At 67.1% G+C, this 45,665-nt stretch carries 49 protein-coding genes; 31 read left to right on the top strand and 18 right to left on the bottom strand.

Annotated features, from left to right (window positions below):
* Positions 1-213 precede the first annotated feature (213 nt).
* On the bottom strand, positions 214-1,281 hold the full coding sequence (locus tag VFG33_RS08660; protein ID WP_325024259.1) for a substrate-binding domain-containing protein: 1,068 nt from the start codon (positions 1,279-1,281) through the stop codon (positions 214-216).
* Positions 1,282-1,372: 91 nt separating this feature from the next.
* Between VFG33_RS08660 and VFG33_RS08655 the strand changes: the two genes are divergently transcribed.
* The 9 genes from VFG33_RS08655 (at position 1,373) to VFG33_RS08615 (ending at position 8,713) form a co-directional block, all read left to right on the top strand.
* Positions 1,373-1,753, top strand: coding sequence for a MarR family winged helix-turn-helix transcriptional regulator (locus tag VFG33_RS08655; protein WP_325024257.1), 381 nt, complete (start codon positions 1,373-1,375; stop codon positions 1,751-1,753).
* A gap of 103 nt (positions 1,754-1,856) precedes the next feature.
* Positions 1,857-3,521 (top strand): purine-cytosine permease family protein, encoded by a 1,665-nt coding sequence (locus tag VFG33_RS08650; RefSeq protein WP_325024255.1) that lies wholly within the window; start codon positions 1,857-1,859, stop codon positions 3,519-3,521.
* Entirely contained in the window at positions 3,518-3,820 is a 303-nt protein-coding gene (locus VFG33_RS08645; RefSeq protein WP_325024253.1) for an urease subunit gamma, read from the top strand. Before VFG33_RS08650 ends, VFG33_RS08645 begins: the two co-directional genes overlap by 4 nt.
* 11 nt (positions 3,821-3,831) lie before the next feature.
* A complete protein-coding gene (gene ureB, locus VFG33_RS08640; RefSeq protein WP_325024251.1) occupies positions 3,832-4,203 on the top strand; it encodes an urease subunit beta in 372 nt (123 codons plus the stop codon).
* Positions 4,196-5,899 carry an urease subunit alpha gene (locus VFG33_RS08635; protein WP_325024249.1) on the top strand — a complete coding sequence of 568 codons (1,704 nt, stop codon included), beginning with the start codon at positions 4,196-4,198 and terminating at the stop codon, positions 5,897-5,899. The genes ureB and VFG33_RS08635 overlap by 8 nt, the downstream gene beginning before the upstream one ends.
* A complete protein-coding gene (locus VFG33_RS08630; protein WP_325024247.1) occupies positions 5,899-6,660 on the top strand; it encodes an urease accessory protein UreF in 762 nt (253 codons plus the stop codon). Before VFG33_RS08635 ends, VFG33_RS08630 begins: the two co-directional genes overlap by 1 nt.
* A complete protein-coding gene (gene ureG / locus VFG33_RS08625; RefSeq protein WP_325024245.1) occupies positions 6,653-7,369 on the top strand; it encodes an urease accessory protein UreG in 717 nt (238 codons plus the stop codon). Before VFG33_RS08630 ends, ureG begins: the two co-directional genes overlap by 8 nt.
* Before the next feature lie 9 nt (positions 7,370-7,378).
* Entirely contained in the window at positions 7,379-8,071 is a 693-nt protein-coding gene (locus tag VFG33_RS08620; RefSeq protein WP_325024243.1) for an urease accessory protein UreD, read from the top strand.
* Positions 8,072-8,080: 9 nt separating this feature from the next.
* Complete coding sequence (locus tag VFG33_RS08615) at positions 8,081-8,713, top strand: nucleoside/nucleotide kinase family protein (protein ID WP_325024241.1); 633 nt, start codon at positions 8,081-8,083, stop codon at positions 8,711-8,713.
* Here the strand turns inward: VFG33_RS08615 and VFG33_RS08610 are convergent.
* Positions 8,701-9,438, bottom strand: coding sequence for a TetR/AcrR family transcriptional regulator (locus tag VFG33_RS08610; RefSeq protein WP_325024239.1), 738 nt, complete (start codon positions 9,436-9,438; stop codon positions 8,701-8,703). The two genes, VFG33_RS08615 and VFG33_RS08610, sit on opposite strands and share 13 nt — an antisense overlap.
* 95 nt (positions 9,439-9,533) lie before the next feature.
* Here VFG33_RS08610 and VFG33_RS08605 point away from each other — a divergent pair, with 95 nt between their 5' ends.
* Together VFG33_RS08605 and VFG33_RS08600 are read left to right on the top strand one after the other, a co-directional pair.
* On the top strand, positions 9,534-10,433 hold the full coding sequence (locus VFG33_RS08605) for an efflux ABC transporter ATPase subunit, DrrA-related (protein ID WP_325024237.1): 900 nt from the start codon (positions 9,534-9,536) through the stop codon (positions 10,431-10,433).
* A gap of 8 nt (positions 10,434-10,441) precedes the next feature.
* On the top strand, positions 10,442-11,215 hold the full coding sequence (locus tag VFG33_RS08600; protein ID WP_325024235.1) for an ABC transporter permease: 774 nt from the start codon (positions 10,442-10,444) through the stop codon (positions 11,213-11,215).
* A 189-nt stretch (positions 11,216-11,404) separates the two neighbouring features.
* Here the strand turns inward: VFG33_RS08600 and VFG33_RS08595 are convergent, their stop codons facing one another.
* On the bottom strand, positions 11,405-12,487 hold the full coding sequence (locus tag VFG33_RS08595) for a cytochrome P450 family protein (RefSeq protein ID WP_325024234.1): 1,083 nt from the start codon (positions 12,485-12,487) through the stop codon (positions 11,405-11,407).
* 109 nt (positions 12,488-12,596) lie between these two features.
* On the opposite strand from VFG33_RS08595, the gene VFG33_RS08590 reads away from it, so the two are divergent.
* On the top strand, positions 12,597-12,791 hold the full coding sequence (locus VFG33_RS08590) for a hypothetical protein (RefSeq protein ID WP_325024232.1): 195 nt from the start codon (positions 12,597-12,599) through the stop codon (positions 12,789-12,791).
* 1 nt (position 12,792) lies between these two features.
* Here the strand turns inward: VFG33_RS08590 and VFG33_RS08585 are convergent, their stop codons facing one another.
* Genes VFG33_RS08585 through VFG33_RS08555 form a run of 7 tightly spaced genes read right to left on the bottom strand, consistent with a single transcriptional unit; the run spans position 12,793 to position 19,779 of the window.
* Complete coding sequence (locus VFG33_RS08585; RefSeq protein WP_325024230.1) at positions 12,793-13,608, bottom strand: alpha/beta hydrolase family protein; 816 nt, start codon at positions 13,606-13,608, stop codon at positions 12,793-12,795.
* Positions 13,605-14,444, bottom strand: a complete 840-nt coding sequence (locus VFG33_RS08580; RefSeq protein ID WP_325024228.1) for an ABC transporter ATP-binding protein — start codon at positions 14,442-14,444, stop codon at positions 13,605-13,607. The genes VFG33_RS08585 and VFG33_RS08580 overlap by 4 nt, the downstream gene beginning before the upstream one ends.
* Positions 14,441-15,232 (bottom strand): ABC transporter ATP-binding protein, encoded by a 792-nt coding sequence (locus tag VFG33_RS08575; protein WP_325024226.1) that lies wholly within the window; start codon positions 15,230-15,232, stop codon positions 14,441-14,443. The genes VFG33_RS08580 and VFG33_RS08575 overlap by 4 nt, the downstream gene beginning before the upstream one ends.
* A 2-nt stretch (positions 15,233-15,234) precedes the next feature.
* Positions 15,235-16,089 carry an ABC transporter permease gene (locus tag VFG33_RS08570; RefSeq protein WP_325024224.1) on the bottom strand — a complete coding sequence of 285 codons (855 nt, stop codon included), beginning with the start codon at positions 16,087-16,089 and terminating at the stop codon, positions 15,235-15,237.
* Positions 16,086-17,030 carry an ABC transporter permease gene (locus VFG33_RS08565; protein ID WP_325024222.1) on the bottom strand — a complete coding sequence of 315 codons (945 nt, stop codon included), beginning with the start codon at positions 17,028-17,030 and terminating at the stop codon, positions 16,086-16,088. Before VFG33_RS08565 ends, VFG33_RS08570 begins: the two co-directional genes overlap by 4 nt.
* A complete protein-coding gene (locus VFG33_RS08560) occupies positions 17,030-18,664 on the bottom strand; it encodes an ABC transporter substrate-binding protein (protein WP_325024220.1) in 1,635 nt (544 codons plus the stop codon). Before VFG33_RS08560 ends, VFG33_RS08565 begins: the two co-directional genes overlap by 1 nt.
* An 8-nt stretch (positions 18,665-18,672) precedes the next feature.
* Complete coding sequence (locus VFG33_RS08555) at positions 18,673-19,779, bottom strand: C45 family autoproteolytic acyltransferase/hydrolase (protein ID WP_325024218.1); 1,107 nt, start codon at positions 19,777-19,779, stop codon at positions 18,673-18,675.
* Between the two features lie 97 nt (positions 19,780-19,876).
* Here VFG33_RS08555 and VFG33_RS08550 point away from each other — a divergent pair, with 97 nt between their 5' ends.
* From VFG33_RS08550 to VFG33_RS08540, 3 genes are all read left to right on the top strand, one after another.
* A complete protein-coding gene (locus tag VFG33_RS08550) occupies positions 19,877-20,767 on the top strand; it encodes a MurR/RpiR family transcriptional regulator (RefSeq protein WP_325024216.1) in 891 nt (296 codons plus the stop codon).
* A 59-nt stretch (positions 20,768-20,826) separates the two neighbouring features.
* Complete coding sequence (locus VFG33_RS08545) at positions 20,827-21,156, top strand: putative quinol monooxygenase (protein WP_325024214.1); 330 nt, start codon at positions 20,827-20,829, stop codon at positions 21,154-21,156.
* A 92-nt stretch (positions 21,157-21,248) separates the two neighbouring features.
* Positions 21,249-21,812 carry an HdeD family acid-resistance protein gene (locus tag VFG33_RS08540; RefSeq protein ID WP_325024212.1) on the top strand — a complete coding sequence of 188 codons (564 nt, stop codon included), beginning with the start codon at positions 21,249-21,251 and terminating at the stop codon, positions 21,810-21,812.
* Positions 21,813-21,866: 54 nt separating this feature from the next.
* Here VFG33_RS08540 and VFG33_RS08535 read toward each other — a convergent pair whose 3' ends face one another.
* A complete protein-coding gene (locus VFG33_RS08535) occupies positions 21,867-22,334 on the bottom strand; it encodes an excalibur calcium-binding domain-containing protein (protein WP_325024210.1) in 468 nt (155 codons plus the stop codon).
* Between the two features lie 150 nt (positions 22,335-22,484).
* A complete protein-coding gene (locus VFG33_RS08530) occupies positions 22,485-23,288 on the bottom strand; it encodes an NAD(P)-dependent oxidoreductase (RefSeq protein WP_325024208.1) in 804 nt (267 codons plus the stop codon).
* A gap of 57 nt (positions 23,289-23,345) precedes the next feature.
* Between VFG33_RS08530 and VFG33_RS08525 the strand changes: the two genes are divergently transcribed.
* Positions 23,346-24,236 carry a LysR family transcriptional regulator gene (locus VFG33_RS08525; protein ID WP_325024206.1) on the top strand — a complete coding sequence of 297 codons (891 nt, stop codon included), beginning with the start codon at positions 23,346-23,348 and terminating at the stop codon, positions 24,234-24,236.
* A gap of 148 nt (positions 24,237-24,384) precedes the next feature.
* The gene (locus tag VFG33_RS08520) at positions 24,385-24,987 is read left to right on the top strand and encodes a helix-turn-helix domain-containing protein (RefSeq protein ID WP_325024204.1); all 603 of its coding nucleotides are present in this window, start codon (positions 24,385-24,387) and stop codon (positions 24,985-24,987) included.
* Positions 24,988-25,159: 172 nt separating this feature from the next.
* On the opposite strand, the gene VFG33_RS08515 is transcribed toward VFG33_RS08520, so the two are convergent.
* On the bottom strand, positions 25,160-25,336 hold the full coding sequence (locus VFG33_RS08515) for a hypothetical protein (RefSeq protein ID WP_325024203.1): 177 nt from the start codon (positions 25,334-25,336) through the stop codon (positions 25,160-25,162).
* Positions 25,337-25,438: 102 nt separating this feature from the next.
* Positions 25,439-26,344: a LysR family transcriptional regulator gene (locus VFG33_RS08510; protein ID WP_325024201.1), complete on the bottom strand. Its 906-nt coding sequence runs from the start codon at positions 26,342-26,344 to the stop codon at positions 25,439-25,441.
* A gap of 84 nt (positions 26,345-26,428) precedes the next feature.
* Between VFG33_RS08510 and VFG33_RS08505 the strand changes: the two genes are divergently transcribed.
* From VFG33_RS08505 to VFG33_RS08460, 10 genes are all read left to right on the top strand, one after another.
* Positions 26,429-27,517 carry a hypothetical protein gene (locus VFG33_RS08505; RefSeq protein ID WP_325024199.1) on the top strand — a complete coding sequence of 363 codons (1,089 nt, stop codon included), beginning with the start codon at positions 26,429-26,431 and terminating at the stop codon, positions 27,515-27,517.
* A 3-nt stretch (positions 27,518-27,520) separates the two neighbouring features.
* Positions 27,521-28,753, top strand: coding sequence for a DUF5624 domain-containing protein (locus VFG33_RS08500; RefSeq protein WP_325024197.1), 1,233 nt, complete (start codon positions 27,521-27,523; stop codon positions 28,751-28,753).
* Positions 28,750-29,985, top strand: coding sequence for an amino acid ABC transporter substrate-binding protein (locus VFG33_RS08495; RefSeq protein ID WP_325024196.1), 1,236 nt, complete (start codon positions 28,750-28,752; stop codon positions 29,983-29,985). Before VFG33_RS08500 ends, VFG33_RS08495 begins: the two co-directional genes overlap by 4 nt.
* A 28-nt stretch (positions 29,986-30,013) precedes the next feature.
* A complete protein-coding gene (locus VFG33_RS08490; RefSeq protein ID WP_325024194.1) occupies positions 30,014-30,898 on the top strand; it encodes a branched-chain amino acid ABC transporter permease in 885 nt (294 codons plus the stop codon).
* Positions 30,895-32,769: a branched-chain amino acid ABC transporter ATP-binding protein/permease gene (locus tag VFG33_RS08485; RefSeq protein ID WP_325024192.1), complete on the top strand. Its 1,875-nt coding sequence runs from the start codon at positions 30,895-30,897 to the stop codon at positions 32,767-32,769. The genes VFG33_RS08490 and VFG33_RS08485 overlap by 4 nt, the downstream gene beginning before the upstream one ends.
* Positions 32,766-33,488: an ABC transporter ATP-binding protein gene (locus tag VFG33_RS08480; protein WP_325024190.1), complete on the top strand. Its 723-nt coding sequence runs from the start codon at positions 32,766-32,768 to the stop codon at positions 33,486-33,488. The genes VFG33_RS08485 and VFG33_RS08480 overlap by 4 nt, the downstream gene beginning before the upstream one ends.
* 10 nt (positions 33,489-33,498) lie before the next feature.
* On the top strand, positions 33,499-34,320 hold the full coding sequence (locus VFG33_RS08475) for an HpcH/HpaI aldolase family protein (protein ID WP_325024187.1): 822 nt from the start codon (positions 33,499-33,501) through the stop codon (positions 34,318-34,320).
* Positions 34,317-35,186 carry an amidohydrolase family protein gene (locus tag VFG33_RS08470; RefSeq protein WP_325024185.1) on the top strand — a complete coding sequence of 290 codons (870 nt, stop codon included), beginning with the start codon at positions 34,317-34,319 and terminating at the stop codon, positions 35,184-35,186. Before VFG33_RS08475 ends, VFG33_RS08470 begins: the two co-directional genes overlap by 4 nt.
* 19 nt (positions 35,187-35,205) lie before the next feature.
* Positions 35,206-36,363, top strand: a complete 1,158-nt coding sequence (locus VFG33_RS08465; protein WP_325024184.1) for a ricin-type beta-trefoil lectin domain protein — start codon at positions 35,206-35,208, stop codon at positions 36,361-36,363.
* Positions 36,364-36,533: 170 nt separating this feature from the next.
* The gene (locus tag VFG33_RS08460) at positions 36,534-37,568 is read left to right on the top strand and encodes an NAD(P)-dependent alcohol dehydrogenase (protein WP_325024182.1); all 1,035 of its coding nucleotides are present in this window, start codon (positions 36,534-36,536) and stop codon (positions 37,566-37,568) included.
* Here VFG33_RS08460 and VFG33_RS08455 read toward each other — a convergent pair.
* Positions 37,565-38,791, bottom strand: coding sequence for an MFS transporter (locus VFG33_RS08455; RefSeq protein ID WP_325024180.1), 1,227 nt, complete (start codon positions 38,789-38,791; stop codon positions 37,565-37,567). The two genes, VFG33_RS08460 and VFG33_RS08455, sit on opposite strands and share 4 nt — an antisense overlap.
* 121 nt (positions 38,792-38,912) lie before the next feature.
* Between VFG33_RS08455 and htpX the strand changes: the two genes are divergently transcribed.
* On the top strand, positions 38,913-39,809 hold the full coding sequence (gene htpX / locus VFG33_RS08450) for a zinc metalloprotease HtpX (protein ID WP_325024178.1): 897 nt from the start codon (positions 38,913-38,915) through the stop codon (positions 39,807-39,809).
* Complete coding sequence (gene pspAB, locus VFG33_RS08445) at positions 39,810-40,373, top strand: PspA-associated protein PspAB (protein ID WP_325024176.1); 564 nt, start codon at positions 39,810-39,812, stop codon at positions 40,371-40,373.
* Positions 40,374-40,379: 6 nt separating this feature from the next.
* Here pspAB and VFG33_RS08440 read toward each other — a convergent pair whose 3' ends face one another.
* Both VFG33_RS08440 and VFG33_RS08435 read right to left on the bottom strand, forming a co-directional pair.
* Complete coding sequence (locus VFG33_RS08440) at positions 40,380-42,398, bottom strand: GAF domain-containing protein (RefSeq protein ID WP_325024174.1); 2,019 nt, start codon at positions 42,396-42,398, stop codon at positions 40,380-40,382.
* Between the two features lie 125 nt (positions 42,399-42,523).
* Positions 42,524-43,387 carry an aldo/keto reductase gene (locus tag VFG33_RS08435; RefSeq protein ID WP_325024172.1) on the bottom strand — a complete coding sequence of 288 codons (864 nt, stop codon included), beginning with the start codon at positions 43,385-43,387 and terminating at the stop codon, positions 42,524-42,526.
* A 170-nt stretch (positions 43,388-43,557) separates the two neighbouring features.
* Between VFG33_RS08435 and VFG33_RS08430 the strand changes: the two genes are divergently transcribed.
* Positions 43,558-44,358, top strand: coding sequence for an endonuclease/exonuclease/phosphatase family protein (locus VFG33_RS08430; protein WP_325024170.1), 801 nt, complete (start codon positions 43,558-43,560; stop codon positions 44,356-44,358).
* On the opposite strand, the gene VFG33_RS08425 is transcribed toward VFG33_RS08430, so the two are convergent.
* On the bottom strand, positions 44,355-45,179 hold the full coding sequence (locus VFG33_RS08425) for a helix-turn-helix transcriptional regulator (RefSeq protein ID WP_325024167.1): 825 nt from the start codon (positions 45,177-45,179) through the stop codon (positions 44,355-44,357). The two genes, VFG33_RS08430 and VFG33_RS08425, sit on opposite strands and share 4 nt — an antisense overlap.
* A 212-nt stretch (positions 45,180-45,391) precedes the next feature.
* Between VFG33_RS08425 and VFG33_RS08420 the strand changes: the two genes are divergently transcribed.
* The coding region (locus VFG33_RS08420; RefSeq protein WP_325024165.1) for an NAD(P)-binding protein at positions 45,392-45,665 on the top strand (274 nt) is incomplete at its 3' end.

Here is a 45,665-nt window from a genome sequence, read left to right as displayed (position 1 = left end):
CCCAGGGCAACAAGCTGAGGCTGTTCGACCTCTTCCGCGGACCACATGAGACCCTGCTGCGACTCGCCCCGAGCACCCTGGCGAATCACCCGTGCGCCGTTGACGTAGTACGGGCGGATCCCACAGGTGACACGTACGCATCCCCGGAGGCGTTCGAGTTCTACCACGCGACGAACGGGGACGAGATCCTCATCCGGACGGACGGCTATCTGACTAACCAGTGTGGGCGATCTGGTCCTGGATGCGGAACTCGAGGCCGTCCGCCGCGGCCAGGTAGACGTCTTGGTTCACCAGGTTGCCGTCCAGCCGGAGGAGGCCGCGCGGACTGTCGTAGAAGTGGCCCGTCGGCATCGACGTGATCGCGGAGATGTCGACGGAGCCACTCAGCTGTCCCAGCCGGGCGAGGAAATGGATCGCCTCGTAGCAGGACTCCCCCACGGCGTTGAGCGCAGGCGCCCAGACGCCGAAGCGGCCGTAGTACGCGAGGGCGAACTCACCACTCTCGGCCGTCGCCAGGCCGTCGAAGTACGCCGCTGCCGCGTAGATGCCGTCGTTCGAACCCGCACCGGCGGCCAGCAACGTGTTCTCCTCGATGGCCGGGCTCAGCCGGAGCAGCTTCTCGCTCAACCCCGCGCGGGCGAACTGCCGGTTGAAATGCACGGCATCCTGGCCCATCAACAACATGATCACGCCGTCGACCCCGCTGCGGGCGATCGAGGTGAGCACGCCGCGGAAGTTCGACGTACCGAGCGGAACGTAGTCGGCGCGGACGATCTCGGAGCCGGATCCCAGCAGCGCCTCGGTCGCGACCGACCCGGTGACGCGCGGATAGACGTAGTCGTTGCCGACCACGGCCCAGCGCCGTACGCCGTGCTGTTCCCGAAGCCAATGTGTTGCCGGGAGCAACTGGTTCACCGGGCGCTCGCCGAGCATGAAGACGCCCGGAGTGTCATCGCTTCCCTCGTGCATCGCGGCGAAGGCGTAGACCACCCGGCCACCGATCCGCCGAGTCAGGGCGACCCGGACCGCGGAGATGTGCCAGCCGGCGACCGCGTCCACGCGACCGCTGTCGACCAGTCGCCCGACCTCCTCCGCGACCACCTCCGGCGACCGGCCGGCATCCACTTGGACGAGCTCGACCTGGCGGCCCGCGATCCCGTTGCGCGCATTGAGTTGCTCGACCGCGAGCTGCCCGCAGGCCAGGCAGGAGGGGCCGTAGATCCCGGTCGGCCCTTGCAGGGGCACGACGAAGGCGATCGACACCACCTCGGAACGCTGCACGAGGACCAGTGTCAACCAACAGGCAGCGATTCTTCGAGCGCTGGGCTATATTCGCCGCAAGCTGAGACGACGTGAGCTAACGGGAGGGACGATGACGGCCAGCCTGCTCCTGCTGCTCAAGCAAGCCGAGTACGAGATCGAGCGGCAACTGCTCCCGCTGCTGACCGAGTTCGACCTGACCGTTGAGCAGTGGCGGGTGATGTCCGCGCTGCTGGATGAGCCCGGGCAGCCGATGTCCACGTTGGCCGGCACCGCAGTACTGCCGGCCGCGAGTCTGACCAGGCACGTCGACAAACTGGTCGAGCGCGGTCTGGTGATCCGCCGGATCCACGCCACCGACAAGCGCCGGATCGTCACCGCCCTCTCCCCCGTCGGTACCACCGTGGCCGACCGGGTACGCACCGAAGAGCGCCGGATCGAAGCCGGAATCGACTTGCCGCAGTTACTTCCATCTGGAAATACACGAACGTAGCGGTTGCGCAACACGCAGGAAACACGCGGTTCCTAGGTTCCTTCCAATCGGGTGCATCGTCGCTGGTGCGCCATTCCGCCTGAAGGTGCCGCAGGAGTTCGCGATGACAGTTGAGCCCTCGATCGATTCCCGTACCGCACAACCGCCAGCACCCGCCACCGAACCCACTGCCGCGACGCGCGAGACGCTCGAGGACTACACGCTGCGCTTCGCGCCCCGCAGCTACCGGCGGTGGTCCACCGGCGTGGTCGGGGTCTCCGCCCTCGGCGGCATCGCGTACCTGGCCGACTTCGCCATCGGCGCGAACATCGGCATCTCCTACGGCACCACGAACGCGCTCTGGGGCATCGGGATCTTCGCCGTTGTGATCTTCGCGACCGGGCTGCCGCTCGCGTACTACGCCGCGCGGTACAACATCGACCTCGACCTGATCACCCGCGGCAGCGGCTTCGGGTACTACGGGTCGGTGGTGACGAACGTGATCTTCGCGTCGTTCACGTTCATCTTCTTCGCCCTGGAAGGCTCCATCATGGCCCAGGGACTCGAACTGGGGCTCAACATTCCCCTCTGGCTCGGGTACGCCGTGTCCACGCTGGTGATCTTCCCGCTGGTGATCTACGGGATGAAGGTGCTGTCCACACTGCAGGTCTGGACGACGCCGCTGTGGCTGATCCTGATGGTGTTGCCGTTCGTCTATCTGGTCGTCTCGCACCCCGAGTCGGTGTCGTCGTTCTTCGACTATCAGGGCGAGAACGGTATGGGTGGGACCGATGTCGGCTCGATGCTGCTGGCGGCTGGGGTCTGTCTGTCGCTGATCGCGCAGATCGCCGAACAGATCGACTACCTGCGGTTCATGCCGCCGAAGACACCGGAGAACTCACGGCGCTGGTGGACGTCGGTGCTGCTGGCCGGACCGGGCTGGGTGATCTTCGGCGCGCTCAAGCAGGCGATCGGGCTGTTCCTCGCCGTGTACATCATCGCGAACGTGGCCGACGGCGCGACCGTCGCGAACGAGCCGGTGCACCAGTTCCTGGAGATCTACCGCGGCTTCCTCCCCGGCTGGCTCGCGATGGCACTGGCGGTCATACTCGTGGTGATCAGCCAGATCAAGATCAATGTCACCAACGCGTACTCCGGGTCGCTGGCGTGGACGAACTCCTACACCCGGCTGACCAGGCACTACCCCGGCCGGCTGGTGTTCCTCGGCTTCAACCTGGTGATCGCGCTGGTGCTGATGGAGGCGAACATGTTCGACTTCCTCAACACGATCCTCGGGTTCTACGCGAACTGCGGGATGGCGTGGATCGTGGTCGTTGCCTCCGACATCGTCTTCAACAAGTACCTGCTGAAGCTGTCGCCGCTGCAGCCCGAGTTCCGGCGGGGCATGCTGTACCCGATCAACCCGGTCGGGTTCGTCTCGATGGCCGTCGCTGCCGGGGTTTCGATCCTGGTCTTCTTCGGCGGCCTGGGCGACACCATCAAGCCGTACTCGCCGCTGGTGGCGATCGGGCTGGCGCTGGTGCTGCCGCCGGTCCTGGCGATCGCGACGAAGGGCAAGTACTACCTTCGGCGTACCGATGACGGGATCGACCTGCCGATGTACGACGAGCACGGGAACCCGTCGGGCGCAGTACTGACTTGTCATGTTTGTCATCACGAGTACGAAAGGCCCGACATGGCTGCGTGTGAAACCCACGACGCGTATGTGTGCTCGCTCTGCCTGAGCACCGACAAGGTTGCTGATCACGTGTTGCCGGCGCAGGTATGAACTTCAGTCCCGCCGACGTCGAGAAGCTGCTGCTCTCCGTGGCCGGCATGGTCGCCCGCGACCGGCTGGCGCGCGGCGTACGGCTGAACCATCCCGAGGCGGTCGCCCTGCTCAGTACCTGGGTGATCGAGCGGGCTCGTGAGGGTGCACTCGTCTCTGACCTGATGGAAGCGGGACGCACGGTCCTGAGCCGCGCCGACGTGATGGAAGGCGTGGCGGAACTCCTGGCCGACGTCCAGGTCGAAGCAACCTTCCCCGACGGCCGAAAACTCGTCACTATCCACAACCCCATCATTTGAGCAGGAGAACCATGACGAGCGCCGATAGACTTAGCAAGGAAGGACAGGGGGCGGGGAACAGCAGACCCGGGGCGGTGCGGGTGGCGCCTGGGTCGATCGTGCTCAACGGGGATCGGGCGGACGACGAGCGGCTGACGCTGGTGATCGTCAATACCGGTGATCGGCCGGTGCAGATCGGGTCGCATCTGCATTTGCCTGATGCGAATGCGGCGCTTGAGTTCGATCGTGCGGCGGCGGCTGGATTCCGGCTCGATATCCCGGCTGGTACTTCGCAACGCTTCGAGCCTGGGGCATCCCGTGAGGTTGCGGCCGTCGCGCTTCGAGGGCGACGACGGGTGCCGGGGTTGCAGATCAAAGTGGATGGGGGTGATCTGCGTGGTTGAGATTTCGCGGGCTGCCTACGCGGCGTTGTATGGGGCGACGGTCGGGGATCAGGTGCGGTTGGCTGATACCGACTTGTGGGTTGAGGTTGAGGAGGACTTCACCGTCGGGGGTGAGGAGGTGGTGTTCGGCGGGGGCAAGTCGATCCGGGAGTCGATGGGGCAGGGGACGACGACCCGGGCCGAGGGGGCGCCCGACACCGTGATCACGAATGTGCTCGTGCTCGACTGGTGGGGCATCGTGCGGGCCGATGTCGGGATCCGGGACGGCAGGATCGTTGCCCTCGGCAAGGCCGGGAATCCCGATATCGCGGACGGAGTGCACCCGGAGCTGCGGATCGGGCCGTCGACCGACATCATCGCCGGCGAGGGACGCATCCTGACCGCGGGCGCGATCGACTCTCACGTGCACCTGCTCTCGCCGTCCCAGCTGCACGAAGCAGTAGCGACCGGGACCACCACGATCGTCGGCGGCGGTACCGGACCGAGCGAAGGGTCCAAGGCCACGACCGTGACGCCCGGAGCCTGGCACCTCCAGCAGATGCATCGGAGTCTCGACAGGTTCCCGCTCAACGTGCTGCTGCTCGGCAAGGGCAACACGGTCAGCGCCGAGGGTCTCGCCGAGCAGGCGCTCGCGGGTGCGGCCGGCTTCAAGGTCCACGAGGACTGGGGTTCAACCCCGGCTGCGATCGACGCCGCACTCAAGGCTGCTGACGACTGGGGTCTCCAGGTCGCCCTGCACGCGGACAGCCTGAACGAGGCCGGCTTCGTCGAATCGACGCTCGACGCGATCGCGGGCCGGTCGATCCACGCCTTCCACGTCGAGGGTGCCGGAGGCGGGCATGCACCGGACATCCTCTCGATCGCGGCCCATCCGCACGTCATCCCCGGCTCGACCAACCCGACCCTGCCGCACACGGTGAACACGGTCGCCGAGCATCTCGACATGCTGATGGTCTGCCATCACCTGAGCCCGGACGTTCCCGAGGATCTAGCGTTCGCCGAGTCCCGGATCCGCGCCACCACGATCGCCGCCGAGGACATCCTGCACGACCTGGGTGCGTTGTCGATCACCTCGTCCGACGCGCAGGCGATGGGCAGGATCGGTGAGGTGATCACCCGGACCTGGCAGGTCGCGCATGTGATGAAGGCACGCTTCGGCTCACTCGGAGCCAGTTTGCCGGCGGACAACGAACGCGTCCGGCGGTACGTCGCGAAGTACACGATCAACCCGGCTGTTGCGCACGGCATCGATCACCTGGTGGGTTCGGTGGAGGCGGGGAAGCTGGCCGATCTGGTGCTGTGGGATCCGGCGTACTTCGGCGTCCGGCCGCTGCTGGTGATCAAGGGCGGCACGATCGCGTGGGCCGCGCTGGGTGATCCGAACGCGTCGATCCCCACTCCGCAGCCGGTGTTGATGCGGCCGGCGTTCGGTGATGCGATCGGGGCCGATCTCTCGGTCTCGTTCGTCTCCCCTGCCGCGCTCGAGGACGGACTGGCCGATCGGTTGGGGTTGCGGCGTCAGCTGGAGGGGGTGCGGCCGACGCGCGAGGTGGGGAAGGCGCAGATGAAGAACAACGACGCGCTGCCGAGCATCGAGATCGATCCGGAGACGTTCGCGATCACGGTCGACGGGGAACTGGTCGAGCCCGCACCCGCCAGCAAACTCCCACTGGCCCAGCTTTACGCGATGTTCTGATGGGGTCGCCTGAGCTGGTCGCGCTGATGCTGGCCGACGCCCGCCTGCCCACCGGCGGTCACACCCAGTCGGCTGGCCTGGAGCCGGCAGTCCGGGCCGGATTAGGTGCCGACGGCAACCGCTTGCCGGATGTCGAGACCTACGCCCGCGACCGCCTGCGCACAGTCGCGCGGGTGGAAGCTGCCGTCGCCGTCGTCGCCCGCCACCTCGCTCTGACGGCCCCCGACCTCGCGACGCCTGGGACACCGGAGGTCGATGGGCTGGTCGCAGAGGACAAAAGGGGGCGAATGAACGGGAGTTGGGAAGGCGGCGGTGTGATGCGGGCTGAGGCTGCGTGGGCGGCGCGGACGCCTAGCCAGGCGCTTCGGGCGGCGTCGCGGCGGCAGGGACGTGCGTATCTGAGGCTTGCTGCCAGGGTTTGGCCTGCTGTGCTTGACCACCTACCGGCCGACCGCGAGATTGCCCGGCCGGTTGTTGTTGGGGTCGTCGGTGCGGTGACCGGGTTGTCGGCTGTGCAGACTGCTCGTTTGATCGGTTACGACGATGCCCAGGCTGTGGTCGCGGCTTCGCTCAAGCTTCTGCCGGTCGATCCTGCCGACGCCGCCTGTTGGCTGGCCGCGTTGCACCCCGACATCGAGGAACTCGCCGCCTCCGTCGCTGGACTGACCAGCCCGGCCGACATCCCGGCGTACGGCGCTCCGCTTGTGGACGTCTTCGCCCAGGCGCACGCTATCGAGAGAATGAGGTTGTTCCATGCCTGAGACCACCCGCTCGTTCCGCCTCGGAGTCGCCGGTCCGGTCGGCACCGGCAAGAGTTCGTTGATCGCGATGGTCTGTCGCGAACTCGCCGACGAACTCGAGCTCGGCGTGATCACCAACGACATCTACACCGACGAGGACGCCCGGTTGCTGCGATCCGCCGGAGTACTCGACCCCGAACGGATCCGGGCGGTCGAGACCGGGGCCTGCCCGCACACGGCGATCCGGGACGACGTGACGCCGAACCTGATCGCGGTCGAGGACCTGGAGAAGGACTTCGCGCCGCTGGATGTCGTACTGGTCGAGTCAGGCGGGGACAACCTCACCGCGACCTTCTCCCCCGCGCTGGTCGACGCACAGATCTTCGTACTCGACGTCGCCGGAGGCGGTGATGTCGCGCGCAAGGGTGGTCCCGGGATCGCCCGGGCCGATCTGTTGGTGGTGAACAAGACCGACCTCGCGCAGTACGTCGGGGTCGACGTCGAGCAGATGGTCAGCGATGCGGAGGCGGCTCGGGGAGGCAAGCCTGTACTGGCGTTGTCGCGCACCGATCCTGCGTCGGTCGCTCAACTGAAGAAGTGGGTGCTGGAGATGACGGCTGTGGTTCGCAGCGGTCTGCACACGCCGGTGGATCCCGGGCCGATGGCGCCGCACTCGCATGTCGGCGACGACGGCGTGCTGATCACGCACACCCACGCTCACACACATTAGGCACTGGGCATGTTGACCCGCATCGAGGTGGTCGCCGATCCCGTCCGGGACCGATGTCTCCTCACCACCGGTGATCTGTCACCCAGACGGCTGCCTGCGCCGGCGGGCGTCGTACGGATCGCGCTGGTGGCAGCGGGTGCGCTGCTGCTGGCCGGCGACCACGTGCGAATCGAGGTCGTGGTTCGTGGCGAGGTCCGGCTCGAGATCGTCGAGACGGCCGGAACCGTCGCCTACGCGATGCGCGGCGGATCAGCCCGCTGGGACGTCGCCGTCGAACTGACCGACGGAGCCGCCCTGACCTGGCACGGCGAGCCCTTCATCGTCGCCGGGGGCGCCGATGTCGTCCGGACCCTGTCGATCTCGATGGAAGCGAACTGCACGGCCGCACTCCGCGAGTCGCTGGTTCTCGGCCGTCACGGCGAGGAAGGCGGCATCCTGCAGACAACCTCCAAGGTGTTCTCCGCGGAGCCGGCCGACGGCCGGGCGCTTCTGCTTGCGGAGGAGCTGGATCTGTCTCCTGGCAGCCGTCGCGGTTGGGCTGTTCTTGGCGAGGCGGGTTGCCTCGACAGTGTGACTACGCTTGGTTTCCGGTTGCCGGAATCTCCGCACACGCTGCAACTGGAAGGCGTCGGCTCGATCGCGCGCCGGCTGGTCGCCGCGCAGCATGAGAGCGACCTCGCCGACGTGTGGGTCAAGCTCTAAGATCTGGGGATGATCCGCCTCGACGCCACTGCCGCTTTCAGTCGTGCCGTCGAGCTCTCCACCCGCGGGCGACGCTCCATCCTCGGCATCACCGGCGCCCCCGGCGCGGGCAAGTCGACGTACGTCGAGGCGCTCACAGCCGAGCTCATCGGACAAGGGCACCAAGTCGCGCTGATTCCGATGGACGGCTACCACCTGGCTCAGGCTGCCCTGGAACAACTCGGGCTCGCGGACGTCAAGGGAGCACCGCACACGTTCGACGCCGCCGGATTCGTTGCCCTGCTCAAGCGTCTTCGCGAGGACGGCGCGGAGACAGTCTGGGCACCGAAGTTCGACCGGGAGCTGGAGGACTCGATCGCGGCAAGCATTCCCGTTCCGGCCGAGGTGACACTGGTAGTCACCGAGGGCAACTACTTGCTCCTCGACCAGGGGCCTTGGGCAACAGTTCGTACCCTGCTCGACGAGTGCTGGTACATCGAGCTCGACGATGACGTCCGGCATGCCAGGCTGGACGCCCGGCACCGGCTACACGGCCGATCGGTCGAGGAAGCACACGAGCGCACCTTCGGCAGTGATGAGCGCAATGCACAGTTGATCGAGGCAACAGCCCCGGCCGCGGACGCCGTTCTCTACTTGTCCTGAAAACGCTCGATGAACCCGGCCACACCGTCCAGATAGAGCTGCAGCCCGAAGTCGAAGTCCTCGTCGTTCGTCTCCTCGAACACCGTCGGCTCGGCGAAGACCCCGGCCTCGATCACCTTGGCGAGGGCGGGCAGTTCCCGTGGGTCGACCACCTGGGCCAGCGTCGCGCCGTACCGGCTGAAGGCCTCGGGGTTGTCGGCGGCGCCGGCGGCGAGATCGAGGGAGAGCCGCATCTGGCCCTGGACGTACGTCATCAGGCCCATCACGACGCCGACCTTGCCCTCCTCGCTCAGTCCGGTGTCCTTGAGCGCACCCAGCGCGGAGTCGAACCACGCGAGGTTGTTCGGGCCGGCGGGCGGACCCGAGATCGGGAGCTTCGCGTACCAGCGGTGTCCCCGGACCGCGGCCATCACGCCATCCGCCCAGAAGATCAGACCGGTCCGCCAGTCCACCCCCTCGGGGAGCGGGCTCGGGCGTTCCAGCGCGGCGTCCGACATCAGCACGAGCAACTCGTCCTTGCTCTTCACATGCCGGTAGAGCGCCATCGTGGAGTTGCCCAGCCGCTCCGCCACCCGGGCCATCGACACAGCGGCAAGGTCCTCAGCGTCGGCGAGCTCGATCGCGGCGCGGGTGATGTCGGCGAGCGTCAGCGTCGCCTTCGGGCCACGGCGGGTGGTGTCACGCAACCCCCACATCAGCGCCACTTCGGCCGGCAACTCGCTCATCTCCACCGCCTCACTCTAGAGACTTGGCTCTGGTCAAGCTTACTGCGTAGCTGCTACGCTATTTAGCGTACCCAATACGCAGTAGGGGGAATCCCATGATCGTGGAAGCAGTCGGCCTGCGGAAGTCGTTCGGCCCGACCGTGGTACTGGAAGGCGTCGACCTGCGCGTCGACGAGGGGTCCGTGCTCGCCCTGCTCGGGCCGAACGGCGCCGGCAAGACCACCATCGTGCGCATCCTGACCACGCTGACCCGGCCGGACGCGGGCCACGCGACGATCGCCGGGTACGACGTGGTCCGCGAGCCGTCGAAGGTCCGCGGCGTGATCAGCCTGACCGGCCAGTCCGCGGCGGTCGACGACAACCAGACCGGCCGGGAGAACCTCGTGATGATCGGCCGGCTGATGCACCTCGGCCGCTCCACCGCGCGACAGCGGGCCGACGACCTGCTCGAGCAGTTCGGGCTCACCGGCGCGATGAACCGCCGGGTCAAGACGTACTCCGGCGGCATGAGCCGGCGTCTCGATCTCGCGATGAGCCTGATCGCGCGGCCGCGGGTGATCTTCCTGGACGAGCCGACCACCGGACTCGACCCGGCCAGCCGGCTGACCATGTGGGAGGCGATCGGCGAACTGGTCCGCGACGGGACGACGATCCTGCTCACCACCCAGTACCTCGAGGAGGCGGACCGCCTGGCGGATCGGATCGTGCTGCTCGACCAAGGCCGGATCACCGCCTCCGGGACGGCCGACGCCCTGAAGACACAGATCGGCGGTGAACGGATCGAGCTGTACTTCGCCGATCCGGCCGACGCCCTCAAGGCAGCGGGACTGGTCGGCGGTCTGGCGGACGGGCTGGTGCTGAACCTCCCCTCCGACGGATCCGCAGCGCACCTGCACGCAGTACTGGATGACCTTCGGGCGCGCGGTCCGCAGCCCGACCGGGTGGCGTCGCACCGGCCCACGCTCGACGACGTCTTCCTCACTCTGACCGCTTAGGAGTCCTGATGCATCACGATGGATTGGGAGCCGCGGTGAGTGATGTGGCGACCTTGATCGACCGCAGCGTCCGGCTGACCCGCCGCAACGTCGACACCTTGTTCGTGTCGATCCTGCTGCCGCTACTGATGATGTCGCTGTTCGTCTACGTCTTCGGTGGCGCGATCGAGACGGGCACGCAGTACATCACCTATGTCGTCCCCGGCATCCTGCTGCTGACCACCGGGTACGGCGCCTCGAACACGGCGATGGCGGTCGCCGACGACATGAACAGCGGCATGATCGACCGGTTGCGCTCACTGCCGATCCGCAGTTTCGCAGTACTGACCGGGCACGTCACCGCCAGCGTGGCGCGCAATGCGATCTCCACCGCGATCGTCATCCTCGCCTCGCTGGCGATGGGATTCGAGCCCAACGCGAGCCCGGGCGAGTGGGTGGCCGCGATCGGCCTGCTGCTGCTCTACGTGCTGGCGCTGTCCTGGCTGGCCGCGGCGCTCGGCGTGATCGCGAAGTCGGTCGAGTCGGCGAGCGCGCTGAGCTTCTTCATGCTGTTCCTGCCCTACCTGAGTAGCGCGTTCGTGCAGCCCGAGACGATGCCGGCCTTCCTCCGCCCGATCAGCGAGCACCAGCCGATCACGCCGGTGATCGAGACCGTCCGCAGTCTCCTGACCGGTACGCCGCTGGGCGACAGCGGGTGGATCGCACTCGTTTGGTGCACCGGGCTGCTCGCCGTGTCCATCACCGCGGCCACTGTGTTGTATCGGCGGCGCATGAGCCGCTAGAAGTAGGCCACGACAAACGAAATGCCCCGACCTTGGATCGGGGCACTCGCCCGTGCGAGTCCCGGGGGGAGTGGGACCGCCGCACGTGGGGGGATTTCGAACTTATCCCGATCGCGGGGTCAGGAAACAACGGTACCGGCGATTCTCGAAACATCTGTCCGCTGAACGGTCGGAAATTGCGCCCAACGGTCAGAAAACGACAGGCAGGGCAACCAGCCCGCGGGTCCGGATCGAGGGCCGCCACTCGACCTCTGTCCTAGGTACGCCGAGCGCCAGCCCGGGCAGTCGATCCAGCATCGCCTCCAGCGCGATCTCCATCTCCAGCCGGGCCAGCGGCGCACCGAGGCAATAGTGAATGCCATGCCCCAGCGCCAGGTGACCGCCGACCACCCGATCGAAGTCGAGCCGGTCCGCCTCGGGGAATCGCGTCGAGTCCCGATTCGCCGAGGCGATCCCGAGTAATACCGTCTCCCCCGCCGGTACGACGAACCCGCCGATGGACACGTCCTCCACCGGGAACCGCCTGATCGCGAGCGACGCCGGAGCGTCGTACCGGGCGAGTTCCTCGACGGCCGCGGGGAGGAGCGAGCGGTCGGCCTGCAGTCGCGCCCACTGGTCCGGGTCGTCGAGCAGGGCCAGCGTCGCGTTGCCGATCAGGTGGACCACGTTCTCGTAGCCCGCGAACAGGATCAGGAAGACCAGCGAGGTGAGTTCGTCATCGCTGAGCCGGTCCCCCTCGTCCCGCGCCGCGATCATGGCGCTCAGCAGGTCGTCGGCAGGCTCGGCACGCTTGCTCGCGATCAGCCCGGCGAAGAACCGCAGCATCGCCCCGATCGCCTGCCGCGCTGCGTCCGCGTCAGGCGGAGCCAGGAGCGTGTCCGTCCACTGCCGGAAGTCCGTCCGCGTCTGTGCCGGTACGCCGAGCAGGTCGCAGATCACGGTGATCGGCAAGGGCGCCGCATACTCCGCGACCAGGTCCGCCCGGCCGGGGGTGAACGCCTGGGTGACCAGTTTGCGGACGCGGGTGTGGTCCGGTGGGTCCATGTTGAGCAGGTTCGCGTCGAGCGCGGGCGGCAGTGACATCCCCCGGTAGTTGCCGGGGAGAGCGTTGCTCCGGTCCAGGCTCAGCCGGGGATCGGCGAGCGCCTGGCGGACATCGTCGTACCGGGTGACCAGCCAGGCCGGGCTGCCGTCGGGACCTTCGATGCGGTGAACCGGGCCGGCCTCGCGGAGCCCGGCGTAGTCGGCGTACGGATCTCTGGGCGTGATCATCGGGTCAAACGGTACTCACGAAAAAGTTCTCCCGGGGATGTCTATTTCGCGTCCTCTGGTCCGACGTACCAGTAAGAGCAGGAACTACGGACTTGAGGAGAGGGTCAGGATGTTCGACACCACCGCCAACCAGATGATCGTCACCATGCTGGCCGAGGGGAACCCGGTCTGGTTCGTCGCCGCCATGGTCAACATGCGCAGCCACGACGTCTACGTGATCGGCCGTGCGGCCGGCTACCCGGACAAGGCCAAGCTCCGCCGCGCCGTCTGGGCCGAGCGCAACCGCACCCGCCAGGCCGCCTGAGCTAGTCGCTGGTGTCGATCAATGAGCCGATCCAGCGCTCGACCGCCGGCAGCACCGAACTGCCGGAGTGGGCGACTCCTTCGACCAGGTCGAAGGTCAGGTCCAGGCCGTGCGAACGGAAATTGCCTTCCAGGGTGCGCAGCCGTTCGATCCGGGTGCTGCCGGTCAGCTCGGCACCGTCCATCCAGTTGGACTCGCCGCGATTCATGATCTCCCAGGTCTCGACGTCCTCGGTCCCGACCACCAGCTGGATCGGCACCCGGCGCAGCGCGTCGAAGTCGATCCGCTGACCGAATTTCTGCTCGAACCCCTTCGTTCCGAGCCACCACGGCAGGCTGTCGTCCAGCTGGGTGATGCGGCCGGGCGCTCCGATCGAGGCCCCGGCCAGCCGGTCGGGGTGCAGGTAGAGGAACCGGTGGGTGAACTGGCCGCCACCGGAGAACCCGTGCAGGTAGAACTGTTCGGACTCCACCGGGAACCGCTCGGCCACCTCGTCCACGATCGAGAGCAGCATGTGGTCGAACCGGATTCCCTGGTACTCGATGAACTTGTAGTTGTGCAGGTCGGTCGGGTCGATCAACCCGGCTGGGAAGATCGGTGTCAGCACCACCGCGCCGTACTTCTCCGCGAACGGCTTCAGCTGGTCGCGGTACTTGGCCGCGGTTCGTGCGGTGCCGTGCTGGACCACCACCAGCGGCGCCTTCACCCCGTCCTCCAACTGCTGGGGAACGTACAGGAGGTAGTGCAGCCGGGGATCGACCTGAGAGGCGAAGATCGGGATCGACCCACGCCGGTAGAAGATGGAGGTGTCTGTCATCTGCGTCCTTCGGTGAGTGCGAATGCGGCTCGCAGCTCGGCGACCCGTTCCGGCTGCCAGCCGGGTCCAGGCGCGGAGGAGAGCAACATCTGGGTGTAAGGATGCTCGGGCCGCCGGAGCAGCCCGGCGGTGAAGTTCTGCTCGACGGCGATCCCCTGGTACATCACCAGGATCCGGTCCGTCACCTCGCCGACGACGGCGAGGTCGTGGCTGACGAACACCAGGCCGATGCCCAGCCCGGCCCTGATCTCGTTCAGCAGGGCAAGGATCCTGGCCTGGACCGAGACGTCCAACGCGGACACGGCCTCGTCCAGCACGAGGACCTTCGGCCGCACAGCCAGCGCTTTCGCGATCGCGACTCGTTGCCGTTGGCCACCACTGAGCTCGTGCGGCCGCGAGGTCGCGAGGCGGCTCGCCAGCCCGACCTGGTCGAGCAGGTCGGCGATCTCCTCTTTGCACCGGGTCTTCGTCAGCCCGGCGCGATGGCGGCGCAGCACGTCCCTGAGGCAGCCCTCGACAGTCAGCCGGCGGTCCAGCGAGGTGTACGGATCCTGGAACACCATCTGGATACTCCGGGCCCGCCGCAGACGTGCCGCCCGGCCGCGCCAGTCCTGGAGAAGCTCCTGACCGTCGATCGTGACAGTGCCTTCGTCGGGGCGCACGAGTCCGACCAGCATCCGGGCCACGGTGGTCTTGCCCGAGCCCGACTCGCCGACGATGCCGAGCGATCCGCCTGCCTCGACCTCGAAGCTGATCTTGTTCGCGGCGACCACCGGCTCCGCGCCGCGCCGCCCCGGGTAGGTCTTGCACAGTTTTCCGACCTGGAGGACGGTCATCCCCGCACCTCCATCTCACGCTCGGGCAGCTTCGGTACTGCGTCCGCCAGCGCCCTGGTGTACTCGTTACCCGGGTCCTCGAAGATCGTGGCGCCGGGTTGATGGTCGACGATCTGCCCGTCCTTCATCACGTACACGCGATCGCAGTACGCCGCGGCGAGGTGCAGGTCGTGGGTGATGAAGAGGACACCGAGATCCCGCCCGGCCCGCAACCGCCGGAGCAACGCCAGCACCTCCGCCTGGGTGGTCACGTCCAGCGCGCTGGTGGCCTCGTCCGCGAGGAGCAGGCTCGGGTCGATACTCAGCGCTGCCGCGATCACCACGCGCTGGAGCATGCCGCCCGACAGTTGGTGTGGGTAGAGCTTCAGCAGCCGCTCGGGATCACGCAGGCCGACCTCCTCGAACAAGCCGGCGATCTTCGTCCGGGCTGCTGCCCGTTTCACGCCGTGCACGTGGACGAGCCGTTCGGTGGCGGAGTCACCGATCCGCCGGACCGGATTGAGCGCAGTACGGGGAGCCTGGAAGATCATCGCCGCTTCACCGGCACGGACCCGTCGGACCTCGGCGGGTACCGCGGACAGCATGTCCACGCCGGCGACGGACACGCGGCCATCGGTCTGCGCGTGGTCGGGGAAGAGCCGGAGGGCGGCGCGGGCCGTGGTCGACTTGCCCGAGCCTGATTCGCCGACCAGGCCCACGGTTTCGCCGGTGCCGACCTGGAGGGAGATGCCCCGCAGGATCTGCGTGTCCCGCAGCGAGACGACTAGATTCTCGATCTCGAGCAGCATGGTCATCTCCTCACCGCAAGCTTGTCGGACAGGCGGACGCCGAGCACATTCGTAGCGACGACCACGAGCGCGATGGTGAGACCTGGGACCAGTGCCGGGCCGACGATCCCCTGGATCACCCCGGTCCGGCCTTCCTCCACCATCAGGCCCCACTCGGAGCTGGGCGGTTGCGACCCGAAGCCGAGGAAGTTGAGCGAAGCGAGGCTCATCAGCCCTTCACCGAAGAGCACGACCAGGTATCCGACGAGCGTGGGCAGGAGGTTCGGAAGCAGGTAGCGGACGCACAGCACGAGCCCGCCGACACCCTGCAGCCGGTAGGCATCGACGTACGGCCGGGTGATCTCCTCCAAGGCGATCGACCGGGTGAACTTGGCGATGGCCGGCGCGTAGGCCAGCGCCATACCGAGCACCGAGGTCAGCTGGCCGCGGTCGAAGACGGCGATCACGAGCACCACGAAAAGCAAGCCGGGAAAGGCGAACATGACATCGGTGACGCGGCTCAGCGCGGTATCCACCCAGCCCCGGTGCCAGGCCGCCGTGATGCCGATCGCCACTCCGAGCACTGTCGCTATCGCCAGCAGAGCGATCGCTCCGAGCAGACTCGGCCTGGCACCGTAGATGATCCTGGACAACAGGTCCCGGCCGAGTTGGTCGGTGCCCAGCCAGTGGGCTCCGCCGGCCGGCTGCCAGATCGCGCTGAAGTCGGTCTCCGAGGGCGAGTACGGCGAGATCAACGGCGCGAACACCGCGGCGATCACCGCCAGCGCGAGCACTCCGGCGCTCAGGTAGAACGGCCACTCGTGGCGCCGGCGGATCGAGGTCGCGGTGAGGACCGGGGTGGTCAGATCGACGGTCATGACTCACTCCCGGCCAGAACCCTTGCATCGAGCAACGGATAGATCAGGTCGACGAGGATCGTGACGACCATGTAGGCGATCACCATGTAGAGCAGGATCGCCTGCACCACCGGGAAGTCGTGGGTGTTGATCGCCTCGACCAGCAGACTGCCGATCCCGTTCAGGCCGAACACGCTCTCGACCACGACGGTACCGGCGAGCATGCCGGCCAGGATCAGCCCGCACATCGTGATCACAGGTCCGAGCGAATTCCGCAGTACGTGCCGTAGCACGGTCTTGCGGGAACTGAGGCCGTAGCTGCGGGCCGCCTCCACATGATCGAGTGTCTGCTGCTCGACCATCGTCTGCCGGGTCACCCGGCTCACCACCGCGATCGCGCCCAGCGCCAACGCGATCGCCGGCAGGGTCAGGTGGTGGATCCGGCCGAAGAAGCCCTCGCCTGGTCCGGACACGGCGAACCAGCGCAGCTTCACCGCGAAGACCGAGATCAGCACGACCGCGACGACGAAGTTCGGGATCGAGGTCGCGAAGGTGGTCACGCCGGTGATCAGGGCGTCCACCGCGGTTCCCCGGCGCAGCGCGGACAGCACGCCGAGGAACACTCCGATCACGATGAACAGCACGGCCGCATAGGTCACCAGCGAAAGAGTCACCGGCAGCCGGGTGCCGAGCAGGTCCGTGACCGGCTGCTGGTACACCATCGAGGAACCAAAATCACCCTGCAGCAGATCCTTCGCCCAGATCAGGTACTGGCTGATGAACGACAGGTCCAGGTGGTACTCCGCGCGGACCGCTGCGATCCGTTCGGGCGTCATGTTCTCCGGGTTGCCGATCAGGAAGCTGACGGGATCACCCGGCGCGGCGTACATCCCGCCGAAGATCACGAACGAGCTGATCACCAGGGTCGCCACCATGGCACCCAGGCGCCGCAGCGCGATCACTACGCGCCCTTGGTGCCGAGGTCAGCGGCCCACGGGTAGTAGCGGTAACTGCCAGAGGCCGGTACGCCGGTCACCTTGGTGGACAGCGCCACCGTGCTCGGGCTCTGCACCACCGGGATCCACGGCATCGCGTCTGCCCAGCGCTTGGCCAGGTCGATCGCGACGGCGGCCCGCTCCCCGTCGTCGAGCGCCGCGCGGGCCTGGTCCACCAGCGTGTCGTACGCCGGGTCGTTGAGCAGCCACTGGACCGTCGAGTTGCTCGCGCCGTTCTTGTAGAAGCCGACCGGGTCGTTCTTGGAGATGAAGTAGTCGTCGCTGAACAGGTCGGCCGTGAGTCGGGTGGCCTCATCGCTGATGTCGTACTGCTGGGTCGGGATCTGGGTGATCGTTGCCTTCAGCCCGATCTTCTGGGCAGCGTCCACCAGAGCGTTCGCGATCACGTTGCGGACCGGGCTGCCGTCACTCGCGACCACGATCGGCTGGGTCTCGCCGACCTCCTGGACCAGCTTCTTGGCAGCATCGAGGTCAGCCTGCTGGGGTTTGGCCGGCAGCCCGGTCATCGCGTCGTACGCGGCCTGGAACTTCGCCTTCTCGTAGCCCCATGCGCCCGAGCCGACCGGCTCCTTCCACGGCTGGCCGAGGCCGGCCAGGGCCGCCTTGGAGACACCTTCGCGGTCGATGGCCATCGCGAGCGCCTTGCGGAGGCGGACATCCTTCAGGCCGCCGCGCTCGGTCACCATCAAGCTCCAGACCCGGGTGTCGGGTCCCTGACTCACCGTCGTGACCGAGCCGCTCGCCAGTTGCGTGGCCGAGGACAGGTTCTCCAGGTAGGAACCGGTCGCCGCCCCGGTGACGAGCGAGTTGACGATGACGTCGTCACTGCCCCACTTGAAGGTGATCTGGTCGGTCTTGGACGCCTTGTCCTGGTTCCAGTAGCCCGGCGCCTTGGCGAGCACGATCTGCGTCCCGGACTGCCATTGCTTCAGCATCAGCGGACCGGTACACGCGTCGGTGCCGTCCGGAGTACCGAACTTCTTGCCCTGCGCCTCGACGCCCTTGCGGCTGAGCACGACGCCGGCGTCACCGGCGATCGCCTCCAGGAACACCGCGTCAGGCTGCTTGAACCTCACGGTGACCTCGTTCGGGCCGGTCTTCTCGATGCCGGTCACGTTGACGTACTCGTCGGACTCGGAGGCACCGTCGGCCGAGTGCCGCTGGAGGCTCCAGAGCACGTCATCCGCCGTCATCGGCGTACCGTCGTGGAACTTCACGCCCTGCCGGATGGTGAAGACCAGGCTCGTCTTGTCCTTCCAGGCGTACTTCTCGGCCAGGCCGGGCTTCAGGCTCAGGTCCGGCTGGAGCTGTAGCAGCCGCTCGCAGACGTTCGCCATGATCAGGTCGCTCTGACCGTTCGCCGCGTCCGCGTCCAGGTCGAGCGAGCGCGGTTCCTTGGTCATGAACCAGGTGGCCTGGTCCAGTTGACCCGCTGCCGCCGGGGTGCTGTCGACCAGCTTCACCTGGTCCAGCGCGGGCGAGCCGGCCGAGTTGCCGGTGTCACCACAGCCGGCGATGACGAGTGCGCCGGCCGCGCAGAGCGCAGTACCGGCTGTGAACCTCTTCGGAGAGGCGGTCATGGGAACTCCTACTGGTAAAGGTTGAAGGGGACGAGCTCGTACGGGTGCTCGCAGGGCATGCCCGCGGCGACGTGGTACTCGCCGGTGCTGAGGTCGACGCAGCTGGACAGCAACGTCGACCATTGGCTCAGCCCGCCGAGCCGGTCGTCGGGATGGGCGCAGAGTGAGTCGGGCCGGCCCAGATGGTCCGACATCGCGCCGTGGATCGCTGCTCTGACGTCGGCCGGTTCGGTCGCTTCGGCCGCTTTCAGCAGGCCGTGGCGGGCCCGGGGCACCCGGAGCAGGGAGTCGGGTGACATCGGGCGGTGGTTCGCGGCCAGCTGGGGCGGCACGAACGCCTGGTAGTGGTTGCCATGGACAAGCAGTCCGTCGGTCGGGTACTCCCAGCCGTGTGCGCCGGGAGTGGTCTCGAGGTCGATGCTGAAGCCGGATCGGTCGGTCAGCAAGGCGTTGCTCGCGATGTGCGCGCGAGTCTTGACGAGGACCCTGAGAGCGTCGGAGATGGTGGCGGAGTCGAGCACCAGCCGGCGGATGACGGTCTGCGGTACACCGAGGGTGTCCTCGAAGCGGCCGCCGAGTCCGTTCGCGTTCAGGGCGAACCCGTTCGAGTTCGCGCCGTGACGGCCGATCTGACCAGCCTCGACCTGCAGGATCACCGTCGGCTTGGGCGGTTGAACGATCCTGAGGATGACGACAGTGTCGCGGACCGCGTGCCGCCAGTCCCAGTTCTGCCCGGTGTACACGTGTCCGTCGCCGGCCGCCGCCCCGGAGAGCGAGAACGAGGTGCACCCGTCCGGAGGTTCCGCCTCGGCCCGCAACGACGCGGCGTCGTAGACGATCTCGCCGCGGCAGTTGAGCACGACGATCTCGCGGACCGGTACGCCGGCCGCGACGGCGATCCCGGTGATCTCCTCGAACAGCTCCGGGAACTGCGCGCTGATCAGGCGTTCCCACGGCTCGGAGAGGGCGAGGATCTCCGCCCAGCTCCGTCCGGTCTGGAGCTCGAACGCCTGCTGGTAGTACGCGACCGCTTCGGCGATCAGGTCGGCGGCTGCGCGACCGTACTGCCGACCGCGATCATAGGCGGACGGACTGGAAACCTCGATGATCCTCATCAGCACCGAAGCTCCTCCAGGGATTTACCATGGGATTACAGAATGACTCACTGCTGAACGATTCATTACAGACTCGATGGGATCGGATGATACACAGATGGCACATGATGTAACAGCCATTACGGCAAAGAATCCCGCGATCGCCGAGCTGCGCGCGCGGATTCGCGACCACTGGGACGAGTTCACTCCCGCCGCCCGGTCGGTCTGCCGGTCGCTGTCCGAGATCTCCCCCGAGCGGCTGCTCTACCTGTCCGCCCAGGATCTCGGGGTGGAGAGCAAGACCAGCAATGCGACGGTCATCCGCACCCTGCAGGCCCTCGGTTACAAGGGACTGGCCGAGCTGAAGGACAACGTCGCAGCACCGTTCGCCAGCTCCGAGCGCGAGGAACGCCTGCGCAGCCGGATCGAGTCGACCGGCGGCGACCCCAAGCACGTCTGGGACCGGGTGATCACCGAGGCCCTCGAACGGATCGAGTTCCTGAACGAGAGCTTCCCGATGGATGCGTACGCCGAGGCCGTACAGCTGCTACTCGAGGCCCGGGAGATCACGACGTACGGGTTCGGCGCAAACTACGTGGCGGCGGAACACCTCACGCTGAAGCTCCGCAGGCTCGGCCGCAGAGCCCGGTGCATCCAGACCGCCGGCTTCCGGCTTGCCGACGACCTGCTCGCGGTCGAGCGGGGCGACGTCGTCATCGTGATCGCGCCCGGCCGCCTCATCATCGATGCCGAGGTGGTGATCGAACGCGCCCGCGCGGTCGGCGCCCGTTCCATTCTGCTCAGCGAACAGCTCGTCACCGAGCGCCTGGCCGGCGATGTCACCGTCGCCATGCACGTCCCCAACACCGTGACCGGCATGACCGCCGAGGTCCTCACCGCGATCGTGGTCACGGACGCTCTGGCGCAGGCGGTCGCAGCCGCCGACACCGAGCTCACCCTGGAGTCGTCTCACACCCTGGAAACCATCCGCCAGCAGCTCGGCTTCTGACGCCCGCGTCATCCCCACGGATAGCATCAGGGGCGACCTACGTCTCAAGGGAGCTGATCATGATCTTCATCACCGCGAAGTTCCGCGTCCTGCCCGAGCACGCCTCGGACTGGCCCCGCATCTCGGAGGACTTCACCAAGGCCACCCGCGACGAGCCAGGCTGCCTTTGGTTCGACTGGTCCCGCTCGCTGGATGACACCAACGAGTACGTCCTGGTCGAGGCCTTCCGCGATGACGACGCCGCCGGCGCCCACGTGAACTCGGCCCACTTCAAGCAGGCGCAGCAGACCCTGCCGCCGCATCTGGCCGAGACTCCTCGCATCGTCAACTTCAAGGTGCCGCAGGACGACTGGTCCGAGCTCGGCGAACTGGCGGTTCCCAAGAGCTGAACCCCCAGGTCGTTGCTCTGGGCCCGGATTGCGAGAACTATGGGTTCCGGAGCCGCACAGCGGTGTGCGTCGAGACCTTGGAGGTCCTTCAGATGGAACGGGACTGGCTCAGAACCAGCTGGAAGATGCTGGTGGTTCGTGGCGTGATCGCCATCGTGTTCGGGATCCTGGCGATCGTCTGGCCGATCTCCACCGCGATCGCGCTGGCGCTGCTGTGGGGGTTCTGGGCGCTGATGGACGGCATCGGCTCGCTCGCCCACGCGTTCCAGCCGGAGGCGAAGGGCAGCAGGCTCTGGCTGGTGTTCTTCGGCGTGATCGCCCTGGTCGCGGCCTTCTTCGCGATCTTCAGCCCCGCGGTGACGGCGGTGACACTGACCTGGATCCTGGGCATCTGGCTCATCGTCCGCGGCGTGTTCGAGGCGTTCGGCGCTTTCAGCAGCCACCTGCGGACACCCCGCTGGCTGCTCCTGCTCAGCGCCGCCCTGTCGATCCTGCTCGGCATCCTCTTCGCCGCCAATCCCGGCGCCGGCGCGGTCGGAATAGCCGTCTGGCTCGGCGTCACGGCCCTCGTCTGGGGCGCCGCCTTCGTCGTCATGGGCCTCTCCCTCCGCCGCGAAGCCTCAGCATCAGACCAAGCCAAAACAGTCACCCCTTAACGCGGGCGCCTCTCCTGCTGCGGCTGACTGTTCCGCAGCAGGTGAGGCGCTCCCTCAGTTCTCGCAGGCGACGCCGTCGCCGTCCCGGTCGAGCTTGCTCGAGTAGCCCGGCTGACCTCGATAAATCGGATCCGCTCCGGCTGCTTTCACTGCGGTGCAGTTCGCGTAGTAGACCTCAGAAACGGTCGGCTTCGGCTTCGGCTTTGGCTTCGTGGTCGGCTTCTTGACCGACGGCTTCGTGGTCGGCTTCTTCGTCGTCGGCTTGGCGGTCGACGGCTTGGTCGTCGGCTTCTTGGTCGTCGGCTTCTTGGTCGGTGGCACCGACAAGAGCCCAGCCGGCTTCGATGCGACCGCGGTCGGTTTCACCGTGGCCTTGACCGGCGGAGCGCTGCTCGCCCCCTTGCTCGTGACGGTCGTCTGTGAGGACGCTTCGCCAGTATCCGTTGTTGCCGCGCATCCGCCGACCAGCACGAGCGCGACCAGTCCACCGCCCGCGACGAGCGCAGCACGATAGAGACCCATGATTCCCCCCAAACCCGCCCTCGGCCCCCCGAGGCGGGATAGCTGTCGCTCGGACCCTCCCGGCCCGAGCGACCCCATCCCTACCACCGATCAGTCACCCTCTGCGATGGTTCACCGCGCAGAACGCGGAAAGCTTCTCACTTTCGTTACCTAGCGCGACCACTTGACGATCTGGCTGAGATCCTCGTCGGCGGCCTCGGGGTGGGCCGTGAGGCGCTGGTGCACGGTGGTTGCTATCGGCAATGAAGCGGCAGTCGCGGCGAGAGCGACATCCTTGGCCGCAAGGCGAATCGGGAAATACGCACCCTCGGCAAATGCTCGGCCGGCGATCCCGGCCAGTGGTGAGGCCGCCATGGCGCGCTTCACCTGATCCTCGGGCAGGCCCAGTGCGTCCGCGAGTGCCATCGCCTCCGCGATCACGGTGACGCCGTTGACGACAGCGTTGATCAGGACGAGTTTCAGGGCCGCGCCGGTACCGGTCGCACCCGTCCTGTTGACCGTGCCGAACAACTCCAGCAGCGGCATCACCGGGTCCGCTTCACCGCCGACCATCAACGACAACTCACCACTCGCCGCTCTGTCGACACTCCCCATCACCGGCGCGTCGATCAGCGCGACTCCGGCCGGCAACTCCTTCTCCACCTCGGCTACGGCGGCCGGACCGATTGTCGACGCCTCGATCAGGAAGGTCCCGGTCCGCAGTTCGGAGGCGAACGCGCCGACCACCTCACGTACCGCCGGGGGATCGGCCAGCATCGTCACCACAACCTCCGCATCCCGCACAGCGTCGGCGGGGGATTCCGCGACCGTCGCTCCCTGCTTGGCGAATTCCTCGGTGCGCCCGGGCGACCGGTTCCAGACAGTCAGCGGGTAGCCGGCCGCGAGCACCCGACGAGCCATCGGTCCACCCATCGAGCCCAGCCCCAGAAAGGCGATCTTCGTGTTCTTGTCCATGCCTCAACGCTAGGCACGCCTGAGCGATGTGAGAAGCGAATGTCTAGCATGGCACTCATGCCAGCTCAGCATGAGTTCTCGACTGCACTCCTCCGGGTCTTCCTCGAGGTCGCCCGACTCGGCTCCTTCACGACGGCGGCTCCGATCCTTGGCTACACCCAGTCCGCGATCTCCCGGCAGATCTCCGCCCTGGAAGAAGAAGCCGGTACTCCGCTCTTCGATCGGCTGCCCCGGGGAGTCCGCCTGACCGAGCCCGGGCGACGTCTCCTCGTCCATGCGCAGGCGGTGCTCGATCGGCTGGATGAGGCTCGGCGCGAACTCACCGATCTCCGCGACCTCAACACCGGCCGACTACGCGTGGGGGCCTTCGCCACAGCGGATGCCGAACTGGTCCCGCAGGCCATCGCAACCTTCCAGCGACGCCACCCCGAGGTCACCGTGACACTGCGGGAGGGCTTCACTCCCGAACTACTGGAGATGCTCGGCGCAGGCGACGCCGACGTAGCCGTGGTGAGCTATCCGGGCACGCAACACATCGACGGCTTCGACCTGCGCAAGCTCCGCGACGACTTCATGTACGTCGCCTTTCCCAGCGACCACAAGTTCGCCGGCAGACGCCAGATCCGGCTCGCCGACCTGCAGGACGAGGAGTGGATCGCGGGCAGCTCCCGACCCGAGGACACCCTGATCAGCTCCTGCCTGCGGACCGGGTTCGAACCCCGGATCGGCTTCGTCGCCCGCGACTGGATCGCCAAACAAGGATTCGTTGCCGCCGGCATCGGGATCACCCTGATCCCTTCCCTGGCAGTCGATTCCGTACGCCGCGACGTCAAGCTGGCGCGAGTCCATCCAGACGACATCCCACCCCGCCAGATCTACACAGCCACCGCCAGCGGCTTCACCCCCTCCCCCGCGACCCAGGCCTTCCTCACCCTGCTCCACCGGTGACTGTGACCAGCCCAAACTCTGGCTGAACTCGATCCTGGAAGCCGCCCCCAACCTCATCCTCCCCACCTTCGTTCTCACCTGACATCCGGCCGCAGCCGGCGACTCGAACCATTGAGCGCGCGTATCATATTTGATACCTTCTTGTTCTATGGAGATCAGCAGTTACGAGCGGGAGCAGATCGCGAATGATCTGCGTGCGGCGCTGCGGGAGGCCGGCCTCACGCAGGAAGCCTTCGCGCGTCTGCTCGGCACGTCTCGTCCGCGGCTGTCCGCCTACCTCAATGGGCGGACGATGCCATCGGCCGCTCTCCATCAACGTGCCCTTCGCGCTGCTTCCGGGCTGAGTAGCGCTAGACGTCACGGCTGGATGACTCCGGACCGAACCAGCAAACAGGTCAATGAGGCGCTGCGCGCGGACGACGAGGAGTGGGCCTTCAAGTTGGTCATCCAGGCCCGCGACCAGCTAGCCGAGATGCTCCAGCGTCACGACCCCGCGGTCAACGCCTGGCTCCTTCGTAGTACTTCAATCTCAGATCCGCGGTACGACGCACTCTTGTCGGCGCTGGTCGAGCACGAATTCGACCAACACGATCATCCCCTGCGGCCCGAATGGACGAACGTCCCCCGCCTCGAGCGCACCTGGCTACAACCCAACGCCCGCCGAGGCGCCGACTGGACCCGCGCACACACACCCCAGTGGCTGGCCAAACGCGGCATCTACATCTCCACCCACGACCTCAAAACCGCCTGACCACGCGGACATGCTGCTCTGGTGCCAGACATTGGCCCAACGCCTCTGGCCACCTGTTCAGGATTGAGACCTGCGCCCTTGCCAAGTCTGGTTGCGCATGGCAACAGATTCTCGGAAGGCGGTACTGCGGGCGGCGCGGGCTGGGGATCCGCGCCGCCGGTCAGGGTGGTGGTCAGCGGCGGCGGCCGCGCCATTTGGTGCTGGCGCCGATGCCAGCCAGGTGGAGGGCGATGCAGAGGAGGCCTGCCATCAGGAGGGTTTGGGGGGTGAAGGCGTCGCTGACGGTGGCGTCCGCCCAATCGAGGATGAGGGCCAGACCGAAGATGACGGCGGCGATGATCGCGAACATGGAGAGCTCCTATCGAAGGGCGGAAGAACGGACTCCCCGTACTACCGGCCTGACTCCCCCGAACCACCGGTCTAACTCCCAAGTACCACTGGCACCGAACCGTCAAACGGTGAATGTGCGAGCCGTGACCTTGTGGACCGCGGTCACCACCGCCGCGATCTCCGGGATGTCCTGCTCACCGTCGCGGCAGACCAGCACGCTGTACCGTTTCGCGTCCACGCCGTCGAGGGCGATGCGCTTGATCGAAGCCTCCGGAGCACCCGGCGTCAGGTCGGGAGCGATCGTCAGTCCCCACCCGACGCCGACCAGTCCCAACGCCGTCGCGACATCCCCGACCGTCGCCCCCACCCGCGGCCGGAAGCCTGCTCCCGAACACAATCCGAGCAGCACATTGCCCAAGGGATGGTTCTGATACACGACCCACGGCTCTTCCAGGAGTTGCTCGATCCGGCAACTCTCAAGAGAAGCGAGCGGATGCTGCAACGGCGTGCACAACCTCAATCGATCGCAGCCGAGGATCCATTGCCGAAGCCCGACCTGCGGAAGCGGCGGCGTAGCACCGAACGTCGAGAGGATCACCACGTCCAGCCGCCCGCGCTTCACCTCCTCCGCGCCCTGCTGATCCGAGACCGACACCAGCGCCAGCTCCAGCCGCGGATACCGCTGCCGCACATTCGTCAGCGCCGTGCTCATCAACGGCGGCCCCTCGCGAAACGGAATCCCGATCTTGAGCCGGCCAGCCACCCCGTCCGACTGACGCAGGGTCGCCTCGGCCGCCCGGAGCTCGACCAGGATCCGCTCGGTGTGCTCCAGCAGCCGCTGACCGAGTGGCGTCAGCGTGACGGTCTTGCCGCCGCGGATCAGCAGCGAGACACCGGCTGATCGCTCCAGCGCGGACATCTGCTGGGACACCGCCGAGCGGGTGTAACCGAGCTCCCGGGCGGCGCCCGCGATCGAGCCGTGCTCAGCCACAGCACGCAGTACGACGAGCTTCGATGTATCGAGCATGCGTCACTCCTGTTAACGCTCCATGACCTCAGGCGTCAACGTACCCCTCTTGCTGGGCGGATCACAGAGCGAGTTCAGTGAGTCATGGCCCGAAAACTGACCGAACTCCAGCGCATCCCCACTTCGGGGGCCCGCGCCGTCGAAGCCTTCGCGGTGGATGGCCGGGAACTGCTGGCGATCCCCCAACTGGCCCTCGACGCCCCCGGTACGCCGGCCGGGATGAACGGCGGCGACAGCAACACCGACCTCCTCATCCTGCAGAAGCAGCAGGGCGGGTACACCCCCTTCGCCACCCTTCCGGCTCCCGGCGGCGAGGATGCCGAGTTCTTCGTCATCGGGACGCGGAAATTCCTCGCCGTCGCTTGCATCCGCACCGGCCACGGCCCGTACGAGTACAGCACCGAGTCCTTCGTCTACGAGTGGAAGGACGGCCGGTTCGAGCTGTTCCAGGCGATCCCGACCTTCGCGGCCAAGCAGTGGAAGTACTGGTCGATCGGTGACCGTCACTTCCTCGGCCTCGCCCAGGGGGTCGCGCTCCCCCAGTTCAAGGAGCGCAACCCGAGCTCCGTCATCTTCGAATGGGACGGGGAGCAGTTCGTCGAGTTCCAGCTCATCCCGTCGCAGTGGGCGTACAACTGGCACCCGTTCGAGCTCGACGGCCAGTACTACGTCGCGCACGCCGACCACGTCACCGAGAGCATCCTCTACCGGTGGGACGGCTCGCGCTACCTCCCACACCAGAGTCTTCTCGAGAACTCCGGCCGCGCCTTCGCCCACTTCACGGCCGACGGCGAGACCTACCTGGTGGTGGCGGGCCTGGCGGAGCCTCCTTCCGTACTACGGTGGGCAGGCGGGCAGTTCGTTGCCGCGAGCAAGCTCGAGGGACTGGGGGCTCGCGAGGTGCGCGTGGTCGAGCAGGACGGGCGGATCTACCTGATCCGGGTCAACTTCATCCTGGGTACTCCAGCCGACCCCGAGACCGCGCTCACCTCCCAGGTCTACGCCTGGCACGACGGCGAGTTCCTCACCATCGCGGAGTTCCCGACCACCGGCGGCACCGATGTGGAAGTACTGAACGGTGCCTTCGAGTTCGTCGTCTCGAACGCGCTGAGCGCCGACGTCCGCTTCGCGACCGAAACCGTTGTCTACGCGCTGTCCGACGGCGAGGACTGACCCATGGCCTTCGACATCTACGAGTCACCCGCCTTCGCGCGGCTCTTCCGCGCCTACACCGGATCCGCCCGCAGCGTGGGGATCCAGCTGACGCTGGCGTCCGAGCAAGCCCACGCCGCAACACCGCTGATCGTTGCCACCAGCAGCGATCTGGCCCTGTACCCAGGTCGCGGTGCGCCGCCGACCGTCGAGGGTTTCAGACTCTCCACCCGCGGCTTCAAGGAACTCACCGCGGTATCCCACCTCGGTCCGGCCCTGGCCTCACTGGCCAGGATCAAGGAGCTTGACCCGCACGGTCCCTGGCGCGAAGGGGCCGCCGAGTTGCTGGCGGCAACCAGGGAGACCCGGGAGGCGAACTCCCCCGCCCTGTGGCGTGATCTGATCCGGATCGAGAGCTTCGCCGGGCGTGAGGAAGCGATCGCCGACATGATCGACTACTCGTGCGTCCTCACCGAACGAGTCCTCGAACGGTCGCTCCAGGACCCGGCGTACCTGACGGCCGCTACCGTCCGGCGCGACTTCCTGGAAGGCCCGTCGCCCGACCTGCCGGTCCCCCTCAACCGGATCATGGTCGCCACCTTCTTCCTCTTCGGCATGGACCTCGGGCACCGGCTGATCACCTGGTTCGACGATCTCGACCTCCCCTGGGAGGACGCGATGGTCATCATCGCGGGCCGCCAGGGCCGCCCGACCGCCGGTGTCACCAGGGACAGCAACAGCGTCGCGGGCGTCATCCACGCGGCCGCTCGCGGCCGGTTGCCCGAGCGGAACCTCCTGATCGCCCCGCACGCGCCGGTGTTCCCCATGTACGACGGCACGAACCTCGACGCCGTCTCGGCGCTGGAGCCCGACTATCGCCGGCTCTGGTCCGGGGTCCGGGCGACCTGCGAGTTGGGCGAGCAGATGTTCGACGGTTACCCGAGGTTCGAGCCGTCCCGGTCCGCCCGCCGCCGGGTAGGCCCCGGCACAGTGACGGTGAGCGAGATGCCGGCCGTGACCGGGCCGACGGACTGGTTCGCACTGACCTCACGGCTCCGCCTGGTGCTCGAGGATCCCAGGCAACTGCTGTCCGGAGCTGTCACCGACTTCGCCGCCCAGCAACTCGTCGACCACGACAACGACCCGTCCAAGCTCTTCATCCCGGGGCTCGATGGAGAGCCCTACCCGCTCAGCACGGCCACCGGCGTTGCCGGCCGCAACCATTCACGGGGTTACGACGAAGGAGAAGCATCATGAGTCCCAACGTCCGCCTGTCCAGGGCAGTGGCCGGTACTGCGGCCGCCGCGCTGCTGGCACTGATCTCAGCCTGCGGGCTGTCCGCCGAGGAGCCAGACGCCCAGGCCGCCCCCTCCACCGAGCCGATCGTGATCGGCATGTCCCTTCCGCTCAGTGGTCCGGTCGCGGATCGCGCGAAACCCGGGATGGAGGGATATCAGTACTGGGTGGACGAGCTCAACGCCCAAGGGGGCCTGCTCGGCCGCAAGGTCGAACTCAAGGTCCTGGACGACAGCTTCGACCAGCAGACCGCCATCAACGACTACACCCGGCTGATCTCCCAGGACAAGGTCGACCTGCTCCTGGGCACCTTCTCGTCCGACCTGAACGTCGCCGTGGCGCCGGTCGCCGAACGCTACAAGTACGCCTACGTCCAGCCGTCCGGTGGTGCCGACGAGATCTTCGCCCGCAACTTCAAGTACCTGTTCTTCGCTCAGCCGGCCACGACCCAGAAGCTCCCCGACCGGTTCGTCGATCTGATCGCCGCGATGCCTGCCGCCGAACGCCCGAAGACGCTCGCCCTGGTCCAGCTCGACGACCCGAACACCACTCAGGCCGCCGATCTCTTCGGAGAGCGGCTCGGCAAGCTCGGCGTCAAGACCGTCTACGACAAGACCTACGCCCCCGACACCGCGAACTTCGACACGATCGCGAACGCGATCAAGCAGGCCAAGCCGGACCTGGTGATCAACGGCTCGATCGCCGGTGACGGTGTCTCCCTGATCCGCTCGTTCCAGAAGATCGGCTTCTCCCCCCAGCAGCTCTACCAACTCAACACCCCGACCGATCCCGGCTTCCCCAAGGCGATCGGCGCCAGCAACACCGAGGGCATCTTCACCTACCTGGCCTGGAGCCCGGAAGCGACGTACCCGAGCAACACCGGATTCGTGGCCGGCTACACCAAGCAGTTCGGTGCCGCCCCGAGCGAGGATGCGGCCAACTCCTACACCGCGGGCCAGGTGCTGGCCACCGCGGTCAAGGCAGTCGGCAAGCTGGACCAGACCGCGATCGCGGACTGGCTGCACCAGAACAAGGTCGACACGATCGTCGGTCCGCTCGGCTGGGACGCGACCGGCCGGCCGCAGGGCGACATGCTGCTGGGCCAGTTCCAGGGCGGCAAGATCAAGATCGTCGGCCCGGAGTCCGCGGCCACCTCCAAGGACATCCTTTTCGTCAAGCCCGGCTGGAAATAGGCATGGCCGACCGGAGCAGAGGTGGATCGTGACCCTACTCGTTCAGACCGTCATCCTCGGCCTGCTGGTGGGCGGCGTGTACGCGCTGATGTCGTCGGGCTTCAGCCTGGTCTTCGGCGTGATGAGGATCATCAACCTGGCGCACGGGGCGATGATCGTCCTGGCGGCCTTCCTCACCTGGTGGGTGTGGGACCGCACCGGCCTCGACCCGCTGCTGATCGGCGTCCTGGTGACGCCTGTCATGTACGGCGTGGGCTGGCTCCTCTACAAGACCGTGGTCGCCCGAGTGCACAAGGCCGATCACGAGCTGGCGATGGTGGCGACGTTCGGTGTCGCCATCGCCGCCGGCGGAGTGATGTCGCTGATCTGGGGCACCGAGGTGCGCTCGGCGACTCCCGGCTACTTCAACACGTCGATCGAGCTCGGTTCGCTGGTGATTCCCCGGGCCCAGCTGTACGCGTTCGTCGGTGCCCTGGCCATTCTCGGTGCCCTGTACGCCTTGCTGCGCGGTACTTTCCTGGGACGCGCGATCAGGGCCAGCTCGACCAACCGTGACAGCGCGGCCCTCGTCGGCGTCGACGTGGAGCGGACGATGGCGCAGATGTTCGCCATCGGCGCGGCCACGACCGGGTTCGGCGGCGCCGCCCTCTCGGTGATCTACCAGTTCGTCCCGGACTCCCACTATGTCTGGATCGGTCGGATCCTGTGCGTGGTCATCCTCGGCGGGCTCGGGAGCCTTCTCGGTGCCGCACTCGGGGCCGCCATCCTTGGTCTGGGCGAAGCCCTCACAGCCTCCTACATCGACACCCGCTGGGCGACCGCGGTGCCGTACGTCCTGATTATCGCGATCCTGCTGATCCGTCCCCAGGGCATCCTGGGCGGCCGCCTCCGGACGGACGGGGTCCACCCATGAGCACCGACGCTGCGACTCGACGCCGGGTCTCCAAACGCCTGATCATTGCTCTAGGCATCTTGTTCGTTGCCGCGATCCCCTTTCTCACTCCCAGCTCCTACATCCACAACGTGTTGATCCTGACCTTTCTGCTCGCCGTGCTCGGATCGGGCTGGAACGTCATCTCGGGTCTGACCGGCTACGTCAGTCTCGGACACAGCGCGTTCATCGGCGTCGGCGCGTACACGGCCGGCATCCTCGCGGAGCGGTGGGACATCTCACCGTTCATCGTCGCGCCGCTCGGAGGGGTCGCGGCCGCCTTGATCGCGTTGCTGCTCAGCCTGACGACCCGGCGTACCAGAGGCGTCGCGTTCGTCATCGTCTCGTACGCGATGCTCGAACTGCTCGGGCTGATCACGCGGAACTGGTCCTCGCTGACCGGTGGCAGCCAAGGTCTGCTGATGCCGCTGCCGGACTGGGACGTGCGGTTCCACAACTGGCCGTTCTACTACGCCCTGCTCGCGCTGCTGCTGCTCAGCTTGGCGATGACGGCCGCGATCCGGCGCTCGAAGTTCGGGCTGGGCCTGGTCGCCATTCGCGACGACGAGGACAAGGCTGCCGGTATCGGCGTCGTCACACCGGTCTACAAGGGGCTGGCGTTCATGGCCAGCGCGGTCCTGGTCGGCGTGGCCGGGGCCATCTACGGCTACTACGTGAGCTTCCTGACGGTCAGCACGATGTTCGACATCGTCCTGAGCATGCAGGTGGTGCTGGCGGTCCTGCTGGGCGGACGAGCGACGGTCTGGGGTCCTGTCCTCGGCGCGTTCATCGTGGTTCCGCTGGCCGAGGTGACCAACACGTCGATCGGTGGCGTGGATGCCGGGGCGTGGCGCCTCATCATGTTCGGCGGGCTACTTCTCCTCGTCACCCTGGCGCTTCCCAAGGGCATCATCCCTTCTGTCGGCCAACTCCTCGAGAAGCGCCGGCGCGGCGAGGCGAGCAGTCTCACCGGCGCCCGGCTGGCCGACACCACCTTGCCTCCCGCCCCCGCAAGCGAGCGCGCGGCGGCCGGCCAGGGACGCAGTACCGACGTCTTGAGGGTCGAGGACGTCACGGTGCAGTTCGGCGGGGTCAAGGCACTCGACGAGGCTTCCCTCGTAGTCCCCGCGGGATCGATCACGGCATTGATCGGACCCAACGGATCAGGGAAGACGACGTTGTTCAACGTCATCGACGGGACCTATCCGCCCGCACAAGGCGACGTCGTACTGGCGGGCCAGTCGCTGGCGAAGCTCGACCGGACCGGCCGTGCCTTCGCGGGGATCGGCCGGACCTACCAACTACCGCGACTCTTCAACAGCCTCACGGTCGTGGAGAACGTTGCCGCGGTCAACTCTCGCCCTCACAATCGGATTGGCAGTCTGCGGCGACTGGCGCACTCGTCCGTCTCAGGTGCCGAGGCAGCGCGTGCCACGGAACTGCTGGAGTTCGTCGGGCTCGGTGAATACGTCGATGCCAAGGCGACCGACCTCTCCTACGGGCAACGCAAGCTCGTGGAGCTGGCGCAGATGCTGATGCTGGATCCGGAGGTCATCCTGCTGGACGAGCCGGCCGCGGGGATCAACCCGACCTTGTTGCAAAGGCTGTCGGAGCTCGTCCGTGCCCTCAACGCGACCGGCCGGACCTTCGTCATCGTCGAGCACGACATGCACTTCGTCCTGTCCCTCGCGGACCGGGCCACAGTGCTTGCCCGAGGCAAGGTCATCGCTGCCGGTGATCCGAACGAGGTCAGCACGGATCCCGCAGTACTGGAGGCCTATCTGGGCGACGACTTCGTCCTGGAGACAGCTGTCATCACCGACGAGGACGCGACGATCGGACCAAGATCATGATCGACTTCGAGAACGTCCGGGCCGGGTACGGCGGCGGGGACGTGCTGCAAGGCGTCACCCTCACGGTCGACCGCGGCAGCATCACCTGCATCGTCGGACCCAACGGGGCCGGCAAGTCGACCTTGCTGCGCGCGCTGAGCGGTCTCTTGCGACCACGCGAAGGAAGGATCCTGGTGGACGGCAAACCCGTCCACGAGCTCTCCCCCGCCGAGGTGCTCGCGGCCGGCGTGGCCCAGGTCCCGCAGCAGGGCGGGCTGTTCGGCGACTTGACCGTTCGCGACAACATGTTGCTCGGCGGCTACCTGATCCGCCGTGATCGGCGACGGCTGAGAAGTCGGCTCGACGAGCTTGCGGAAGCCTTTCCGGTGATCGCCGCCAGGGCGAACGACAAGGCAGCCGACCTGTCCGGCGGCCAACGGCGCATCGTCGAGTTCGCCCGGGCGCTGGTCACCAGCCCGTCGGTCGTCCTGCTGGACGAGCCGACCCTGGGACTCGATCCGTTGACCTGCGAAGTGGTCTTCGACAGCACCAGGACGATGAACCAGCTGGGCGTGACCGTGCTGATGGTCGAGCAGAACGTGCGGTTCGGCCTCAAGCTCGCTAACCACGGCGTGGTGATGGAACGCGGCCGCGTCCTGATCTCGGAGCCGGCCGATCAACTCCTGGCCCGACCAGACATGGGCGCGCTCTTCTTCGGCGCCGGCACACCGGCCAACTGACAGGATCGCCATGAACAGATTCGTACAACAGACGAACGCGGGCAACGACTTCCTCGGACGACTCCGGGCAGGCAAGCCGACGCTGATCCTGGGAGTGCGGGGAGCCCGCACCACGGACATCGTCAGGGTGGCGCACTCGACCGGACACCACGCGATCCTGGTCGACCTCGAGCACTCGACGATGTCCCTCGATGTCGCGGCGGGACTGTGCACGGCGGCGGCCGATCTCGGCTTGATGCCGATGGTCCGCACCCCGGAGCGCGACTACGGTTCCATCGGGCGGCTGCTCGACGGCGGTGCGCTCGGCCTGGTTGCACCCAGGATCGAAACTGCCGAGGAAGCCCGCACCATCGTCGGGGCTTGCCGGTTCCCTCCGCGCGGGCAACGGTCTCAGCTCGCGAGTGTTCCCGCCCTCGGGATGCGACCGACGCCGGGCGCAGTACTGAATCCGACCCTGGACGCGGCGACCGTGGTCCAGATCATCGTCGAAACGCCGCTGGGCGTCGACAACTCCGACGCGATCGCGGCGGTCGACGGCGTCGACATGCTCACGCTCGGCGCCAACGATCTGACCGCGGAGCTCGGGATCGCCGGGCAGTTCGACCACCCGCTGGTGCGCGAGGCGGCGGGAACGGTCGCCAAGGCGTGCGCCAACCACGGAAAGCTCTTCATGGTCGCGGGGATCTCGGACCCCGTCCTCTTCGCCTCACTCGCCCAACTCGGCGCGTGTCGGGCGTTCGTGACCGGGATGGACACCGACCTCCTGTTCGGCGCCGTCCAGTCCCGCGCCGATGCCGTCCTTCAATCCCTCAGCGAGGAGTCGCCAGCATGACTCTTGAAACCAAACCGATGCGCCGGGCAGAGTCCAACACCCTGCCGACCTATGAGCTCCCGGCGGGCAGTTGCGACGCGCATTTCCACGTCTTCGAGCCCGGCTATCCACACGTCTCGAATCCGCTCTACACCTTCCCCGACGGGACTTTGGACCAATACCTGGCTCTGGCTGACGTGCTTGGCATCGCGCGGATGGTGCTGGTTCAGCCCACCTTCTACGGCACCGACAACAGCCTGACCCTTGACGTGTTGCGCCGGGCCGGATCTCGCTGCCGGGCGGTGGTGCGGGTCGAGGAGAACGTGACCGACGCGGAGCTGGACCAGTTCCATCAGCTCGGCGTACGAGCGATCAGGCTGGACCTGTTCGCCCGTGCGGAGCTGCCGACCGCGGAGATCATCGACTACGTCCGACGGATGGCTACGCGGACCGCGCCGCGGGGCTGGCATCTGCAGTTCTACACACCCGGCTGGGTGGTCCGCGATCTCCTGCCGTTCCTGGCCGACTTCGACGAGCCCTACGTGATCGACCACATGGGCTACATGAAGGAGGAGGACGGACTCACGCCCGCCGACGCCGACCGGCTGCTCGCAGTACTGCGTGACAACGGCAACTGCTGGATCAAACTCTCCGGCCCGTATCGCATCGCCAAGGGCAAGCCGTTGAGCTCCGTGCAGGAACTGGGATCTGCCCTGGTGAAGACCCGGCCGGACCGCCTGCTGTGGGGCTCGGACTGGCCGCACCTGCCGGACGGCCAACGGGACACCGGTGAACTTCTCAATCTGCTCGCCTCCTGGGCTCCCTCACCCGAGGACCGGCACCAGATCCTCGTCGACTCCGCCGATCAGCTGTTCTTCAACAACTAGCTCGACCCAGGAGCATCAGATGCTTGGAAAACTTCGGCCCCTCCGGTTGGTCGCCACAGTCCTCCTTCTCGCCGCTTCCACAGCGGCCCCGCTTGCGTCGTACGGCGCCTCGCCGGGCACTGCGGCTCCGCAGACGGTCAGCACCAACGACGAGGTGCTCGTCCAGCTGGCTGCGAAACTGGGGGAACCGCGGCACTATTGCGTCGACATTCCGGGCTATCCGTTCCCGAACGACATCAGCACCTATCGCGAAGCCCAGTGGGCACTCGAGACACACAGCTGCAAGACCGGTGTCCCGAACCAGGCGGCGGCGATCGCCGACCAGGTGGTTTCGCGGGCCGGGCTGCGGGCGGGACAGCTCCGCTTCAGCCGGCTGAACGTCTGCCTCGAGGTCTCCACCTTCACCGACGGAACAGGCGTCACCGTGCGTGAGGACGCGCCGATGATCGTCAACCCCTGCACGACGACGCCGGCCCAGCAGATCGTGCTCGGTGCTGACGGTCGGATCCACCCGGCGATCGACGCGACCAAGTGTCTGACGGTCGCGACGAATGCCCTGGAAGCCGGCAATCGCACGCGCACCGAACTCTGGTACCGGCGACCGATGACATTCAGCACCTGCACGCCCGGCGCGTCTGCCCGACAGGTATGGGCCGCAGTCACCCCACCACGACAGAACGCCAGGCCCCCGGCGCCCGCGGCACCGCGTAAACCGCCCGGGGTACTGCAGCAACGCTGGTCTGTCGCAGAAGTGCCGGACGACGGAGTGGGCGCACCGGTCCCGGACGAGATCTTCATCCAGTCGTCGAACTCCCTCGGCGAACCACGGCACTTCTGCGTCGACGTACCGGGCTTCCCGGTCACCGGCGACATCAACAACCATCGCGAGGCGAGGTGGGCGCTCGAGGGGCACACCTGCAAGACCGGCGTCCCCAACCAGGACCTGGCCACGATGGACCAGCTGATCTCGCGCTCGGCATTGGCGAAGGGGCAGATCCGCTACGCCCGGCTGAACGCGTGTCTCGAGATCAGCGTTGTGAAGAACGCCTTCGGTCGGACAAGCGTCTGGGAGGACGCTCCCACGCTGGCCAACCCCTGCTCGAACACACCGGCCCAGCGAGTGGTGCGGGTAAGGACGGGCGCATCCGCTCCGCGATCGACAAGACGAAATGCCTGACGCTCTACGGTGAAGCCTTCGAGGCGGGCAACCGGGTGCCCGGCGAACCGTGGTACCGGCGTCCTCTCACCTTCAGCACCTGCGCCCCCGACGAACACTTCAGTTCATCCGACTCCATCACTGTCCGGGTCACCTAGTACTGCGCGCCGTGCGATGCTATGCCTGGCGACATGACTGCCATCCCCAGCACCATGCGAGCCGCCGTACTGGTTGAGAAGCAGCAGATCGAGATGCAGGAACGACCGGTTCCGCGGCCGGCGGCTGACGAAGTACTGGTCCAGGTCAGGTCGGTGGGTGTCTGTGGCTCGGACGTGCACTACTACAAGGCAGGCAGGATCGGGGACTTCGTTGTCGAGCAGCCGCTGATCCTGGGACACGAGGTCAGCGGGGTCATCGTCGACGTCGGCGCCGACGTGTCCGAGGAGCGGGTCGGTGAGCGGGTGGCGCTGGAGCCTCAGCGTCCTTGCCGTCGCTGCCGGCAGTGCAAGACCGGTCAGCAGAATCTCTGCGCGCAGATGCGGTTCTATGCGACTCCCCCGTTCGACGGGACTTTCTGCGACTACGTCGTCGCGCCCGCCGACTTCGCCCACCCGGTCCCCGACGGGTTGACGGACCACGCGGCCGCGCTGCTCGAGCCTTTCTCCGTGGGGCTCTGGGCCTGCGGCAAGGCGAACCTGCAGCCCGGCTCCCGGGTGTTCATCACCGGCGCCGGTCCGATCGGCGCGCTGGCGTCGCTGGCCGCCCGGTCCTTCGGCGCCGACGAGGTCGTCGTCACCGATCTCGTCGAGAGCAGGCGGGAACGCATCCTCGACTTCGGTGCGACCGCTGCCTTCGACCCCCGGGATCCTGATTTCGACCCGGAGTCGTTGGCTGCCGACGCGTTCATCGAGTGCTCAGGGGCGACCCCGGCGATGCTCTCCGGACTCAGCGCCCTCCGCGGCGGAGGCGTCGCGGTGCTGGTCGGCCTCGGCGCCGAGCAGGTCGCCCTGCCGGTCCAGCTGATCATGACCAAGGAACTGATCCTGACCGGCGTCTTCCGGTACGTCGACACGTGGCCGAAGGCGATCGCCGCAGCGCAGCGGCCCACCATCAATCTCGACGATCTCGTCACCGCGGAGTACCAGCTCGAGGACACCGAGGCGGCCCTGAACAGCGACTCGGACCCGCACAGTATGAAGTCGATCGTGGTGGTGTCGCAGGCCTAATCCTCCTCGGGTACGGCGAGGTGTCCGCGAGCGGCCGCGACCGCTACCCAGGGAATGGCCGAGAGGGTGCCGATTCCGAGGACCAGGAGTGCTGGTCGCAGGCCGAGCACGGACCCGAGGAGGCCGCCGAAGAGTCCGCCGAGGGGGCCCATCCCCCATTCGACCAGCCGGATGACGGAGCCGACGCGGCCGAGCAGTTCGGGCTCGACCGCGCGCTGCAGCATGGTCGCCCGGACGATGATCAGGTAGACGACGCCGAGCCCCAGGAGCAGTTGTCCGATTCCGATGGTGGCGATCACTACAAGGTGCGGGCCACCCGCGAATGGGATCAGCAGGTTGCCTCCGAGCAGCACAGCGGCGACGACCGCGGTCCAGGTGGTGCCGAACCGGCGGCTGACCGGAGTCGTGATCAGACCGGCCAGGAGGGGTCCGAGGGAGCCGAGTACCGCGATCGCGCCGATCTCCGCGGGAGACAGTCCGAGTTCGCGGACGCCGTACAGGATGTAAAGGGCGATGACGCCCCACTGGAAGAAGTCGAAGCTGCCCTTGCCGGCCGTGATGGCGACGATCCCGGGTCGGCCACGGAACGCTGCGAAACCTTCACGCAGCGACAGTCCGAACCGGCTCTTGCTGATCGGAGCGGGGTCGGGCCCGCGTCCCATCGCTTGGAGGACTGCTGCGACCAGGAACGAGGCGCTGTCGACAGCGATCGCCACAGGAGCCGTCAGCAGCTGTACAAGCACACCGCCGATGCCCGGTCCGGCTACGGCGGTGACGGAATCGGTCAAGGCGATGCTGCTGTTCGCTGCCGTCAACTGCCGTCGGTCGGTGACCAGGGCAGGGATGTACGCGGTGTGGGCAAGGCCATAGGCGAGGGCGAGGCTGCCTACGGCGAAGGTGACCACGTACAGGTGCGCCATCGTGAGCGTGTCGAATGCGGCAGCGAGCGGGACGGTACCGATCAGCAGGCCTTGGCCGATGTTGCACCAGAACAGCATCCGCCCGCGCCGGACCCTGTCGACGAGGACACCGAGGAACAAGGCGAGCAGGAGGCTCGGCAGCGCCTCCAGGGCCGTCAGGACGCCCATTGCCGCCGGACCGGCCGAAAGAGTGAGGACGGCGATCAGCGGGATGGCGAGCTCGCTGACCTGGGTCCCGGCGTTGGAGAGCAGCTGGGCCGACCAGAAGAAGGCGAACGGCCTGTTCCGGCGCAGTGGTATCACGTGGCCATTAGACCGGTACGACCTGTCCCGGGAGAACTGGATTGTTGCCCTGACCGGCCTTGGAGCCGCGTGGGAGGCTGGATCTCGGGAACACACGCAACTGAAGATCCCGGAGTGATCGATGAGAACCCGCTTCAAGCCAGACCGGAGCCTGACCGGCCGGATGCTGGCCACAACCTTCCTGCTCGGACTGCTGTACGTCGTCTTCGTCGCAGTGCTGATCGCCGTCACCAAGAGTGCGGTGTGGGCGATCGTGATTGCCGGCGGCCTGTTGTTCGCGCAGTACTGGTTCTCCGACCGGATCGCGCTCTACGCGATGCACGGCCGCATCGTCACGCCTGAAGAGGCGCCCGAGCTGCACGGCGTGATCGACCGGCTTTGCGCCCTCGCCGACATGCCCAAGCCCGCGGTGGCCATCGCAGATGTCGATATGCCCAACGCCTTCGCTACCGGCCGCAGCCCTTCCAAGGCGGTGGTGTGCGTCACTACTGGGGTCCTTCGCCGACTGGACGCGAACGAGCTCGAAGGCGTGCTCGCGCACGAGCTGTCCCATGTTGCGCATCGTGATGTCGCGGTGATGACCATCGCCTCGTTCCTCGGCGTACTGGCCGGTCTGACCACTCGTATCGGCCTCTACAGCGGCGTCGGCCGGAGCCGGGACCAGAACGCCGCAGTGGTGATGCTGGCCGTCGTGGTCGTTTCCGCGGTCGTCTATGCGATCTCCTTCCTGCTCACCCGGGCCCTGTCCCGGTACCGGGAACTGTCCGCGGACCGCGCCGCGGCCATCCTGACCGGCCACCCCTCCGCGCTGGCCTCGGCCCTGACCAAGATCAGCGGCGAGATCGCCCGGATCCCGTCCCGCGACCTGCGGCAGGCCGAGGCGTTCAACGCGTTCTTCATCGCCCCCGCCGCCGCGCCGGGCTTCAGCCTCTCCTCGCTGTTCTCCACCCACCCGACCTTGGAGCGCCGGCTGGACCAGCTGGCCACCATCTCGCGCGAGCTCGGAGAGCAGGTATAGATGGGCTTCCTGGACGCACTGTTCGGCCGGACCAAACCCGTCCCGCCGAACCTCGACCAGCTCTTCGGGCTGCCTTCCGCCTCGATCACCCTGCAGACGACCACCGGCTACCGGCCCACCGGCACCGGCTCGGTGTGCTTCAAAGCGGCTGAGGGTGGCGGGTTCGCCGCACTGCGTGAAGAGGTCGACAAGCTACTTGCCCTGGACAACGGCAAGTACACGAGCCACACCGACAGCTTCGGCTACACGTGGCTGATCCGCCAGACGGCCGACAGCGACCTGGCCGGCCTGGCGACCGATCTTCACTCGGTCAACAGCTCCCTTGTCGACGCCGGCTTCGGCCCGGCCCTGCTCTGCACGCTGATCGCCTTCAGTGACGGGACCCACCCGCTCGGCCTCGTCTACCTCTACAAACAGGGCACCTGGTACCCCTTCGCCCCCAGCGGTCCGAATCGCCGCGACAACACCGTCGAGCTCCAGATCAGGTCGGCCCTGGACAACGACCTCAAGATCGAGCCGGACCTCGCCCGCTGGTTCCCCCTGTACGGCGCGCCCGGCCTCTGACCGCCGTCAGGGCGTGCCGGAGGAGATCAGGTCGATACTCCGCTCGATCGGAAGGCAGACCGTGATCACCGTGCCATGCCCCTTCGGGCTGACCACATCGATCGAGCCACCGAGAGCCTCGACCCGGTCGCGCAAGCCGATCAGACCTGAACCGCCCTGCGGATCCGCGCCGCCGATGCCGTCGTCGGAGACGCGCAGCCGCAGGGTGTCTCCACGCTCCTCCAGGGAGACCTCGGCCTGCGACGCACCGGCATGCTTGCTGGCGTTGGCGAGCGCCTCCGAGACGACGTAGTACGTCGCCACCTCCACCGGCGCCGAGTACCGGGAGTCGGTCCCGAGCTGCAGGTCCACCACGACGGCCGACCGACGGGCCAGCGTCCGCAGGGCCGGACCGAGACCGCCCTCGGCCAGGATCGCGGGATGCAGGCCGCGGGAGATCTCGCGCAGCTCGTCCAGCAGTTCGACGAGTTCCTCGGCGGTCTCGCCGAAGCGGTCCCGCAGGCCCGGCAGGTCATCGGGCACGGTGTCCCGGGCGAGGCGGAGCTCGAGCGCCAGCGACACCAGCCTTTGCTGCGCTCCGTCGTGCAGATCCCGCTCCAGCCGGCGCCGCATATCATCGCCCGCGGCGACCACCCGGGCACGGGAGGCCGCGAGCTGTGCCCGGTTCTCCGCGTTCGCGATCGCGGTGGCGACGATCTCGGTGAACTCGGCGAGCCGCCCCTCAGCACTGGCCGGGAGTCCGGCCTGGTGCGAGGACGCCACCGCCAGCGATCCCCACAGCCGGCCCTCGACGCTGATCGGTGCCCCGACCGCCGAGCGCGAGCCGACGGCGCGCGCGATGGTCGTGATCTCGCTGGAGTCGGCGGGCGGGTACCGGTCGACCCGCGCCGGCTGCCCGGTCTCGAACACCTGCGTGGTCACATTCAAGCCGCCGAGCGGTGACCTGGCGCCGACTCTGGCGATGGGATCGCCGCCGGTCTGGCTCCACAAGCCGACAACGGTCACAGTGTCCTCGGCCTCGTAGCGGGACACGGCCGTGTTCTCGGCATCGAACAGCCGGCCCACCTCTTCGGCGACCGACGCGAACAGCGCCTCGGACGGCGCTCCCCGCGCGACGAGCGTCGCCACCCGCCGAAGCGCGGCCTGTCCGTCGGCCATCCGGCGAAGCTCGGCCCGCGCTTCGGCGTTCTCGATGGCGGTGGCGACGAGTTCGGTGAAGCTCGCTATCTGCAGTTCGGTGTTGGCGGGGAACGGGATATCGCTGTTCGTCGAGGCGGCGATCACGCCCCACAACCTCCCCGCCACCACGATGGGGCAACCGACCGACGCCCGGATGCCCAGCTCATGGGCCTCGCGGGCAATCCCACCCTTCGCGCCGACGAAACTCTCGAGCCGGACCGGGCCGCCGGTTCGCCGGACGTCGCGCGCAACACTGAGGCCGATGAGGTCGAACTGCGTCCCGACGGCCAGCCGGCTGAGCCCCCGGCTCCAGGCCGCGACTCCGGTCACCGTCCCGTCCGCCTCGTAGCGCTCCATCCGGGCAAGATCGGCGCTGCAGAGCAGTCCGACCTCCCGGGTCACGGCCTCGAAGACCGCCGCTGGAGGTCCCGAGTGCGCGACCAGGGTCGCGACCCGTCGCAACGCCGACTGTTCCCGGGTCAGGCGCGCCGACTCCACGGCCGAGCGCCGGGACCGCGCCGCGAGCTCCGCCACCACGATCGCCGTCACCAGGAACACTCCCAGCGCGACGAAGTTCTGGGAGTCGGTGACCAGGCGCGAAGCATCCGGTGGCACGAAGAGGGCGAAGGCCGCGACGCTGACGACCGACGTGATCGCCGCCAGCCGCGCACCCCACAGGACGGCGACCGGCAGCACAGCGAGCAGGTAGAGCACCAGGAGACTGAGCGCGGGGACGTGCGGCTTCAGGAGCGCGACGACGCCACTCACGGCGGCAACCAGTGCCACGCTCGCGAGCAGCCTGCCCGACCAGCGAACGACGGCCGGGCTCATCCCGTTCTGCGCCATCTCATCGCTTCCCTCGCCGGACACCTGCGGGTTCGTCGCCGCCGGCGGCACTCCGGCCTCTGGAATTAGGCCGATTCTGCCACCTATCGCGCCGAGCGGGACCCCCTGCGTCGGGGCAGGCTGTCTCAGCCGCCGTGGCCGGTGAGGGAGGCGACTTCGGCCGGGGTCAGCTTGATCGCCGCGGCAGCGAGGTTGTCCTCCAGGTGGGCCACCGACCCGGTGCCCGGGATCGGCAGGATCGCCGGTGACCGGGCCAGCAGCCAGGCGAGCACGATCTGCCGCGGTGTGGCGTCGTACCGCTGCGCCAGTTCCTGGGTGGTCCGGTCATCGTCAAGATCCTGGATCGGCGCCCAGGGCAAGAAGACCAGTCCTTCCTGCTCGCAGAGGTCGACCAGTGACTCCGACCCCCGGTCGTTGACGTTGTAGCGGTTCTGGATCGATGCGATCGGGGTGAGTCGCTGGGCGTGCCGCAGCTGGTCCTCGGTGACGTTGGACAGCCCGATGTGCCGGATCTTGCCCTGTTCCTTGAGGGTGACGAGCGCCCCGATGGAGTCCTCCAGCGGCACAGCGGGGTCCGGCCGGTGGAACTGGTACAGCGGGATCTGCTCGAGCTTGAGCCGCCGCAGGCTCCCCTCGCAGACCTCGATCAGGTGCTCCGGCCGGCCGTTGGACGGCCACTGCCCCGGGCCCGTGCGCTCCAGACCACCTTTGGTCGCGATCACCAGATCGTCCGGATACGGGACAAGGGCCTCGCCGATGAGCTCCTCGCTGACGTGAGGCCCGTAGGAGTCCGCGGTGTCGATGAAGTTGACGCCGAGCTCGATCGCACGGCGCAACACCGCCTTCGCCTCGTCCCGATCGGCCGGCGGGCCCCAGATACCGGGCCCAGTGATGCGCATGGCACCGAAGCCGAGGCGGTTGACCGTCAGGTCACCGCCGATGTCGATCGTCCCGGCAGCTCCCGCGTCCACTGGTTTCGACTCGGACATCCCATCTCCCTTGATCTACGACTCACGACTGCGGCACCACGTCCGCTCTCGGTACTACGATGCCCGCTGGCCACCGCCCAGTCGTCACAGCAAGCGGCCACATCCCGTACCAGCTACCCGGAAGCCCTGACCACGCCTACTGTCGAGCCAACTGATCGAGGAGAACGGCGATGGGTCAACTGCTGTCCGTCGCCTCTCTCAACACCCGCGGGACCCCGCTCTTCGGTTCCCAGCTGGCCGAGCGGTACCAGGCGATCGGTGAGTTCCTCGAGGCCAGCGATGTGGACATCGTCAACTTCCAGGAGGTGCTCAGTTACTACCACCTGCGGCAGCTGACAAAGCATCTCCCCTCGTTCCGGTACACCGTTCATCGCCGCTCAACGGTGGGACCGGCCGGTGGGCTGGTGACGATGTCGCGACGCCAGACCGTCGGGAAGGTCTATCAGCGATTCCCGATGCCGCCGGCTCGGCTGACTGCATCGCTCCCCCGGCTGGCACGCTTCATGGCGCCGCTGAAGGGCATTCTGATGACCCGCCTTGAGGAACCCGCCGTGTGGGTCGTCAACACCCACCTGCTCGCGAACTTTGACGGCGACTGGTCGGCAAAGAACCGGTACTACGCACTGCACCAGCACCAGCTCGCGACCCTTGCTCGCGTCCTCGGCTCGATCGCCGGGCCTTTCATCGTCAGCGGCGACTTCAACGTCGCCCGGGACAGTTCGCTGTTCGAGGACTTCACCGCGGAGAGCCGGCTCGTAGACGCCTTCGGCGGCGCCTGCCCACCAACCTTCCACCCGGAATACCTGGGACCCGGGGAGTCGTCGCACTGCATCGACTTCCTGATGTTCTCGGGCGAGAAGATCCAGGCGGAGCAGGCACGGTTGATCTTCACCGACAAGGTCCCGCTGGCGAGCGGACCGGATTTCGTCTCCGACCACGTGGGGCTCGCTGTGACCGTGACGGTGGACTAGCTTCGGTGGAGAGCTCCTCGGAAGACGGCAGGATCCGCAGGCATCATCACCGCAAGGTTCTGTCTCGGGGCGCAGTGCAAACTGATGAACTCGTTGAAGAATTCCATCTTACCGAAGCCCGGATGGTGCACGACTTTCCTTTCGTGCATCCAGGCCGAAACCCGGTGATCTCGCCAGAGCCGGCGAAACAGAGCGCTCTGGGAAGTCAGTTCTTCGATCAACTCAGCGAGACGGGGATCATCCGGAAAATGACCGGCATCGGCTCTCGTCATGCCGATCATCTCACTGGCAATGTCTTCCCAGATATCTTGATAGCGATCGCGCGCCGTAGGCGACAGGAGCACCCACCTCATAGCATTCCGCTCGCGCGCCGGCATGGCATTGAAGTCGGCGTACAGGAAGGCCGCCGCCCTGTTGGCAGTGATGATCTCGAGGAAGGGTCCACACAGCATGACCGGCGTGTCGCCCATGAGGTCGATGACGCGTTGAACCCTCTGGTCGACAGTTCGGGATGCCGGCTCTGAAACAGCGTTCACCCGCGCCACTCCGGCGAGAGTGAACAAATGCCGTTGTTCGTCAGTTGTGAGGCGCAGGGCCTTCGTCAAACTGGCGAGCACCTGCGGTGAGGCGGTTCGCTGGCGCCCCTGCTCCAGGCGCGTGTAGTAGTCGGGACTCACCCCGGCGAGGTGCGCGACCTCTTCTCTGCGGAGGCCACGGACCCTCCGCCCACGCGTCGGCGGCAAGCCGACATCCAGGGGCTCGACCCGGGCCCGACACGAGCGCAGGAACGCCCCCAGTTCACTGTTTCTTGCTGCGGTCACGAGCGTGGCCCTGTGGTGCGGATCACACAATGAGGGTAGCACTCCGCTTCCTAGGTATCGAAGGCCCCCTTAAAGCATTGTCCGCCCCGAATGCCCGATGTTCCATCGAAGTGAGGAAAGAACGCACAATCGGAAAATCTCGGCTTGTCAGGTCGCACTGAATAACCGCTGAATACCACAGAAGTGCGAAACATAAGGAGTCAGCCAGCACCATGAGCATCGACAACGCAGCGAACTACGACCCGGCAGGTCAGAACTACGACACCATTATCGTCGGCGGCGGGGCCTCGGGATGTGTGGTGGCTGCGCGCCTCAGTGAGGACCCGAAGCGCAGGGTCCTGCTCCTCGAATCAGGCAACGCGGACACCGACCCCGCCATCCCGGCACCGCACGGTTCCTTCGCGCTGCAGTCCGGGGCGTTCAACTGGGCCGACCTGTCTGTTCCGCAGGAGAAGCTAGGCGGACGCCGAGTGATGGTGCCGAGCG

Source organism: Kribbella sp. (assembly GCF_035687465.1).
GTDB lineage: Bacteria > Actinomycetota > Actinomycetes > Propionibacteriales > Kribbellaceae > Kribbella.
Note: the sequence above shows the minus strand (reverse complement) of the source record. Positions and strands in the feature narration are given on the sequence as shown.

Excerpts from the sequence above, each read along its gene's own strand:
- VFG33_RS08655 (WP_325024257.1), top strand. The coding sequence starts at position 1,373 with ATGACGGCCAGCCTGCTCCTGCTGCTCAAGCAAGCCGAGTACGAGATC.
- VFG33_RS08650 (WP_325024255.1), top strand. The coding sequence starts at position 1,857 with ATGACAGTTGAGCCCTCGATCGATTCCCGTACCGCACAACCGCCAGCA.
- VFG33_RS08645 (WP_325024253.1), top strand. The coding sequence starts at position 3,518 with ATGAACTTCAGTCCCGCCGACGTCGAGAAGCTGCTGCTCTCCGTGGCC.
- ureB (WP_325024251.1), top strand. The coding sequence starts at position 3,832 with ATGACGAGCGCCGATAGACTTAGCAAGGAAGGACAGGGGGCGGGGAAC.
- VFG33_RS08630 (WP_325024247.1), top strand. The coding sequence starts at position 5,899 with ATGGGGTCGCCTGAGCTGGTCGCGCTGATGCTGGCCGACGCCCGCCTG.
- ureG (WP_325024245.1), top strand. The coding sequence starts at position 6,653 with ATGCCTGAGACCACCCGCTCGTTCCGCCTCGGAGTCGCCGGTCCGGTC.
- VFG33_RS08620 (WP_325024243.1), top strand. The coding sequence starts at position 7,379 with ATGTTGACCCGCATCGAGGTGGTCGCCGATCCCGTCCGGGACCGATGT.
- VFG33_RS08615 (WP_325024241.1), top strand. The coding sequence starts at position 8,081 with ATGATCCGCCTCGACGCCACTGCCGCTTTCAGTCGTGCCGTCGAGCTC.
- VFG33_RS08610 (WP_325024239.1), bottom strand. The coding sequence starts at position 9,438 with ATGAGCGAGTTGCCGGCCGAAGTGGCGCTGATGTGGGGGTTGCGTGAC.
- VFG33_RS08605 (WP_325024237.1), top strand. The coding sequence starts at position 9,534 with ATGATCGTGGAAGCAGTCGGCCTGCGGAAGTCGTTCGGCCCGACCGTG.
- VFG33_RS08600 (WP_325024235.1), top strand. The coding sequence starts at position 10,442 with ATGCATCACGATGGATTGGGAGCCGCGGTGAGTGATGTGGCGACCTTG.
- VFG33_RS08595 (WP_325024234.1), bottom strand. The coding sequence starts at position 12,487 with ATGATCACGCCCAGAGATCCGTACGCCGACTACGCCGGGCTCCGCGAG.
- VFG33_RS08590 (WP_325024232.1), top strand. The coding sequence starts at position 12,597 with ATGTTCGACACCACCGCCAACCAGATGATCGTCACCATGCTGGCCGAG.
- VFG33_RS08585 (WP_325024230.1), bottom strand. The coding sequence starts at position 13,608 with ATGACAGACACCTCCATCTTCTACCGGCGTGGGTCGATCCCGATCTTC.
- VFG33_RS08580 (WP_325024228.1), bottom strand. The coding sequence starts at position 14,444 with ATGACCGTCCTCCAGGTCGGAAAACTGTGCAAGACCTACCCGGGGCGG.
- VFG33_RS08575 (WP_325024226.1), bottom strand. The coding sequence starts at position 15,232 with ATGCTGCTCGAGATCGAGAATCTAGTCGTCTCGCTGCGGGACACGCAG.
- VFG33_RS08570 (WP_325024224.1), bottom strand. The coding sequence starts at position 16,089 with ATGACCGTCGATCTGACCACCCCGGTCCTCACCGCGACCTCGATCCGC.
- VFG33_RS08560 (WP_325024220.1), bottom strand. The coding sequence starts at position 18,664 with ATGACCGCCTCTCCGAAGAGGTTCACAGCCGGTACTGCGCTCTGCGCG.
- VFG33_RS08555 (WP_325024218.1), bottom strand. The coding sequence starts at position 19,779 with ATGAGGATCATCGAGGTTTCCAGTCCGTCCGCCTATGATCGCGGTCGG.
- VFG33_RS08550 (WP_325024216.1), top strand. The coding sequence starts at position 19,877 with ATGGCACATGATGTAACAGCCATTACGGCAAAGAATCCCGCGATCGCC.
- VFG33_RS08545 (WP_325024214.1), top strand. The coding sequence starts at position 20,827 with ATGATCTTCATCACCGCGAAGTTCCGCGTCCTGCCCGAGCACGCCTCG.
- VFG33_RS08540 (WP_325024212.1), top strand. The coding sequence starts at position 21,249 with ATGGAACGGGACTGGCTCAGAACCAGCTGGAAGATGCTGGTGGTTCGT.
- VFG33_RS08535 (WP_325024210.1), bottom strand. The coding sequence starts at position 22,334 with ATGGGTCTCTATCGTGCTGCGCTCGTCGCGGGCGGTGGACTGGTCGCG.
- VFG33_RS08530 (WP_325024208.1), bottom strand. The coding sequence starts at position 23,288 with ATGGACAAGAACACGAAGATCGCCTTTCTGGGGCTGGGCTCGATGGGT.
- VFG33_RS08525 (WP_325024206.1), top strand. The coding sequence starts at position 23,346 with ATGCCAGCTCAGCATGAGTTCTCGACTGCACTCCTCCGGGTCTTCCTC.
- VFG33_RS08520 (WP_325024204.1), top strand. The coding sequence starts at position 24,385 with ATGGAGATCAGCAGTTACGAGCGGGAGCAGATCGCGAATGATCTGCGT.
- VFG33_RS08515 (WP_325024203.1), bottom strand. The coding sequence starts at position 25,336 with ATGTTCGCGATCATCGCCGCCGTCATCTTCGGTCTGGCCCTCATCCTC.
- VFG33_RS08510 (WP_325024201.1), bottom strand. The coding sequence starts at position 26,344 with ATGCTCGATACATCGAAGCTCGTCGTACTGCGTGCTGTGGCTGAGCAC.
- VFG33_RS08505 (WP_325024199.1), top strand. The coding sequence starts at position 26,429 with ATGGCCCGAAAACTGACCGAACTCCAGCGCATCCCCACTTCGGGGGCC.
- VFG33_RS08500 (WP_325024197.1), top strand. The coding sequence starts at position 27,521 with ATGGCCTTCGACATCTACGAGTCACCCGCCTTCGCGCGGCTCTTCCGC.
- VFG33_RS08495 (WP_325024196.1), top strand. The coding sequence starts at position 28,750 with ATGAGTCCCAACGTCCGCCTGTCCAGGGCAGTGGCCGGTACTGCGGCC.
- VFG33_RS08485 (WP_325024192.1), top strand. The coding sequence starts at position 30,895 with ATGAGCACCGACGCTGCGACTCGACGCCGGGTCTCCAAACGCCTGATC.
- VFG33_RS08480 (WP_325024190.1), top strand. The coding sequence starts at position 32,766 with ATGATCGACTTCGAGAACGTCCGGGCCGGGTACGGCGGCGGGGACGTG.
- VFG33_RS08475 (WP_325024187.1), top strand. The coding sequence starts at position 33,499 with ATGAACAGATTCGTACAACAGACGAACGCGGGCAACGACTTCCTCGGA.
- VFG33_RS08470 (WP_325024185.1), top strand. The coding sequence starts at position 34,317 with ATGACTCTTGAAACCAAACCGATGCGCCGGGCAGAGTCCAACACCCTG.
- VFG33_RS08465 (WP_325024184.1), top strand. The coding sequence starts at position 35,206 with ATGCTTGGAAAACTTCGGCCCCTCCGGTTGGTCGCCACAGTCCTCCTT.
- VFG33_RS08460 (WP_325024182.1), top strand. The coding sequence starts at position 36,534 with ATGACTGCCATCCCCAGCACCATGCGAGCCGCCGTACTGGTTGAGAAG.
- htpX (WP_325024178.1), top strand. The coding sequence starts at position 38,913 with ATGAGAACCCGCTTCAAGCCAGACCGGAGCCTGACCGGCCGGATGCTG.
- pspAB (WP_325024176.1), top strand. The coding sequence starts at position 39,810 with ATGGGCTTCCTGGACGCACTGTTCGGCCGGACCAAACCCGTCCCGCCG.
- VFG33_RS08440 (WP_325024174.1), bottom strand. The coding sequence starts at position 42,398 with ATGGCGCAGAACGGGATGAGCCCGGCCGTCGTTCGCTGGTCGGGCAGG.
- VFG33_RS08435 (WP_325024172.1), bottom strand. The coding sequence starts at position 43,387 with ATGTCCGAGTCGAAACCAGTGGACGCGGGAGCTGCCGGGACGATCGAC.
- VFG33_RS08430 (WP_325024170.1), top strand. The coding sequence starts at position 43,558 with ATGGGTCAACTGCTGTCCGTCGCCTCTCTCAACACCCGCGGGACCCCG.